The organism is Qipengyuania intermedia (assembly GCF_019711615.1).
Taxonomy (GTDB): Bacteria; Pseudomonadota; Alphaproteobacteria; order Sphingomonadales; family Sphingomonadaceae; genus Qipengyuania; species Qipengyuania intermedia.
The window spans coordinates 504,573-561,690 of sequence record NZ_JAIGNS010000001.1; the positions used below are offsets into that span (position 1 = coordinate 504,573).

The following is a 57,118-nucleotide window of genomic DNA, read 5'->3' on the forward strand; positions in this document are numbered from 1 at the left end:
ACCACCGCACGGATTTCGCTGCTTCGATGATCGATGGCCGCACCGTGATGGAAGTCGATCCCGAAAGCCGTTCGGCTGCAGAGGTCACCGCCTTGTGGAAATACATTGCGGATCGCCTCGAAAAGAATTTCCGCCGCACCGTCTTTGCCGCGCCCAATACTCAGGCGGCACAGCCCGGTGTCTATCGTCCCGCCGGTGGCTTCGGCCGTCGGGTCGCCCAGTAAGAGCAAACAAGGAAAGGCGGGGCTAGCCGGATGTCTGACGCCAATTTCGCATCGCTCTCTTCCACCCTGCTCGCACGCAAGGGCGGCGCCAAGCCCGCCATGCGCCCGCAGTCGACGGCCATCGGCCCGGTCGACGGCGCTGCTGCAGCAGCAAACCTGGAAGACCTGGGCTGGAACGACATGGGTGACGAAGCGCAAAGCGCCGCACCCGAGGCAGGGCTGGTAAAAATGCCTGCCGACGTGGTTTCGATCGCACCGAAGGCCGCCAACGAAAGTGGCGAGCCCAACCAGGTACGCGCTTCGCTCGATCGCATTGCATCGCAGCTCGAGAAGAAGCCGGAAGAAAAACAGCCCGTCCAGCGCAAGTCCGCGCTGCGCCAGGGCAAGCGCGCAGCCTTCACGCTGCGCCTCGACCAGAAACGCCACCTCATGCTGCGCCTCGCCTGCACCGTCCGCGGGTCCAGCGCACAGCAACTGGTGACGGACGCACTCGACGGCCTCTTGGCCGAAATGCCGGAAATCGCCGCACTTGCTGCCCAGGTGCAGCATGACGGCAAGTAAGCAAACCAAGGACGTGGGATCGCCTTTAGGGGGTAAGCACTAATGCAGACCAAGAACCAACTCTTCGTCCGTCTGGCCGTCACCACGGCCCTGGCAACCACGGGCCTCGCCGGCTGCACCGGCAAGGTCGCGTCCACCGCTTCGCACTCGGCTGCCAAGGCCGAAGTCGCGCTGCAGAAGGGCAAGGCCGACAAAGCGGTCAAGCACGCAGAAGCTGCCGTGCTGGCCTCGCCGCGCGATGCGCATAGCCGCACGCTGCTGGCCAACGCCTATCTTGAAGCAGGTCGGTTCCAATCGGCTGCACAGACTTTCTCCGATGCCGTCGCCCTTGGCGATACCGGCCCGCGCACCGTCGTAAGCCTCGCCCTCGCGCAGATCGGTGCCGGCGACCAGCTCGGTGCGATCGAAACCCTCGAGCGTTGGGAAACCTCGCTCGACGCGGCCGACTTCGGCCTCGCAATCGCACTTGCCGGCCAGCCCGAACGCGGCGTCCATGTGCTGAGCAACGCCATTCGCGGAGGCCAGAACACCACCAAGACCCGCCAGAACCTGGCCTATGCCTACGCCCTTTCGGGCCAGTGGCGCGAAGCCCGCCTGATGGCGATGGAAGATGTGCCTGCCAATGAAGTCGGCGAGCGCATGGCCGAATGGGGCGCCCTCGCCGATCCGCGGATGACCCGCCTTCGCGTCGCTCACCTGATGGGTGTCGATTTCGCTGCCGACTCCGGTCAGCCTGCAATGCTCGCCCTTTCGAACAATCCCAGCGTTCCGATGCTGGCCGCCGAAACGGTCGAAGAAGAAGTCGTGGTCGAAGACACCGCACCCAGCTTCGCCTTGGCCGGCGAACTGCCTGCTGTCGACGCTGCACCGCAGGCTCAGGATTTCGCAGATGCGCAGCTTGCAGATGCCGGTCTCAAGGCCCCTCCGCGCAAGCAATTCGTCGCCGAAGAGGTGGTCCAGCCCACTCCAGTTGCGCTCGCCGCAGCTCCGAAAGCCGAGGTCCAGGCGGCGTCGCCTGCATCGCGCCCGGCCGCAAAGCCTGCTGCGAAGGCAGCGCCCAGCATCGCGCTGGCCAAGGGTGACTACAATATCCAGCTCGGCTCGTACTTCTCGATGTCCGACGCACAGGACGGCTGGCGCAAGTTCCAGCAAAAATATCCCGAACTCGCCGACGCGCAGAAGGTCATCACCAAGGCCCGCGTAAACGGCAAGATCTACTACCGCGTTGCGGCAGCCGGCTTTGCCAAGACCTCTGCGCAGAGCATGTGCTCCACGGTCAAGGGCAAGGGCGGAGGCTGTATCGCCTACGCCTCCAGCAATCCGCTCCCCGGACACATGGGCGATGCGGCAATAAGGGTCGCAGCGCGCTAAGACGCACAGCCATAAGCCAAGAACTGACCCCCGCCAGAGCAATCCGGCGGGGGTTTCTTTCATGTCAAAGCTGGATCTCCACCCCGCCCTTCCACAGGCGCAGAACGCGACCTTGTGTGGGCTGGCCGTCGAATGGCGTATTGCCTGCCGTGGCTGCCATGCGCGCGCTCTGGACGACCCAGGGCTTGTCCGGATCGACCAGCGCCACGTCCCCTTCCAGGCCGACCTCCAGCGCTCCGGCCGGGACACCGAGGATGGAGGCCGGATTGGTCGACACGAGCTCGAATACCCGGGCCATGCCGACGACTTCGTCGACCACGAGCGATAGCGCCATCGCGAGCAGCGTTTCCGCCCCTGCCATGCCGGGCTCAGCATCGGCAAACGGCTGCCGCTTGTCTTCCGGACCACGAGGATCGTGGCCGCTGGAAACTACGTCGATAGTGCCGTCCGCAATCGCTTCGCGGACCGTTTGGCGGTCGTCTTCGCTGCGCAAGGGAGGTGACAGGCGCGCAAAGGTGCGGAAATCGACCGTCGCGAGATCGGACAGCATGAAATGTGCTGGGGTAATGCCTGCGGTGACCCGCTGGCCGCCCGCCTTCGCCCGACGCACCAGTTCAAGTCCGGCCCGTGTCGTCACTTGCCTGAAGTGAATGCGCGCTCCGGCCATTTCGGCCAGGGCCAGGTCGCGCGCGATGGCGATTGCTTCGGCTTCGGCAGGTGCACTTGGAAGGCCGCGCCGCGTCGCATACTCGCCAGCAGTCGCCACTGCCGAGCCGACCAGTGCAGCGTCTTCGGCATGGGCGATTACCGGCATGTCGAGCATGGCCGCATATTGCAGCAGGCGCAGCATGACGCCCGAATCTGCGATCCAGCCGCGACCGGTGGCAACCCCGAGAGCCCCCGCCTCGCGCATCAGCGCGATTTCGGCGATCTCGCCGCCTTCAAGACCACGCGTCGCCGCTGCCAGCGGATGCACCCACAAATCGGGCTTCCCGCTTTTCGCGATATAGGACACGCGGCTCGGCAGATCGAGCGCCGGCGACTGGTCGGGCATCAGCGCCGCCCGCGTGATGCCGCCGAAATGGAATGCAGGCTTGTCGACGGCGAATACGCCCAAGTCGACTAGGCCCGGTGAGACGAGTTTGCCACGCGCATCGACGATCTCGTCGCCTTCCTGCGGCTGCGTATCGCCGCATGCCGAGATCCGGCCGTCCGCAATGCGCAGGTTCCCACCGAGAATTCCGCCGGGAGCAACCAGCTTGCCGCCGGTAATCGTAAGGGGTCGCGACTGCTTCATGCGGTTTCTCGCCATCCTGCGACCCCGCGCGTGCGGCGCGTCAGCACATCGAGGGCAGCCATGCGGATCGCCACGCCCATCTCGACTTGCCGGGTGATGATCGAACGGTCGATCATGTCGGCCACGTCGCTGTCGATTTCGACCCCGCGGTTCATCGGGCCCGGATGCATGACCAGCGCGCCCTCGCCCGCCTTGGCGAGCCGGGCCGCGGTCAGACCGTAGAGGTAATGGTATTCCCGCGCGGAAGGAATGAACTGGCCGCTCATGCGCTCCGTCTGGAGACGCAGCATCATGACCACATCTGCCCCGTCCAGCGCCGCGTCGAAATCGTGGAAGACTTGCGCGCCCATCGCCTCGATGCCCGACGGCATCAGGGCCGGCGGGGCACAAAGGCGGACGGTTGCGCCAAGCGCCTGGAGGCAAAGCAGGTTCGATCGCGCGACCCGGCTGTGCAGGATATCGCCGCATATGGTGATAGTCAGGCCAGTGAAATCATCGCCGGATTGCCCTCGCTCCCGCAACGCATGGCGCAGGGCCAGCGCGTCCAGCAGGGCCTGCGTGGGGTGTTCGTGCTGGCCGTCACCCGCGTTGAGAACCGGGCAATCGACCTTGTCCGCAATAAGGCCCGTCGCCCCGCTCGATCCGTGCCGGATGACGATGGCATCGGCGCGCATGGCGTTGAGCGTGATCGCGGTGTCGATCAGCGTCTCGCCTTTCTTCACGCTCGACTGCGCGGCGTGCATGTTGACGACGTCCGCGCCCAGCCGCTTCCCGGCGATTTCGAAACTCAGCAGTGTCCTGGTCGAGTTCTCGAAGAAAGCGTTGATGATCGTCAGTCCGGCAAGGCTGTCGCTGTGCTTTTGCCGCTGGCGGTTGAGATCGACCCACTGTTCCGCCTCGTCGAGCAGGAACAGGATTTCGTGGCGCTCCAGCTGGCCGATGCCGAGCAGGTCGCGATGCGGAAAGGCCTGCGCTCCCGCCGGATAACGGGATGCGTGGGGCTGTGTTTGCGAAGCTGTCATTAAAGCCACGCCCTTAGTCGAGAGCCATCGCACCCTCAAGCACATTCGGCTGGCAAGGGAGGCCAAGCTTCCCTAGATCGGGTGCCGAAGAGAATTCCGGGGTAAGTAACGATGCGATTTGCGGGCAAGGTTTGGCGACTTCTGGTTGGCGTGAAGGACGGCCTTGTCCTGCTGTTCATGCTGCTGTTCTTCGGCATGCTGTTCGTAATCCTCACCACCCGCCCCAGCCCGGCCCAGGTGCGCGAAGGCGCGCTGCTGCTTGAGATCGACGGCGTCGTGGTGGAAGAACGCAGCCGGATCGATCCGCTGCAGGCCTTGCTGGCGTCGCAGGCGCCGGTCGGCGAATACCAGGCCCGCGATATCGTACGCGCGCTGGATGCTGCCGCAGGAGACGAGCGCATCGACGCCGTCATCCTCGACCTCGATCGCTTCCTCGGCGCCGGCCAGGTCCACCTCCAGGATATTGGCGAAGCGATGGACCGCGTGAGGGCAGCGGACAAGCCCGTCCTCACCTATGCCACCGCCTATGCTGACGACGGCGTCTTCCTCGCAGCCCATGCGAGCGAGGTCTGGCTCAATCCGCTGGGCGGTGCTGTCGTTGCGGGTCCCGGTGGCCACAGGCTCTATTACAAGGGTCTGATCGACCGCCTCGACGTCAACGCACGCGTTTATCGCGTCGGCACCTACAAGAGCGCGGTCGAGCCATACACGCAGACCAGCATGTCCGAACCTGCAAAGGAAAATGCCCGTGCCTTGTACGGGGCGCTGTGGGAAGAATGGCAGGCCAACGTAAAGAAAGCGCGCCCGGCCGTCGATCTGGAACTGATCTCGCAAACGCCCGCCGAATGGGTAGAGGCCGCTGGGGGCGACCTCGCGCAGGCAGCGCTCGATGCGGGACTGGTCGACAAGCTCGGCAATCGCGACGCGTTCAATGCGCGCGTCGTCGAGCTTGTCGGAACGGACACGTGGAGCAAGCTGCCCAACGCCTTCCCATCGACCGAATACGACGCATGGCTGAAAGACAATCCGCTGCCGAGTGAAGGCAAGCCCATTGGCATCGTGACTATCGCCGGCGAAATCGTCGACGGCGAAGCCGGCCCCGGCACTGCAGGCGGCACGCGTATCGCCGATCTTCTCGACGCAGCCCTCGATCGCGACTTCGCGGGCCTTGTCGTACGGGTCGATTCGCCCGGTGGGTCGGTTCTCGCAAGCGAAGCGATCCGCGACGCTATCCTTCGCCACAAGGCGCGCGGCATTCCCGTGGCGGTGTCGATGGCGAATGTCGCGGCGAGCGGCGGCTACTGGGTCTCCACGCCCGCCGACCGTATCTTCGCAGAGCCGGAGACGATCACCGGCTCCATCGGCATTTTCGCCGTCCTTCCCACCTTCGAAAGGACCGCTGCCAGCATCGGCGTGACCAGCGACGGGGTACGTACCGGGCCATTGTCCGGCCAGCCGGACATCGTCGGCGGCCTCACCCCCGAGGTAGATCGAATCCTCCAGGCCTCGATCGAAGACGGCTACCGGGATTTCCTCACGCGCGTCTCGCAGGGCCGGAACATGACACTCGAGCAAGCCAACGAGGTCGGTCAGGGCCGCGTCTGGGATGGCGGAACCGCGCGCCAGCTCCAGCTGGTCGATGAATATGGCGGACTGGAAGAAGCGCTCGCCTGGGTCGCCGGACAGGCCGAACTCGCTGACGGCGAATGGCATGCGGCGTATCTTGGAACGCCGCCCAGCACCACCGACACGCTGCTCAGGCAATGGCTGGTCGGCGAAGAAGACGCGCAGGGACGCGATGTCTTCGCCCTTTTCGCCCGCAAGGAAACGCAGGCGCTGGACCGCGTGATGTCCGATGCAGCAAGGCTCCTCGGCACGCGCGGTGCGCAGGCTTACTGCCTCGCCTGCCCCACGACCGAAGGTGGCGCGCGACAGGCAACGCAGGACCGCGGCCTCATGGACGGACTGTTTTCCCTCTTCGCCCGGTAGCGCCCGGCACTCTTGCAATGCCCCGATTCGCTGCGTAAAGGCGCGTCCCTGTCCAGCGTCCGGCAACCGCCGCGACCGCCTGCGACGGGCGCGTAGCTCAGTGGTAGAGCACACCCTTCACACGGGTGGGGTCGCAAGTTCAATCCTTGCCGCGCCCACCATTTCCCAATCCCGCAAACCTGCCGCCTCGGTCTTCTCCCGCGGCGAGCAGCTTGCAATTCCGTAGCGTCATCCTACCATGCCGCCCGTGGTCGCATGAGACAGAGGCGGTAACGCCCACTTGTGCGGAGGGTAGACTATGGGGGCGATTACCAGCGGGCTGGGCCGGATACCGGCTGCCGTTTGGTTGATCCTGACACTTCTGACGATCGTGCTGTTCTACGTCGGGATACGGACCGGCGGGTTCAACATGTCGCTGGAACGCATACCGTGGGGCATACTTGTGCCGTCCGCCGCCGCGATCTGCCTTGGCCATTCTTTCATGCTGCTCGGGTGGAAGCGCGCCCTCACCCTGTTCCTGATGGCGGTATTCATCTCCTTCGGCTTCGAATTCGTCGGAGAGAGTACGGGAATGATCTTCGGCCCCTATTTCTACACCCATATCCTCGGCTGGAAGCTGTTCGACCGCATTCCGCTTCTCATCCCGCTTGCCTGGTACATGATGTTCTATCCCAGCTACATCATTACCAACCTGATTGCGGAAGGCGGCCCGGTCTCGCGGCGCACGGCCATCGTCCCGATCATCTGGCTGAGCCTGCTCAGCGCTATGGTCATGACCGCATGGGACCTGACCATGGACCCGGTGATGAGCTATCACCCCTGCCCCGACCATGGCCTCGACTGCCTGACCAAGGAGCTTCAGCCCGGGGAAGTCGGCCACCCGGCCTGGGTTTGGGTCGATCCCGGCCCGCATTTCGGCGTGCCGCTGGAGAATTTCCGCGGCTGGTTGCTCGCAAGCTTTACCGTCTTTTTCCTCTATCGGTTGGTGGAGCGGCGCCTCCCGCTCGACCCGGCACCCGGCATGAATTCCCGCTTCATGATCGCAATTCCCGTCGGCCTCTATGCCGGCATGGCGCTGATCGACACCTGGCTCGGCTATCCCGAAATCGAGGACGTTCATCTGATCTCGCCATTTGTGATGGGCATTCCGGCCTTTTTCGCGGCTTTCCATCTCTTCGCGAACCGCACGGACCTCCCGCTCTATCCGCAGCAAGGTGAGGTGGAGGCTGCGACGCTTCAGGAGAAAGCGGAGGACAGGTCATGACCAAAACGCGTATCGCCATCCTCGGGGGCGGGCTCTCGGGCATCGTCACCGCCTTCTACCTCAGCGCTCCCGAACAACGCAGGAAGTACGACATCACCATCTACCAGCTGGGCTGGCGGCTCGGTGGCAAGTGCGCAACAGGGCGCAATCCCGATCACGGAGAGAGGGTGCAGGAGCACGGCCTCCACGTCTTCATGGGCGCTTACCAGAACGCTTTCCGCATGGTGCAGGAAGCCTATGGCGAAGCGCAGAACCTGCCCTTCGAGACATGGGACAAGGCCTTTACCCAGCAGACAACGCTGACACTGATGGACCGCCGCAATGGCGAATACGAACCCTGGGCTTTCGGCGTGCCCGTAATGCCCGGGACCCCGGGAATCACGAAGGCGCCCGACATATGGGGCCGGATTGCCGAGGTGCTGGAGTGGATCGAGAGCGAGATGCTCGGCACGCACGGGATCACCTTTTCCGACCATCCAAACCTCTCGTCCCTGCCGTGGTGGCGCCGCATGATCGCGCGGCTGTTCCTCGGCATCGAGCATCTCGTCGCCGAGGCCGCGAGCGTGCTGATCCGCGATGCGCTGGGACTGGTGCAAACGCTTGTCGAGGACCCGGCAAAACACGGCGCGCATCACCACAATTTGCTCGCCGATGCCACCGCGGGATTGCGCAGCTGGATCCAGCGCCGCGCGCGTCCACTTCTGGAAAAGGACGCGGACCTGCGGCACTTCTGGATCTTCGTCGATCTCGGTCTGTCCAGCCTTATCGGCTCGCTTCGAGACGGATTGCTGTTCGACCCTGAAGCCAATCTGGAACGCGTCAATCACCTCGATTATCGCGATTGGCTGAGGTCGCACGGTGCCGACGAGATCACGCTCGATTCGTCGCTCATCCGCAGTCTCTACGACCTGATCTTCGCCTATCCGCAAGGCGACTGGACGAAGCCGGGCGAGGTCGAGGCGGGGACCATGGTGGTCTCGCTGATGAATACGGCGACCTATCAGGGCGCCATCATCTGGAAATTCAACAGCGCCACCGGCGATGCGATCGTCCAGCCGATCTACGAAGTCCTGAAGCAGCGCGGCGTGAAGGTCGAATTCTTCCACCGCGTCGACCGGCTGGTCCCTTCCGCCGACGGAAAGCAGATCGAGAGCGTCGAACTTGGCCGGCAGGTCGAACTGCTTGGCGGCGACTACGACCCGCTGCGCCAGCTCAAAAGCGGGCAATATGTGTGGCCCGACCGCCCCCGGTTCGAACAGATCAAGGACGGGGACAAGCTGCGCGCGTCCGGTGCCGATCTCGAATCGCACTGGACCGAGTGGAAAGACGCCTTGCCACCGCTCACGCTGACGGCCGGGGACGATTACGATGCACTCGTGCTGGCCATCCCCCCGGCTGCCCATCCGATCATCTGCCGCGACCTGATCGCGCAAAAGCCGGAATGGGCGCGCTTCAACAACACGATTCGCAGTACGGCAACGCAGAACCTGCAAACATGGATGGACCAGGACGAGGTCGGTCTAGGCTGGACACTGCCCACCCTCGTCGGCGCGTTCGACAAGGTCAATCTGAACACCTGGTGCGACATCTCCGAAGTGCTCGGCACCGAGGAATGGCCAAAGGATTCCGGCATTTGCACCGAGCAGATCATGTGCGGTCCGCTGCCTTGCAAGGACACGCTTCCACCCTCGTCCGATCACGATTTCCCCGTGCGCGAGCAGAGGAGAGTCGATCAGTTCGCCGAGCAATTCCTGGAGCAGCAGGGCGAGCGCTTCTGGCCAGGCGGCTTCGGTCCCGGTGCGCCCAAGGGCGGCGCCATCCGCAGCATCTATGTGCGCGCCAATATTGATCCGAGCGAGCGCTATACGCTAACGGTGCGCAATTCGACGCGCCACCGCATGACCGCCAGCGGATCTACCTATTCGAATCTGTATCTCACGGGCGACTGGATCCAGAACGGGCAGAACCTCGGCTCGTTCGAAGCGAGCACGATTTCCGGCATGCTTGCGAGCCACGCGATCTCGAAATTCCCGACCGACATACGCGGCGTCGATGCCGAGGCGCTGACACAGGCGGAGTACGCGGCAAGGCCGTCTGCGGCGCGGGGAGCCTTCGTAAAGCATCCTGGCATGGCCACATTCCCGGGCCGGATCACCCTCGACGACACGACGATGTGGGCATTCCTTCTAGATGCGGATTACGAGCTGATGGCCGGCTATTGCCGCAGGATGTTCGACGAACCCAGCGGGGGCGAAGTGCGCGTGCGCCCGATGACGTCGAAGATGATGATGACTATCGTCGATATCGGCACAGGCCGTTTCGTCGACGAGCCGGACATGGGCTGGTCGCCGGAGCGGGAGCTGACTTTCTGGATTCCTGCCGTTCGCGTCGAGGAGCGCGGCGGCAAGGAGGTAGCCACCCATTTCGACATGGTCATGCCATACCTTGTCCTGGACAATCCTGTTGCAATCGCCTCGGGCCGGGAGATTTTCGGTTACGCCAAGCAGAAAGGCTGGATCACCCTCCCCGACGACGAAGGCAATCGGGCGAAGGACCTGAATGTCGATCTCTTCGCCACTAAGTCTTTCGGTAAAACCTCCGAACAGGCGCGGCATCGTCTTCTCACGCTTGGTCACAAGGGCGAGAAGGAGAGCGCAGCCCTGTCCGGCATCTCCGGCTTTGGTGATGCGGTAGGGTCTCTCTACCACCATGTCGGCAAGAGCGGGGATGGCTGGCACAACAGCCTGGAGCTGGACTTCGAGCTATTGGGCGATGCGCTGCACCGGCGCGTGCCCCAGCTTTTCCTCAAGCAATTCCGCGATGTCCATGACGGCAACAAGGCATGCTACCAGGCGATTACCGAGGCTATGGGCGAGGTAACGCGCTTCGACGCTTTCCCGAGGTTGACCAAATTCGACATGACCCTCGAGCATCTCGACAGCTCGCCCGTGGCCAAGGATTTCGGAATAAATCCGCGGCAGGAAGTCCACGGGGTAAGGCTGACTTACGACATGACGATCATGCCCGGAAAGGTCCTCTGGCAGAACTAAGGCAGCGCGGCATGGCAAATTTGGAAGTTCGGTCCTATTGAGAACGCTCGCTGCCGCGATTGTGCAGCAGTGGAACGGGGGAAGCATTGCACGACCTGTTCATATCCTATGGCCGCGCGGACGAGGACGTCGCCCGCCTTTTCGCCTCGACCCTGCAGGCCGAAGGCTTCGCGGTCTGGTGGGATGAAACCCTGCGGTCGGGCGATACCTACGACGAAGTGATCGAGAAAGCGTTGCGCCAGGCGCCGGCTGTGGTCGTTCTCTGGTCGGCGACTTCGGTCCAGTCGCGCTGGGTCCGATCGGAGGCCACGATCGGCGACCGGCACGGAGCGCTCGTGCCTGCCATGATCTCGCCCTGCGAACGGCCGATCATGTTCGAATTGACGCAAACCGCCGATCTCACCGGATGGAGTGGAGACCGCTCCGATCCGCGCTGGCAGGCCCTCATTTCCGATATCAAGGAAGTGGTCGAACGGCGAAAGTCCAGGGACCCCGCGGATAGCGAGCCCATCAGGCCGCAGGCGACGGCGCACGCCCCTCCCCCGCTCCCGCCACAGGAAGGCGTCGAAGGCGAATTGCCGTCCTTGGCGGTCCTGCCGTTCAAGAACCGCTCCGGCCTCGAAGATGATGACGTTTTCGCGATCGGGCTGGTCGAGGACGTTATCGACGCCTTGTCGCAAGCGGCGGAATTGCGGGTCATTTCCAGCAGCGCGGTCGCGCGTTACCGCGACGGCGAGATCGCCGATATCGAGGCGATGGCGCGCAGCCTGGGGGTTCGCTACATCCTCGAGGGCAATGTGCGGCGCCGCATGAAATCGCTGCGCGTTACGGCCCAGTTGCTGGACGCGCGAACGGGCACGATCCTCTGGACCCAAAAGTTCGAGCGCCCGCTCGACGAACTTGCGGAACTGGAAGAGGAACTGGTTCTCGAAGTCGCCGCCCATCTCAATTCGCAGGTCAACCGGCTCGAGATGGAGCGCGCGCTCAAGAAGCCGGAAAACCTGACCGCGTGGGAACTGGTCACGCGCGCGGTGGCCAATTACCGGCAGATCACCGGCGAGACGCTGCTTCTCGCCTTGCAGGATGCGCAGAAGGCCGTCGAAATCGCCCCGTCCTATGGCCTCGCCCATGCGATGCTCGCCGATGCCAATGCGACAATCTACATGCACGCCTCGCCGGATGATCCGGACGCCATAAAGAAAATCAATGCCGAGATCGGCCGCGCCCTCGCGCTCGATCCGGACAATCCCATGGTGCTGGCGCATGTCGCCGAGGCGTACAACTATATCGGCCAGCCCGAAGATGCGCTCATCTATGCACAGCGCGCTCTCGAAAAGAGCCCCAACTTCGGCCTTGCGCATTACAATGCCGGGATCGCTAACGCCTTGCTTCACAACGGGGAAGAAGCGCTTGAGCAATTCAACCTTGAGATTGTCCAGGCCCCGGGCGCACACACGCAATTCGCGACATATGTGTGGAAGGGTAGCGTCCATCTGCGCGACGGGAAGCTTGGCGACGCCCGCAGGCAGTACGACCACGCCTTGCGGCTGAACCACACCAGCGCAGCGGCCTATCTCGGCCTGTTTCTCGTCGACAAGCACGAGGGCAATCACGAGCAGGCGGCCGCCAATCTCGCCAAGATGCGCGAACATGATCCGCAGGTGACGCTCGACCTCCTCCAGCTCAGACTGCAACGCTGGTTCGGGCGTTTGGAACATTGCGACCAGATGTGCGGCTGGGCGCAGGAACACTGGGATGCGGAAGGGAAAGCAGGCTGAATGTCGGAACGGCTCGACCTTAAACCACGCCTCACCCTGCGCATCGGTATCACCGGTCACCGACCGCCAAGGTTGCCGCGCGAACTGAACGAGGCTGTGCGGCATGGCTGCGAGGACATCTTCGCGCGCGCGAAAAACGCTCTGGAAGACATTTACGAGCGCAATCGCGAAGTATTCTCCGACGAGGCACCCGTAGTGCGCCTGGTTTCCGCCATGGCGACAGGTGCCGACACTGTCGCTGCCGAGGCGGCGCTGGCGCAGGGCCTGCCGCTCTCTGCGTGCCTCCCCTTCCGCAAGGAAGACTACGCGCGCGATTTCGAGCCTTCCGAATGGGCACAGACGCAGGCCCTGATCGAGGCCGCGGAAAGCACGGTGGAACTGATCGATCACAAGCCCGGCGATCCGGGGGCCTACGAGGCGGTCGGTCGCCTGGTACTGGCCCAGTCCGATATACTGATCGCAGTATGGGATGGCGACGCGGCGCGTGGGCGCGGCGGGACGACGGAAGTCGTCGCTCAGGCCGTGGCGAGCCATATGCCAGTCATCCATGTCTGGCCGGACGAGATCCATCCGCCGCAATTGCTGTGGAGCGGTCTGCACGACGAAATCCCCGACCGCCCGTCCATCGACGGTGTCGAACGCGTCGAGCTGTCCAGAGCCCTTCCCCAACTGCTCGAGGCACTGTGCGCGCCCCCGGAGGGCGAGGATGCGAAATGCCTGCAAACCTTTTACGCACCTGCCCCCAAGCGCAAGCAGTTCACCATGGCCTGGCCGCTGCTGCTGCTGGCTTGCGGCACGAAAAGCCTTTCCAAGACGCGGTTCAAAATGCCCACCGTCGCCGAGGCGCGGACATATTTCATGCCCATGGTCGAACCCTTTGCGGGACTTGGCGCACTCGGGCGCAGGCTGAACGACGAAGTCGCGGACCGTTTTGCGCGAGCGGACATGGCGGCCAGTTACTTCGCGCTGCGCTTTCGCAGCAGTTTCGTGACCAATTTCGCCCTCGCAGCCGTGGCGGTCCTGCTCGCGTTGTCCGGCCTGTTCTGGCCGGGTGCGAAGTCATTCCTCATCGCGGCCGAACTGCTGGTCATTTCCCTCATCATCCTCAATACCCGCAGTGCGCGCAGGTCGGATTTCCACTCGATGTGGATCGACAGGCGCCATCTGGCCGAGCGTCTGAGACTGCTCGCGATGTCGGCCACGCTCGGCAGGCTGGAACTGCGCGATGTGGAAGATGGCACCACCCATCCGGGCTGGGTGACCTGGTATGCCCGTGCCACGGCACGCGAACTGGATATGCCGCCGGGACAGCTGGACCGCGATTATCTCGCGCGGGTCCGGGGAACGGCGATCCGCCTGATCCGGGACCAGATCGCCTATCACGACGGCAATGCGCATTTGATGGAGCACACCAACCACAGGCTGCACCAGGCCGGAGACTGGTTGTTCGTCGGCACGATCCTGTTCTGTGCGCTTTACCTTTCGACGCCCATCTTTTCCGACAAGATGGGGTATGTTTCCGGCGTCAGCCTCGCAGCCGTGACCACTTTCGCGACCGCATTTTTCCCGGCCCTTGCGGCGGCTCTTTACGGCATCCGCATGCAGGGCGACTTCGCCGCCACGGCAGAGCGATCGACCGCCCTCGCCCGACGCCTGCGCAAGCTCGAAGCATCATTCCAGCGGGACGATCTTGGCTACACGCGACTCGTCGACCGGATCAGGAGGCTGAGCGACATCATGCTGTCGGATGTGCACCAGTGGCAGCAGCAATACGAGACGCGGCCCATTACCCTGCCGGGTTGACCCCAACGAAAAACGCCGCCCCTGCCGGGACGGCGTTTCTGCATTTCGATTTCAGTCCGTTCAGGCTGCCTTGGCAGGCTTTTTCACCTTCGCGGGCTTGATGGTCTGCGTTTCGGCTTCACCGGTGCCGGAATTCTTTTCCGACAGCTTCTTGGCGAGATAGCCACCTGCGCCAAGCGCGATCATTGCCGGCAGACTCAACCTGCGCAGAGCTGCCGCTGCAATTACGCCGAGCGCTGCACCGCCTGCGCCGCCGATGCCCGTAGACGTCTTCTTCGCCAGCTTGTCGCCCATATAGGCGCCGATTACCTTGCCAATCATATTCGTGTCTCCTTTGCCCTTACAACGGTCGGAGACGGCTCGTGTTCCGGCGGCTCAGGCCTCTATTCCCTTTGCAAGCAAGGTGTTGGCAGCCTTGGCAACATCTTCGGGAGTGGGATCGCCGCCCCTGTTCCAGATGGCATACCGCAGGCCGAGGAAAACGTTCATTCCCATGAGCGCCCAGGCCTCTACCTCGCCCAGGTCCGAGCGCATGACTCCGGCTTTGGCGCCGGCTTTCAGCCGCTGGGCGATACGCTCCCCGATCGTTTCGTAGTGGGCGCGGTAACTTTCCGGATCGACGAATTCGGCTTCGTCGATGATGCGGTAGATTTCCTTGTGTTCGCTGGCGAACCGGAGGAACCCGCCGAGCGCGGCGCGTTCGATCGCGAGCGGGTCGGTCTCATCGGCAATGGCGTCGCGGGCTGCCGATTTCACCGCATCGCTCATGTCGAGGACCAGCGCACGGAAGATCGCATCCTTACTGTCGAAGTAGGTGTAGAAGGATCCGAGCGCGACCCCCGCCCGGCGCGTGATCGAGCTGATCGACGCCTCGTGAAAGCCGCGTTCGCCGAATTCGATGGCCGCCGCATCCAGCAGCTTGCGCTGGGTCTTGCGCCCCCTTTCAGTGCGCGGAACCTTCGGGCTCTCGATCGTGTCGCTGTCCATCCAGACTTCCTCCCGCCGCTACCGCTACCCCCTTGGAGGCTGGCTGTGCAAGATAAAACTTGAAAGGTGGTTCAGTTTTCAATATCGCGGACTGCGAGAGATGTTGAGGGAGGTTTCATTATGCATTTTCACCCCGTGCGCCTGACGGCTGCATTGATGACCGGCGTCGCGTGTGCGGCCTTGGCCACACCCGCTTCGGCCCAGTCGGAAACCGACGCAGTGGCCGAGATCGACGAAAGCGAAGACGTGATCGTCGTCACTGCCCGCCGCCGCGAGGAGCGCCTGATCGACGTGCCGGTCGCAGTGTCGGCCTTTTCGGGCGAAGCGCTTGAAGAGCGCGGCGCACTGGATATCACGGATATCGCGCAGGCGGTGCCCAACGTAACGCTGGAAGCCAGCCGTGCGACCAACTCCACCCTGTCCGCATTCATTCGCGGCATCGGCCAGCAGGACCCCGTCTCCGGCTTCGAACAGGGCGTCGGCATCTATCTCGACGATGTCTATCTGAACCGTCCGCAGGCTGCCGTGCTCGACATCTACGACGTAGAGCGGATCGAGGTCCTGCGCGGACCGCAGGGAACGCTGTACGGACGCAACACCATCGGCGGCGCGGTCAAATATGTGACCAAGCGCCTGCCGCTCGAACCCTCGTTCAAGGCTCGCGCCACCTATGGCACGTATGATCAGGCCGAAGGCGTCGTGACCGCATCCGTTCCGATGGGCGACATGGTCCGTATCGGCGGTTCGCTCGCCCGGCTTTCGCGCGGCGGGTTTGGCGATAACCTCACTACGGGGCTCGAGAACTACAACAAGGACATCTGGGCAGGACGGCTCAGCTTGGAAGTGGGCGGCTATGACGAGCCCGGCTTCATTCGCCTGCAGGGCGACTACACCAAGGACAAGTCCGATCCGCGCGGTGGTACGCGCCTCATTCCCGGCCTCGCGTCGGGCGCGCCGATCCTCGACGATGTTTTCGACACCCGCGGCGCTTTGAACGATCCGGAACAGGACGTCGAAAGCTACGGTATTGCGCTTCATGCAGAGATGGAACTGTCCGATGCGCTGACGCTTCGTTCGATCTCCGCATGGCGCAAGGACGACAGCTACACGCCGATCGATTTCGACGCGCTTCCGGTGGTCGATCTCGACGTGCCCGGCGCCTATCTCAACGAACAGCTGAGCCAGGAATTCCAACTCCTGTGGGACGATGGCGGCGCACTGTCCGGCCTGCTCGGCTTCTATTACCTGGACGCGAAGGCCGACACGCTGTTCGACGTGCGCATCTTCACCACCTTCCCGGGCCTGACCGCCTACACGCAGGCGGAAGTCGATACCGAGACCTATGCGATCTTCGGCGACTTCACCTTCGACTTCACCGAGCAGCTCAGCTTGTCGCTTGGCGGGCGCTATACCTGGGACGAGCGTAGTGCCAGCATCCTGCGGCAGAACTACCTTGGTGGCGGGTCGCCGATCTTCGGCGGCGCAGGCGTGCCATTCGGCGGTCCCTCGACCGATTTCGACGGCAGCCGGGAGTTCAAGAAGTTCACCCCGCGCGCATCGATCAGCTTCATGCCGACGCCCGATCACAATATTTACGCCAGCTATTCCAAGGGCTTCAAGGGCGGCGGCTTCGATCCCCGCGGCGTCGGGGCGAATGCGCCGGCAGCCATCACCGGTGCACCCACCGATGCCGAAGTGGCCGATTTTCTCAGCTTCGCGCCCGAAGAGGTCGACAGCTACGAAGTGGGCTACAAGGGCAGCCTCGGCATCCTGAACATCGCGGCCGCCGCGTTCTATGCGGACTACACCGATGTGCAGATCCCGGGTTCGGTCGCCTGTGAAGTGGGCGGACTGCCGAGCTTCTGCGGCGTCGTCTCGAACGCGGGTAAGGCCACTTTCAAGGGTCTGGAACTGGAAGCCAATGCGCGCTTCGGCGGCGGCTTCGGCCTGTCGGGCTCGCTCGGCTATATAGACGCGGAATACGACGAATATATCACCGATATCGGCGGCACTCCCACCGATGTCGCCGACTTCCGCGTCGTCCAGAACACGCCCGAGTTCACCGGCAGCCTGACCGCGAGCTACGATGCGGATCTCGGCAGCGGCGATCTCTACCTCGGCGCAACGGTCTCCTACCGCAGCAAGGTGAGCCAGTTCGAAATCCCGAACCCCTATCTCGACCAGGACGGCTACGCCCTCGTCGATGCGAGCGTGAAATGGACCGCGCCGGGCGGCAACTGGAGCATCGGACTCTACGGCAAGAACCTGCTCGACAAGGAATACAAGACGAGCGGCTACACCTTTGTGTTGACCGATCCGGTGACCGGCGAAATCCAGAACGGCACCAACGGCTTCCCGATCCCCACTCTGGGACCGGACGGAACGCTGACGGCCTTCTACGGCAATCCGCGGCAGGTCTTCGCAACGCTCACGTTCGAATACTAAGCCTGAGCAAAAAGCTCTCCAGGGAAGGCGGCGACCGGGACACCGGATCGCCGCCTTTCTTTATCCCGCAGCAATGGCCGATCCGGTCGTCGCCCGGGGATTATCGACGGCAATCCCGTAGGTGCGGACATAGTCGCCCAGCCGCTCGTAAACCTCGCCGGGTTCGAGGCCAAACTCGGCAAGCGAATATTGGTGCGGCGTTTTCTTTTGCGCAGCAGAACGGGCGAGGAAGGCTTCCATGCCCGGCACCGCGGGCGTCATGTCGAGATCGAGGAAATTATAGACCCGTTCCATCGTGCCGCGCCAGTCGCGGTCCATGGCATCGAACTGGACGTCGATCATGCGTTCGCGCGGGATGGCATCGCGCGCGTCGCGCATGCGGGAAATCATCAGTGCGGTCTTGCGCAGCCATTCGCGCCCGATCTCATTCGGCGAAACATCGTCCGAATAGATAATCGTCTGGTTCCATGCGAGCGATGCCGCGCTGCCGACGATCGATTGCGGGTCGCGGTGCGTAAAAATCAGTCTCGCGTCCGGGAAGACTTCCAGCAAGGCCGGCAGGTCCAGCATGTGCTGCGGCGTCTTGAGGATCCACGGCCTCAGCGAACTTTCCTGCTGCGACCAGCCGATGAGGCGCAACAGGTTCGCCATGTGCCGGTAGGCCGGGACCGCCGATCCCGCCTCGCTCCACCTGGCAAAAGTCGGGATGCGCCACTGCGCTTCGAACTTCATGCCGTACATGCTTGCGGCGATCAGGCCGAGCTCCTCTTCCGGCTCGAACGGGCCGGTGGGATGGATCGACAGCGTGCGCGGATTGGCAAGCCGGGCGACCTTCATGATCCGCGCGGCAAGCTTGGGGCGGAAATCCTCCGCATTGCCTGCCATGACCTCTTCGAAGCCCGGTCGCGGGACGGGACTGATCGTCTCGAAACTGCGCAAGTGCGCAAACCTCTGGTCGCTTGCCAGCAGGCGGTGCATGCGCGTGGTACCCGATCGCATCGGGCCGACGATAACGACCGGGTTCCTGATCGGCCGCGCCAAGATTTCCGGGTGCCGGTCGAACCATTGCTGCGCATAGAGCCGGTCGCGCAGCAGGTGGTGGATCGTCTTCATGGCCGAGAAATCGCCGGCCGCATTCAGCCTCGCTTCGGCTTTCGTCGAATCGAGCAGCACCTCAAGCGCGCCTTCGAACCAGCGATCGCCGAAATCGTCCGATCCATAGGCTTCGCTTACCTGTTCGATCAGGAAATCGGCTTCCAGCCGCGCGGGATCGACGAGGCCGACCTTGCGCCCGGCCCTGATCGCTGCGTCGGCAATGTCGATGAAACGTGTTCGGCGGGGCGGCGTAAGCGGCTGGTTTTGCAAGTGTCTCGGCCTCTCTTTCGGCGTGGGCGCATCGGGAGCGGCCATAGATGCTTCAATGAACGAGATCGGGATGGGTGCCCGCTCTTTTCCCCACTGGCCAAGGCGGCGCGCAGGCGGCATAGCGCGCACCATGCACGACATCGCCTTTATCAGAGCCAATCCGTCAGACTTCGATGCCGCCATGACGAGGCGCGGCGGAGAAGCCGTATCCGACCGCATTCTCGCCCTCGACGCCCGCAAGCGCGAGGCCCAGACCCGCGTCCAGGAAGCGCAGAGCCGCCGCAACGAGGCGTCCAAGGCGATCGGCCAGGCGATGGGCCAGGGCGACAAGGACAAGGCCGAGGCGCTGAAGGCCGAAGTGGCCGAGATCAAGGCTTCCATGCCCGAGTGGGAGGAGGCCGAACGCGAAACCGGCGCCGAGCTCGACGACCTCTTGGCACGGCTTCCCAACCTTCCGGCCGACGATGTGCCGGAAGGGAAGGACGAGGACGACAACGTTGAAGTCTCGCGCTGGGGCGAAAAGCGCGACTTTGCTTTCGAACCGAAGGAACACGCCGATATCGGCCCGGCGCTCGGCATGGACTTCGAAACCGGCGCGAAGCTGTCGGGCGCGCGTTTCACCTTCCTGCGCGGTGACATGGCCCGCCTTCACCGCGCGCTTGCCCAGTTCATGCTCGACAAGCAGACGCGCGAAAACGGCTATACCGAATGCAATCCGCCGGTGCTGGTCAACGACGATGCCATGTACGGCACCGACAAGCTGCCGAAGTTCGCCGAAGACAGCTTCCAGACCACCGACGGCCGCTGGCTGGTCCCGACCTCGGAAGTACCGCTGACCGCCTCGGTCGCGGACCAGATCATTCCCGAACCCGTGGAACCCATTCGCCTAACCGCCCATACGCTGTGCTTTCGCAGCGAAGCGGGCTCTGCCGGCAAGGACACGCGCGGCTTCATCCGCCAGCACCAGTTCGAAAAGGTCGAGATGGTCAGCATCTGCCGCCCCGAAGACAGCGAGGCGGAGCACGAACGCATGACCAGATGTGCGGAAGGCATTCTGGAGGCGCTGGAGCTTCCCTATCGCAAGATGCTGCTGTGTGTCGGCGACATGGGCTTCGGTGCGCGCAAGACTTTCGATCTCGAAGTCTGGCTGCCCGGACAGGGTGCCTATCGCGAGATTTCTTCCTGCTCGAACACGGGCGAATTCCAGGCGCGCCGCATGAATGCGCGCTATCGCCCAGAATGCGAGAAGAAGACGCGCTTCCTCCACACGCTCAACGGTTCGGGCCTCGCGGTCGGCCGCACGCTGGTTGCGGTCATGGAGAATTACCAGAACGAGGACGGCAGCGTGACCGTGCCCAAAGCCCTCGCCCCCTACATGGGCGGCGTCACCAAGCTGGAGCCTGCGACATGAGGATCCTCCTTACCAATGACGACGGCATCCGCGCACCGGGCCTCGAAGTGCTGGAAGGTATTGCGCGCAAGTTTTCCGACGATATCTGGATCTGCGCGCCCGACGAGGAACAGTCAGGCATGGGCCACGCGCTCACGCTGACCCGGCCCGTGCGCCTGCGCAAGCACGACGACCGGCGCTTTTCCGTCACCGGCACACCCACCGACTCAGTCACCATGGGGCTGCGCAAGGTCATGGACGGACCGCCCGACCTCATCCTGTCCGGCGTCAATCGCGGGGCGAACCTTGGCGACGACATCACCTATTCTGGCACGGTGTCGGCGGCCATCGAAGGGGCGCTGGCAGGCATCCGCTCCATCGCGCTCAGCCAGGTCTATGCAAAGGAAGGACTTGGCAACGGCGTACAGTTCGGGGCAGCCGTGGAATGGGGCGAGCGTGTCCTTGCCCCCCTGCTCGACACGCCCCTGCCCAAGCGCACGCTGGTCAATATCAACTTCCCGCCGCGCCCGGGCTGCGAAGTGCGCGGCATCCGCGCGACTCGGCAGGGATTCCACGACTACTCGCGCGGCACGGTGGTCGAAGGTCGCGACCCGCGCGGCTTCGAATATTTCTGGTTCGGCCTCGACCCGATCGAGCATACGCTGGACCACGGCACCGATCTCGAAGCCATCGAGGAAGGCTTCGTTTCGGTCACCCCGCTACATCTCGACCTCACCCACCACGCCTCGCTCGGCGCGCTGGGCGAACGGTACCAGGACTAAGCGGTCTTGACCGTCCCGCCCCGCTCGCCCACCTACTCGTCTGAATGAGCAGGCAAAAGCAGATCGACCGGATCATGCCGGACAAGAGCCCGCGGGCTTACCGCGGCCCTCGCTTCAAACCGCTGCGCCGCGCGGTGAAGATCCCCGTGTGGGGCGACCTCGGCATCAGACTGGGACTGGCGCTCTTCCTGATCGCAATCGTGGTCATGGTCCACTGGTGGGACCGCGAAGGGCTGGTCGACAATCTCGATGGGGAAGTCAGCTTTCTCGACGTGATCTATTTTACCATGATTTCGATCACCACCACGGGCTTCGGCGATATTGCCCCGATTTCGGACCGGGCGCGCCTGGTGGAAGCCGTAATCGTGACCCCGATCCGTTTCGCAGTATTCTTCATTTTCGTGGGCACCGCCTACAATTTTATCATCAAGCGCAGCTGGGAGAAATGGCGCATGGCCCGCATCCAGGAACAGCTTTCGGACCACATCGTGGTCCTGGGCTATGGCATCTCCGGTTCCGAATCGGTCGCGGAACTGATCGAGCGGGGCACCGACCCATCCTGCATCGTCGTCATCGACCCGAGCGAGGAAAGGCTGGCCGACGCAGAAGCGCTCGGTTGCAACGTGATGGCCGCCGATGCCACACGCGACACGACGCTCAAGGCTGTGCGCATATCGGAAGCGCAGAACGTACTAGTTTCGGCCGGGCGCGACGATACCTCGATCCTGATCGTGCTGACCGTTCGCGCGCTTGCACCGAATGTGCCGATCAGCGTCGTCGTGCGCGCGGACGACAACGAATCGCTCGCGCGGCAGGCAGGTGCCAACAACGTCATCAACCCGGTCCGCTTTACCGGCCTTTTGCTGGCAGGCTCGGCCAAGGGCGAACACATCGCGGAATATCTCGCCGACCTCGCTTCCGTTTCGGGCCGCGTCCAGCTGGTCGAACGCGAAGTGACCGAAGAGGAATGCGGCTGCGCGATCGGCGACCTGACCACCGGCGGACGCGGCCTGCGTGTCTATCGCAACGGACGCGCAATCGGCTTCTGGGAAGACGAGTGCCAGAACCTTCAGAAGGGCGACATCATCGTCGAAATCATTGCCACGCCCAATGGTGAGAAAAAGGGCGACGGCCACGTGGCCGACGATCGCAAGCGGGCGGAAGCCTGATCAGTCGAGCAGCATGAAGACCCCGCCGATCGCAAGATAGGCGGCAAGCCAGTACGACCAGTCGAACAGGGCATCCCGCATCGCGCCCTCTCGGCGCACAGCGGTGATGAACAGCGCAGGACCGATGAAGGTCAGCGCAAGGCCGCCGGTCATCATGAAATACAGCCAGGGCTTTGCCTGCAAGGTCGCAACGCCGACTCGCGCCAGCATATGCCCGATCATCGCCGCACTTACCGCAAGCAGGATTGCGGCGAGCAGGTGTAGTCCGAGCTTTTCGCCCGGCAGCGCCTTGCGGCCATAGAACAAGACGCCCAGCAGTGCCGCCACGGCCCAACCGGAACCGACGGCAATCCAATTTACAGGTCCCATTCGTGCCTCCTAGCGCGCATCGCAGGCTTGGTGTAGAGGGCCGCCCAATCATGACCAGCACAACTTCTTCAATCCCCGACCAGAAAAAGGTCGGCATGGTTTCCCTCGGATGCCCCAAGGCCCTCGTCGACAGCGAGCGTATCCTCACGCGCCTGCGCGCCGATGGCTATGCGATGAGCCCCGATTACGCCGGTGCCGACGTGGTACTGGTCAACACCTGCGGCTTCCTCGACAGTGCCAAGGAAGAGAGCCTCCAGGCTATCGGCGAAGCGATTGCGGAAAACGGCCGTGTGATCGTGACCGGCTGCATGGGCGAAGAGGCCGACACCATCCGTGCCGCGCATCCCAGCGTCCTCGCGGTGACCGGTGCGCACCAGTACGAGCAGGTGGTGGAGGCCGTGCACGAACACGCACCGCCGAGCCAGGGACCGTTCGTCGACCTGATTCCGCAGCCCGACGTGAAGCTCACGCCGCGCCATTACAGCTATCTCAAGATTTCCGAGGGCTGCAATCACTCCTGTGCCTTCTGCATTATCCCTGATTTGCGTGGCAAACTTGCCAGCCGCCGGATCGATGCCGTGCTGCGCGAAGCGGAAAAGCTGGTCGAGGCGGGCACCCGGGAACTTCTCGTCATCAGCCAGGATACCTCGGCTTATGGCGTCGACACACGTCACGAAGAGCGCCAGTGGAAGGGCAATCCCGTCCGCGCGCACATGACCGACCTGGCGCGTGAATTGGGCAAACTGGATATCGGCGGCGGGATGCCCCCGTGGGTCCGGTTGCACTACGTCTACCCCTATCCGCATGTCGATGCAGTCATCCCGCTGATGGCCGAGGGGCTGCTTACGCCCTATCTCGACATTCCGTTCCAGCACGCGAGCCCGAAAGTACTGCGCGCCATGAAGCGGCCGGCGAATGAGGCGAAGGTGCTAGACCGCCTCAAGAACTGGCGTTCCATCTGTCCGGACATCGCGGTCCGCTCGAGTTTCGTGGTCGGCTTTCCCGGCGAAACCGAAGAGGATTTCCAGTACCTGCTCGACTGGCTTGAAGAAGCGCAACTCGACCGCGTCGGGGCGTTTCGTTTTGAACCTGTGGAAGGTGCGCAGGCGAATGCGCTGCCCGATCCCGTGCCCGAGGAAGTTAAGGAGGAGCGCTATGCGAGGATCATGGAAGTGACCGCGCGCATCAGCGCTGAGAAGCTCCAAGCAAAGGTCGGGCGCACGCTTCCGGTCATCATCGACGAAGTGGGCCTGCCCGATGAAGACGGCGATATCGGAGCCACCGGCCGCAGCCAGGCCGACGCTCCGGAAATCGATGGTGCGGTCTATTTGCGCAATGTCCCGCAGGACCTCGCGCCCGGCGCAATCGTATCCGCGAAAATTGAGGATGCGGACGAGCACGACCTTTTCGGCGTCATTTCGTAAACCGTTACCGGCGCGGGGCGGTGAAATTTAAGATTCTCACCACTCGACAGATTCGACCGCAAACCACAGGTTTTGCGTAATTTTTCGACGCGCGCTTGTTTCTCTTCTGCGCGGCAGGCGGCGAATCCGTTAACGCTAGCCCCTTAAGCGGTCTTAACCATCGAAACGGGCGGTATCCCTGCGTCACCCGCAGAAATCCGCAGCGACGTTGAAACATTTTTAAGATTAACCACCCCATAGGGGCAGGCGATGGACGCGAAAACCGCTCTCGCTCCCGCGCCGGAACCGCGCGATCGCAAGCCCAAGGGCAAACGATCGGAAGGTCGCCTGAAGCGCCTGCAACACCTGCTCTGGTCGGGCGCGGTGGCGTTCGTCATGCTTGCCTTGTTGATGCTTACGCCAGTCGACCAGTTCCTCTGGATGATCCAGTCCAGGTTGGCGAACCAGCAACCGTCGGGCGATATTGTCTTCGTCGGCTCTAACGCCGAGGTCGAAGACCCTTCGAAATCTTCGGAACGTCGCCGGCTGGCGGAAGATCTTGCGAAGCTGCGCGAGGCCGGCGCGTCGAAAGTCTACCTCGATTTCGTGCTTGCCAAAGGTGACGATCCCGAGGCGGACGCTCGCCTTGCCGCGACGATCCAGTCGTTCGGCGAAAACCTCATTCTAGTCGATCAGATCAAGCAATCACTAGACGGGCAGGAGGAACTGGTTCGTTCCGATGCCATCTTCGATAGCGGCGGAGGACGGGTCAGTAACGACCGTTTGACCAATTGGCTTGGTTACACATGGGAGATGGGAGCAACCCATCAGATATATGACGACACCCCACTTTTCGCTGCCTCGCTCGCGGGTCTTGAAGATTATCCCCGCGAAAAGATTCTGATCGACTATGGTATCGATCCCGATCTCATTCCTGCCTATCGTCTGGCAAAGCTCGTCGAGCGCGACGATCTGAAAGAAAGTCTGGCAGGCAAGTCCGTAGTCGTCGGTCCTTCTTCTCTATCCGGTTCCGGCTTGTCGATCCCTGGGCGTTATAACCCTCCGCCGAGCTATCCCGCGATCTACGCCGCAGAGACCTTCAAGTCGGGTCGCAATGGCTTCGTTGGCGGCTTCCCTCTAACATTGGCATTTGCCGCAGCCCTCGCCGCCGCCATCACGTTTATCGGTCGTAAATACCTGCGACGGATCGCATATGGCATCATAACCCTCGCGCTTCCCGCCGTTTTGTTCGCTGGATCGCTTCTCGGATTTCGAACCGAGTTGGCCTATGCCGGCATCCTCCTAGTTGTTTATGGCATTCAACGTTCGAGGGCGCGCTGGCGTTTGCGTGTCGCTAACATCGACAATGATACGGGTTTGGAGAAGCTGCGCGTTCTTGATCGAGCCGTAACACAAAACTTCCTGCGTAGCGGTCATATCGTTGTAGCACGCCTTCAGGGCCTTGAGCATGTTCTAAAGACGCTCGGCTCAGCCGAAAGGTCGAGCTACATCTTGCGTCTCGTCGATCGGCTCCGCGCCGCAGACCAGGAACTGGCCATCTATATCGACGGGCATTTCCTCGCCTGGCACTCCACCGAACGCGATACGAGCCGACTGTCTGAACATCTTGAAGGTCTGCGCGCGATATTTGCTGCGCCAATAAAAGTCGGTTCGGAAAGTGTCGATGTCGGGATAACCTTCGGCGTCGCATCGATCGGTGAGGCTGGCCGCAATTCGGTCGCTGCTGCCGCGGCTGCAGCAGAGGAAACTTCCGAGGCGCACGAACCGATCAAGATTGCCCAGATCGCCTCGCATCATGACGGACTGTGGGATATCTCGCTGCGCGCGCGCATCGATACCGCCATGGAGGCCGGCGAAATCTATTGTGTTTACCAGCCCAAGATCGACATGATCTCCGGCACTCTCACAGGTGTCGAAGCGCTGGTGCGCTGGCATGATCCGGAGCGCGGATTTATCTCCCCGATCAAGTTTATCGCCCAGTGCGAAAAAGCCGGGCGCATGGAGCACCTCACCCGATATGTCCTGCAAACCGCGTGCAACGCCGGCCGGCTGATGCATTTCCGGGGCTCTGCCGTGTCGATGTCCGTAAACATCTCGGCGACCCTGCTGAACGATATGCGGATCGTGGGCATCGTGCGTAACACGCTCCAGGCCACCGGCTTCGATCCTCGCTCGCTGATCCTCGAAATTACCGAGACTGCCCGTATCGGCGATCTCGCGAAGGCAGCAACTATTCTCGACGAATTGAAATCGCTGGGGCTGAAGATCTCGATGGATGACTTTGGGGTGGGCGCCGCCAATTTCGAAACGTTTTACGGACTGCCGTTCGATGAACTAAAAATCGACCGTCTTTTCGTCGATTCTATTACGCGCAGCGAAAAAGCCAAGGCGATCGCATCGAGTATTATCGAGATGGGCAAGGCCGCGCGAATCACTGTGGTCGCGGAAGGTGCCGAAGACGAAAAAACCCTTCAAATCCTTAACGAAATCGGCTGCCGCTACGTCCAGGGCTATGCATTAGCCCGCCCGCTGTCTTTAACTAACCTATTGGAATTCAAGGATTCCTACGAGAGGTCGCAAACCGGAACGTAGTTAACGCTTTACAAACAGACATAGTTAATGGATTACTTCTTGTTGAACCGCAACAGGAGGCAAACCATGTTCGATTTTTGGGGTTGGCTGATGGGCGGCCGCCGGAACTAACGGCCGCGCGCTTTACGCCAATATGATTTCTGGAAGGGCCCCTCGCGGGGCCCTTTCTTTTTGGGCCGGGCCGACATGCATCGTGCCCGAAACATTGTCGGCACCGCTGCGTTGGAGTTGCATGCCCATCAGGATCGAAAGCAGCTTCTCCTTTTCTCTCGAACGCGACACCGACGTTCTGCTCCAGTTCGAAGCCGCCGCGATCCCGGAACAGCGCGTTCTTTCGACCAGCACCCGCCTCAGCCCTTCCATCCACGAAGCCCGCGTTGCAGCGCAGGACGATATAGGCGAACGTATCTGGATCCGCGCGCAAGGCCTGTTCGAGGTCGGATACGAGGCAGAAGTCGAGATCATGCGCGACGTTTCCGAAGTTGCGAGCCGCGGTGCCCTCCACCCTCACCAATTGCCGGGCGAAGCGGTGGAATACCTTTTCGACAGCCGCTACTGCCCGAGCGACAGGTTCCAGACCTTTGTCGAAGACCGGTTCGGCGATACTTCGGGCGGCGCGCGCATTGCCGCGATCCGCGACTGGATCGCTTCCAACTATACCTATTCTCCCGGTTCATCCGGCCCGCAGACCACCGCTCTCGACAGCTTTGTCGAGCGCCGGGGCATTTGCCGTGACTATGCACACACGATGATCGTCATGGCGCGCGCCAGCACGATCCCTGCCCGCTATGTCGCCTGTTATGCGCCCGGGGTCGAACCGCAGGATTTCCATGCCGTCGCCGAAGTTTTCCTCGAAGATCCCGAACAGGACGGAGGCGGGAGCTGGCAGCTTGTGGACCCGACCGGAATGGCCGATCCTGCCGAAACGGTGAAAATCGGCATCGGGCGCGATGCTGCGGACGTCAGCTTTTTAACCACCTTCGGCATGAGCGAATTCAGGCGCAGTTCGGTAAGTGTCGTGTGCACCGACCAAGAATAGGAATGCACCTGTCTGGCGCCCATTCGCGCGCCCTGATAGGCGATTGAACCATAAAGGGGAGAACAGCCGCCAATGGACGGTACATGCCAGAGCTAGCCTTCACCGCCGATCGCCTGCTCCTGTTCGGAGCCACCGGCGACCTGTCGCAGCGGATGCTCCTGCCTTCGCTGTGCGCGCTCAATTCCGATGGCCTGCTCGACCAGGACCTGCGCATTGTCTGCACCGCCCGGTCGGAGATGAGCACTCACGAATTCCGCAATTTCGCGCGGGAAGCGCTGGAGAAGTTTCTTCCCAAGCATCGCCGTGGAGGCATGGCCGATTTCCTCAACCGGATCAGCTATGTGCCGGTCGATGCGACCACGCCCGAAGGCTACGACAAGCTGGCCGAGCAGGTAGGCGATTACGATGGGCTTGCGATCTTCCTGTCGACCGCGCCGAGCCTGTTCGAACCCACCATCAGCGGACTTGAGCGTGTCGGGCTGACGCGCGGCAATGCGCGCATCGCACTCGAAAAGCCGCTCGGCACCGATTTCGACAGCAGCTGCGAGATCAACGATGCGGTGGCCAAGGCCTTTCCCGAACACCGCATATTCCGAATCGACCATTATCTCGGCAAGGAGACCGTGCAGAACCTCCTGGCGCTGCGCTTTGCCAACATCCTGTTCGAGCCGGTGTGGAACTCCAATTACATCGAGCATGTGCAGATCACCGTCGCAGAGACGGTGGGCCTGGAATCGCGGGTCGCCTATTACGACGACAGTGGGGCCCTGCGCGACATGGTGCAGAACCACATGCTGCAATTGCTGGCGCTGGTCGCCATGGAGCCGCCCACCAGCTTCGATGCGACCGCCGTGCGCGACGAGAAGGTCAAGGTCCTGCGTGCGCTGCGGGAAGTCTCCTCGTCGGAAGTGGTCACCGGCCAATATCGCGCCGGCGCCGTCAATGGCGAGGCGGTGCCCGGATACGACGAGGAACTGGGCAAGGACAGCGACACGGAAACCTTCGTCGCGGTGAAGGCCCATGTCGACAACTGGCGCTGGCGCGGGGTTCCCTTCTACCTGAGGCACGGCAAGCGCCTGCCCGAACGCGTGACAGAGATCGTCGTCCAGTTCCGCTGCATACCGCATTCTATTTTCGAAGGCCGGGGCGCCGTGACGCAGCCGAACCGGCTGGTGATCGAAATCCAGCCGAAGGAAAATATCCAGCTGTGCATGATGGCGAAGGTGCCGGGCCTGGGGCGCGAGGGCCTGCGCCTGCGCCCCGTGCCTCTGGACATCGCCATGCCGGATGCCTTTTCCGACACTGTTCGCCGGATCGCTTACGAACGTCTCCTCTTGGACCTCATCGAAGGTGACCAGACGCTGTTCGTGCGCCGCGACGAGGTAGAAGCCCAGTGGGAATGGATCGACCAGATCCGTGCGCTCTGGGCCGACAATGACATGAAGCCCAAGACATATCCTTCGGGATCCTGGGGGCCCAGCGCGGCCATCGCGCTTGCCGAACGCGACGGGGTGACCTGGCACGATGACTAAACCGCTCAACGATACGATCGCCCGCGTCACGGAACGCGTGATCGCCAATTCGCGCGATAGCCGCGCCGCCTATCTGGACCTCATGGACCGCGAGGGCGAACGGCAGGTCGATCGCCATTCGCTGTCCTGCTCGAACCTCGCCCACGCCTTTGCTGGGGCAGAGGAAGACCAGAACGCGATCAAGGCGGCGCAAGGCCCGAACCTCGGCATCGTAACCGCATACAACGACATGTTGTCGGCCCACCAGCCCTACCACCGCTATCCCGAACGCATGAAGATTTGGGCGCGCGAGGTCGGCGCGACGGTGCAGGTCGCGGGCGGCACCCCGGCCATGTGCGACGGCGTGACGCAAGGCCAGGACGGGATGGAGCTGTCGCTCTTCAGCCGCGACACGATTGCGCTCAGCACCATCGTCGCGCTCAGCCACGCCATGTATGACGGGGTCGCGCTGCTCGGCATTTGCGACAAGATCGTCCCGGGCCTCCTCATGGGCGCGCTGCGCTTCGGTCACCTGCCAGCGATCTTCGTCCCGTCGGGCCCCATGGGAACGGGCATCTCGAACAAGGAAAAGCAGCGCACCCGCCAGCTTTACGCCGAAGGCAAGGTCGGGCGCGACGAACTGCTGGCCAGCGAGATGGGCAGTTACCATTCGCCCGGCACCTGCACATTCTACGGTACGGCCAACTCCAACCAGATGATGATGGAGATGATGGGTCTCCATGTCCCGGGCGCGGCATTCGTTCCGCCGGGTGCGAAGCTGCGTCAGGAATTGACGCGATCCGCTACGCATCGGCTCGCAGCGATCCGCAAGGAAGGCGACGACTTCCGCCCGCTGTCCCGCGTCGTCGACGAAAAGGCGATCATCAATGCTGCTATCGGCCTGCTCGCAACAGGCGGCTCGACCAACCATGCGATACACATCCCCGCGATGGCGCGGGCGGCAGGCATCCGCTTCGACTGGAGCGACCTTGCCGAACTGTCGCGCGCAGTGCCGCTGGTCGCACGCGTCTATCCCAACGGTTCGGGCGACGTGAACCATTTCCACGACGCAGGCGGCATGGGCTATGTGATCGGCACGCTGCTCGACGAAGGCCTTGCCCACGCCGATATCCTGACCGTGTGGGACGGCGGTTTCGAGGCCTATTCGCGCGAGCCGGGAATGGATGGCGACGCTCTGACATGGCGCGATCCGGGCCCGAGCGGGGACACGGAAATGCTGCGCCCCGCGTCCGATCCTTTCCAGTCCGATGGCGGCATGCGTCTCGTCGAAGGCAATCTCGGCCGGGCATGCTTCAAGTCCTCCGCCGTCGAGCGTGAGCGCTGGACCATCGAAGCGCCGTGCCGCGTCTTCGAAGACCAGCACTCGGTGAACGAGGCGTTCAAGAAGGGCGAGCTCGACAAGGATGTGGTGGTCGTGGTCCGCTTCCAGGGCCCGCGCGCCAACGGCATGCCCGAATTGCACAAGCTCACCCCCGCCCTCGGCGTCCTCCAGGATCGCGGATACCGGGTGGCTCTCGTCACCGATGGCCGGATGAGCGGCGCCAGCGGGAAGGTGCCAGCGGCAATTCACTGCACGCCTGAGGCTCTGGGCGGCGGCCCCCTCGCCAAGCTTCGCGATGGTGACGTGGTGAAGGTTTGTGCCGAAACCGGCACGCTCTCTACCACGGCCGATCTCGACAGCCGGGAGCCTGCGCCGGAACCCGCTCCCGACATGGGCATGGGCCGCGAATTCTATGCCATGTTCCGCGCCAATGCGGATGGGGCGGAACAGGGCGCTTCATCGATGCTCGCAATGGCAGGATTGTAGGATATGGAAGTCGTCAGCGTAGATATCGGCGGCACGCACGCCCGTTTCGCCATCGCCACCATCCATGACGATGGTTCGATCACGCTGAGCGAGCCGGAAACGCTCCACACCGAAGACCACGCCAGTTTCCAGACCGCATGGCAGGATTATCGCGAACGCATGGGCGGCAGCCTGCCTCCGCACGTTTCCATGGCGATCGCCGGCCCGGTCGGCGGCGATGTGATCCGCTTCACCAACAATCCGTGGATTATCCGTCCCGGTCTCGTGAAAGAAAAGCTGGGCGTCGAAAGCTACTGCATCGTCAACGACTTCGAGGCCGTGGCCCATGCCGTGGCACGCGTAGGCGAAGACCAGTTCATCCACCTGACCGGCCCCGACAAGCCGCTTGCGCCAACGGGGCGCCTTAGCGTGCTCGGTCCCGGCACGGGACTCGGCGTGGCGCATCTCTATCGCGAGCCCGACGGGACTTATCGCGTGTCGGCGACGGAGGGCGGTCATATCGATTTCGCACCGCTCGACCAGATCGACGATGCCATTCTCGCCCGCCTGCGCAAGCGCCATACGCGCGTGTCGGTCGAACGCGTGGTCGCTGGCCCCGCCATCTCCGATATCTACCAAACGCTTGCCGCCATGGAGGGACGTCCCGTCGCCGAGGAAGACGACATCGCCATCTGGACGCGCGGGCAGGATGGCAGCGATAGTCTCGCGGCAGCGGCAGTCGACCGTTTCTGCATGTCTCTGGGTAGCGTTGCCGGTGACATTGCCCTCGCCCAGGGCGGCTTCGGCGGCGTCGTCATCGCCGGAGGCCTTGGTTATCGTATCCGCGAAACCCTGCTGAAGTCCGGCTTTGCGGAGCGGTTCAAGGCCAAGGGTCGCTTCCAGGAACTGATGGCTTCGATCCCGGTCAAGCTCATTACCCATCCGCAACCCGGCCTCTTCGGGGCCGCCGCCGCATTTGCGAGAGAACACGCATGAACATTGCCGACATCATGAAAACCGCACCGGTCATTCCGGTGATCGTCGTGGACGAGGTGGAGCATGCCGTCCCCCTTGCCCGTGCACTGGTCGCTGGCGGACTGCGCGTTCTCGAAGTGACCTTGCGTACACCTGCCGCGCTCGATGCGATTACCGCCATGAAGCAGGTCGATGGCGCGATCGTGGGTGCAGGTACGGTGACGAACCAGCAGGACCTCGCAAATGCCATCAAGGCGGGAAGCGAATTCATCGTGTCACCCGGCCTGACCGAACCGCTGGGCAAGGCAGCCATTCGCGAAGGCATTCCTTTCCTTCCGGGCATCGCCAATGCCGGCGACATCATGCGCGGGCTCGACCTCGGGCTCACCCATTTCAAGTTCTTCCCGGCCATGGCGGCGGGCGGCCTGCCTGCGCTCAAGGCGCTCGCTGCGCCCTTCGGTCAATGCCGTTTCTGCCCGACCGGCGGTATCTCGGAAACCAATGCAAGCGAATGGCTGGCGTTCGATCCGGTGCTCTGCGTCGGAGGAAGCTGGGTCGCCCCGCGCGGCCCTGTGGACGAGGCGGCAGTCGAGGAAATCGCGCGCAAAGCGTGCGAACTGGGACGGTAACCGCCGTTCCGACGATCGTTCCGCAATGGGACTGCGCTGTCCGCGTTCATGGAAAAACGCGCCTTGGTCGACTATATCCAAGGCCATGGATGCGATTCTGAAATGGATTGGCGGCACCACGCTGGTGGTTGCACTCGGCCTAGCCGCGCTGGCGTTCGGCGTGACGACCAGTGCGCAACCCGAACTCGATAAGGCGCCTGAAGCCGCGGCTCCCGCCAAGCTCCAGCCCGAAGCGGCAATCCTCGCCAAGCTGGAGGCGGATGCCAAGCGCCCCTTCACCATCCGCCGCGTCCTGCCGATCGAAGGTCCGATCAAATATGGCGAATGGCACTGGGACGACGAGGGCGTTCCGGAAGGCCCGCTGCTCATCACGGTCGACCTCCAGGCGCGCACGATCTCCATCTTTCGCGACGGGTACGAGATCGGTGCCGCAGCCGTCATGCTCGGCACGGATGAACATCCCACGCCCACAGGCACTTTCCCGATCCTAACCAAGGAACGGCACAACGTGTCCGAAAAATACGGCAATGCGCCCATGCCCTGGACGCTGCGCCTGACGTGGGACGGGATCGCCATCCACGGCGGCTCCGAGGTGGAGAACGGCTATGCCAGCCACGGCTGCGTCGCCATTCCCGATCCGCTCGCCGCGCGGCTGTTCGACATCGCGAAGAAGGGCGACAAGGTCATCATCACCGATGGCAAGCGCATCGGCGTGGGCGACCCCATTATCTAAGTGCCTCGCCGAGGCGGCTCCTTGCTGCAGAAATAGCTCTCATCGCGGCATTCGACGAGAATGCCTGCGATATTGGCGCGTCTGCGACCGGCTTTCAGGAAGTCCATAATCTCGCCCAAGGTGATCGTGGCACCCAGCGTCAGCATTGCCCTGCGCACCAGCCGTGCATTGGTGTCCAGCAAGTTGGTGTAGGGAACGCAGACTTCATCGTCGCCCAACTGCGCAGACCGCTCCCAAGTCATGTCCGCCAGTGACTGGAGCGTCCGCTCCACTTCCTCCAGATGCGCTGCCGAGCGCGCCAGTGCGGCGGCGTCCAGCCAGTCCGCTTGCGCCAGCGCCTTGCGCATCCTGACCCTGTCATAGCGTTCGTCGAGATTGCTCGGATCGTCGACGAAATCGAAATCGCTCCCTTCGACAATCGCACGAAGTTCATCCCGGCGGAAACCCAGCAAGGGGCGCACGATATCGGCATCGCACCCCTCGATCCGGGTGCGCGAGCGAATGCCTGCAAGCCCACCCAGTCCGCTGCCGCGATTGAGCCGCATGAGAAGCGTTTCCGCCTGATCGTCGGCGTGGTGGGCGGTCGCAATGGCCCCGATACCGCTTGCACGCGCCCATTCGCCCAACGCGGCGTAGCGTGCGATGCGCGCCTGTTCCTGGGTATTGCCTTCGGCGACGGTGATTTGCAGTATATCGCAGTCGATGCCGAGCTTCCGGCACGCATCGGCCACCAGGGCACATTCCTGCGCTGCCTCGGGCCGCAAGCCGTGGTTGACCGTCGCTACTGCCAGCCCTTCGTGATCGAGCGCCTCGGCTGCAAGCAACAGCATTGCCATGCTGTCGGCCCCGCCGGAAACCGCGAGGCCGAGAGTACCTTCATCGAGGCGCAGCCGGTTTAGGTCGCCGAGGAATCGATCGATCAATTCACCGGCGATCCCCACGTCAGCTGCAGGTCACTCGGCCGAGATTGCGTTCGTACTGGCTCTGCAAACGTCCTGCGGCCAGCGCAGGATAGGTTTCGCCGAATTCGGCCAGTGCGATGCAGGCGCGCTTGGTATCGTCGAGCGCAATCATCGCTTCGGCGAGATAGAGCAGGCTGTCACCTGCACGCGGCGCGTTCTTGTCGGCCTGGTAGTTGCGCAGGAACCAGGGCGCAGCGTCATTCGGTTTGCCATCGTCGAGATAGGCTCGGCCCAGCAGGTTGCGGCCATAGGTCGCGCGCCAGTGGCTGGGATAGCGTTCCACGAACAGGGTCAGCTGCTGCTGCGCTTCGGGGAAGAAGCCCGCGTCCCACAGGCGGAAGCCGTAGGAGTATTCGTCGTCCGCCGCATCGTCGGTCTGCGGCTTCGCGATAGCCTGCACGGCCGCAACGCGCTCGGCGCTCGGCTGCGCGGCGGCAGGTGCCGGAGTGGGCGTCGGTGTGGGTGTCGAGGTTGCCGCAGGCCGCGTAGTCGCGGTCGATGCGGAGCCAGCCGGCGTGGAGGTCGTAGCCGCTGGCGAAGGAGCCGGGGCCTTGGCCGCCTCGAGTGCTTCGATCCGCTCTTCGAGCAGGCGCATCGCATTGCCGCCGACCTCGTACTGGGCGGTCAGGCGCTGAAGCTGGGTTTCGAGCGCATCGAGGCGCGCGAGAATGTCGGTCACCGCGGTCGTCGATGTCGTCGTGCTCACGCTGGGCCGGGTGGCCGGCTGGCCGGTAATTTCCGGCTCGAAATACCGGCCGTCACCGCCCGGGAAGACCTTGCGCTGCAAGGCGCGGACTTCCGCTTCCAGTTTGCGGATGCGCGTCTGGGAATCGTCCTGTGCCGCAGCCGGCATGGAAGTCGCCACCAATGCAACGGCGATAGCGCCAAGTCCGAAACCACGTGCAATGCGGGTCGATGTCACGCCCGTTCTCCTCAATTCGAAATTCATGTGAATCTAGCCCTACCCCCGCAAAACTGTCGAGGGGATGAAGCGGGTTTTCCGCCGCGATCAGGTTGCGGGTGTTCCCGCCCCGGCAGGCGGTTCGGACGCGGCATCGCCAGCTTCCTCCGGCGCCGGGCGGGCCAGCAATGCCTCGGCTGTGACCGGGACGTCGCGCACCACCTCGTCTTCTTCGGAAAGCTTGGGCACCGGACGTCCGCCGATCGTGATCGCCAGCGCATACGGGCGGCCGGTCCATATCTGCGGACCCTCGGCATCGCTCGGCACGGTATAGGTGTCACCGGTATTCATCTGAGCTTCGTAGAGGCGCTCCCCACTGGCGTCGTAGAATTTGACCCAGGTCTCGTCCATCTCGCTGGTAAAGACGACCGGACCACCGGTCGGCTGCGCAGCCGGAGCAGGCTCTCTCGCCTGCGGATTGTCGGCAGCGGCAAACTGCTCTTCGGGGTCCTGCAGCGGCGCCGGCCCGAGGCCGGGCGCGAAGTAGCTGCGATAGAAAGCGTAGATCCCGCCCATCAGGAGAATTGCTGCAAAAACGGCAAACCATGCCAGACCTCGACCCGGCACACGGGCCGGGTCTCCGGGCTCGAATTTCGCAGGGGTGGCATCGACATTGCCCCGGTGCTCGGCCAGTTCGGCACGCACCTGGTCCAGCACTTCGCGCTCGTCCAGTTCCAGCGTACGCGCATAGGTGCGGCTGAACCCGATGGCATAGGTGCGCGACGGCAGGGATGCGAAATCGCCCGCCTCGATCGATTCAAGGTGGCGTTGAGGAATACGGGTTTCAGCCGCGACCTGCTCCAGCTCGAGGCCCTTCGCCTCGCGCGCAGCGCGCAACCTGTCACCCACGCGGTCCATGCGCGCGCTCTCCTCTTCGACGATGCCGTCTTCTTCCATGCGATTCCCGAATGATTAGTGCCCGGCGGGTGTTCCCGCTCCCGTTGACGCCAGAATGGGATCGGAGGCCTTCCTGTCAAGCATTGATCGGGCCGCGATCACGCCTTGGGGACGAGCCGCGCGCGCTGCGCGACGAAATCAGTCGAGGTCGATGTCGTTGTCCGCCGCCCACTGGGTAAGCTCGGCCCGCATATCCGCCGGCGGGTTGAGCAACCAGCGCTGCATCTGCGCCGACAGGTCGGGCAAATAGACCTTGCGCACCAGTTCCTTGATCGGGCCGACCGCTGCGGGCGTGATCGAAAACCGCGTGAAGCCGAGCCCCATCAGGGCCAGCGCTTCCAGCCGCCTGCCGCCCATTTCCCCGCACACCGCAAGGCGAACCTTGGAGCCGACCATGTTCTTCGCGATCCGGTCCATGAAGCGCAGGATCGCAGGACTGAGCCAATCGTAGCGTTCGGCCAGCTTGGGGTTGGCCCTGTCCGCTGCGAACAGGAACTGGGTGAGGTCGTTTGTGCCGACGGAAATGAACGACACTTTCGGCAAGAGCAGGTCGAGCACCTCGGCCAGCGAAGGCACCTCGAGCATGCAGCCATACTCGATGCTTTCGGGCATATGGCGGCGACGCGTCCGCAGGAAGTCGGCCTGCTCTTCGAAGATCGCCTTCGCTGCATCGAATTCCCATGGTTCGGATACCATCGGGAACATGACCGAAAGCTGCCGTCCGGCTGCCGCCTCCAGCAGGGCGCGGGCCTGCGCTTTCAGCAGCCCTTCGCGCTCCAGCGACAGGCGCAGCGCACGCCAGCCCATGGCCGGGTTCTCGTCCCGCTCCGCAGTGTTGTTGTCGAGATAGGGCACCGCCTTGTCGCCGCCGATATCAACGGTGCGGAAGACGACCTTCTTGCCGTCCGCCGCATCGAGGACGTCGCGATAGAGCCGCATCTGCCGTTCGCGCTGGGGGAGCGTCGACGACACGAGGAACTGGAATTCGGTCCGGAACAGGCCGATGCCGTCGGCCCCGGTCAGTTGCAGCGCGCTGACATCGTCGCGCAAACCGGCGTTGATCATCACCATCACGCGGGTCCCGTCGCGCGTGAAGGGTTCGACATCGCGCAATTCGGCATAGGTCGCCTGCTTTTCGCGGTTGCGCGCAAATCGCGTCTCGAACGCGTCCAGCATGGTCGGCGTGGGGCGCAGCGTGACCGTGCCCTTGTCCGCATCCACCAGGATTTCGTCGCCTTCGCTGACGCGCGAGCGAAAGCCCGGCACGCGCCCTAGCACCGGGATACCCATTGCCCGCGCGACGATCACGACATGGGCGGTGAGCGAGCCTTCCTCCAGCACCACGCCTTTCAGCCGGCGCCGATCGTATTCGAGCAGTTCGGCAGGACCGAGATTGCGCGCGATCAGGATGGTATCGCGCCTGAGGCCTTGGGATGCAGCTGTCCCGAGCTGGCCGGACACGATGCGCAGCAAACGGTTCGACAGGTCTTCCAGATCGTGCATCCGGTCGGCGAGCAAGGGATCGTCGATCTCGCGCATGCGCATCCGGGTACGTTGCTGGACGCGCTCGATAGCGGCCTCTGCGGTCAGCCCGCTGTCGATCGCTTCGTTGATCCGGCGGCTCCACCCTTCGTCATAAGCGAACATCTTGTAGGTCTCGAGAACCTCCACATGCTCGCCGCCCTTGCCGAATTCGGGCTCCTTGCCCATCGCGTCGATCTGGTCGCGCATCTTGTCGAAGGCACGGTAGACGCGCTGGCGTTCGGCCTCGACGTCTTCGGCCATGACCTGGTCGATTTCGATGCGCGGCTGGTGGAAGACAGCAACGCCCGCCGCCAGCCCCTTCACCAGCGTCAGGCCGTCGAAAACCTCCATCTCGGTCGATGGTTCGCCGAAGCCGAGATCGGCCTCGTCATCGACCAGTTCCTTGTGGGCGATGAGTTCGGACAGGACCATGGCCGTGGTCTGTAGCGCTTCGATCTCGACGTCTTCGTATTTGCGCGGTTCCATGTGCTGGACGCACAGCACGCCGACCGCGCGTTCGCGGTAGACGATGGGTACGCCGGCGAAGGAATGGAATTTTTCCTCCCCCGTTTCAGGGCGATAGAGGAAGTCGGGGTGCGCTTTTGCCTCTGCCAGGTTCAGCGTTTCGATGTTCTGGGCGATGGTCCCGGTCAGCCCTTCGCCGATGCCCATGCGCGTGACGTGGACCGCTTCGGGGTTGAGGCCGCGGGTCGCGTAGAGCTCCAGCGCCCCTTCGCGCAAGAGGTAGATCGAGCACACCTCGCTCGACAGCGCATCGGCGATGATTTCGACCACGCGATCGAGCTTGTGCTGGGCATGCGTGCGCCCGGCCATAACTTCGTGAAGGCGCGTGAGAATCTGGCGAGCTGATGCAACTGCTGACATGGCTCGCAGCTATAGCAAAATTGGCGGGTTGCGAAAGCGGGACGCTGGCGCGCGGCCATGCCCCGCCTTCGATGCGGGCCGCTTAATTGGCGGCCAGTTCTTCCTTGATCCGAAGCTTCTGCCTCTTGATCTTCTGGATCATCGCAATGTCGGGCGCCGGGCGGGTCTGTTCATCGTGCAGGCGAGCTTCGAGCCCGGCGTGCTTGGCCTTCAGTGCGTCGACATGTGATGAGTGCATCGGGTTGTCTCCTTCGTGAGCTTGCGACCCATTAGAAGCGACTCGTGCCATTGCGGAACGAGCCGCAGACCGATTATCAAATCATACTATTTGGAATTTACAAAGCCCCGCCTTGGGGTCATGCGACAGGCCGAGATTTGGGGAAGACGACCGTGAACGAACAAGAGCTGCGCAAACGCCTGGAAATGCTGCGTAGCGAGCATCGCGACCTCGATGTGGCGATCGCCGCGCTGACAGAGGCGGGCGACCAGGGCGGCTTTACCGACCAGCTCCAGATCGCGCGGCTCAAGAAGCGCAAGCTGATCCTGAAAGACCGGATTTCCATCATCGAGGACAATCTGATCCCCGACATCATTGCCTGAGCGCCGTCCCCGTCTCTAAGCGGGACAGCCGCACCGCCCCATTGGAACACTGCCGCGCTTTGCGCTATCGGGCCGAACATATGATCGCATCCACCGCCATTAACGAACAGATCGTCGAAGAGCTGTATGCCGAAGCGCTGCTTCTGGCCGACGAGGCCCGCTCCGCGTTCGACCTGCACGATACGCAGGACCCGGCACTGGCGGCCAATGAAGTGCGTATCGCGATGTCGATCGAGGGACTTCGCACGACCACGCGGGTGATGAATTCCCTCGCTTGGCTGCTCAACCAGCGCGCGTTCTTTTCCGGCGAGCTGAGCCGCGAACAATTGAAGAAGCACGGGTCGCTGGGCGAAGAACGCCCCTCGGATCCGCGCAACATGGCGCTTCTGCCCTTGAAGGTGCGCTCGCTCGTCCGCGATACCGAGCGCCTTCACAGCCGCGTAGCACGGCTCGATAGCGAGCAGCGCTCGCGCGAGCCTGCGAATGACGATCCGGTCGGCAGCCTGCAGGGCCGGATTGCCGACGCTTTCGACGCGGGCTGATCAGGTCGCCGAGAGTGCCTTGGCATAGCGCGCAAGCCGGGCTTCGCGCACATTTGCATCCATCGAGGGCGTGAACGTATCGGCCTTGCCGCGCATTTGCGCCGCCGCCGCTTCGAGGGAGGGATATAGCCCTGCCCCCACCGCAGCACACACCGCAGCCCCTAGCGCGGTTGTCTCCACGAATTCCGGCCGCTCGACCTCGATATCGAGAATGTCGGCGAGATCCTGCGCCATCCAGTTGTTGGCGCTCATCCCGCCGTCGATCCTGAGGCTCGCCCATGGCGCGCCGTCGGCCGCGAATGCCTGCGCGAGGTCATGCGTCTGGTGCGCCATCGCCTCCAGTGCAGCGCGCGCGATCTGCGCCTTGCCGCTGGCAAAGCTGAGGCCCGAAATGACGCCCCGCGCCTCGGGCATCCAGTGCGGCGCGCCAAGCCCGGCAAGCGCAGGCACGATCACCACTTCGCCACTATCCTCGATGGACCGTGCCAATTCTTCCGTCTGCGCGGCACTTTCGATCAGGCCCAGTTCGTCGCGCAGGTATTTGATCAGGCTACCCGCCACGAAACAGGCGCCCTCGATTGCATAGGTACGCTGGCCGCCCGACTGGTGCAGGACCGTGCCGAGAAGGCGGTGGTCCGAACGGGGAATGTCGCTGCCCTTGTTGGTAAGGACGAAGGCTCCCGTCCCGTAGGTTGCCTTGGTTTCGCCGAACGAGAGACAGCCCTGCCCGATCGTCGCAGACTGCTGGTCACCCACGAGACCGGTGATGGGGACAGCCTGCCCCAGCCACTCGTCCGTCGCGACGGCCAGGTCGCCATGCGTGTCGACGACCTGCGGCAGGCTTTCGCGCGGAACGCCGAACAGCTCGCACAAACCCTCGTCGAACTGCTCGCCATCGAGCGCGAGCAGCAGCGTCCGGCTGGCGTTGCTGGCATCAGAAACATGCGTTCCGCCCGACAGCTTGAAGACCAGCCAGCTTTCCACCGTGCCAAAGGCGAGCGTGCCCTTATCGTGCGCGGCCTTCACCGCCTCGTCATTGTCGAGCATCCAACGCATCTTCGTGCCCGAAAAATAGGGGTCGAGCAGCAGGCCGGTGCGCTGCTGGACCATTGGTTCGTGCCCTGCATCCTTCAGCTTCGCGCAGAACCCGGAGGTCCGGCGATCCTGCCAGACGATCGCGCGTGCCAGCGGTTCGCCGCTGTTCCGGTCCCAGGCGACAACCGTTTCGCGCTGGTTGGTGATGCCGATGGCCGCAATCCGTCCTGCGTCCTCGCCCACCGCTTCGCGCGTGCAGCCAAGCGTCTTCTCCCAGATTTCTGCCGCATCGTGTTCGACCCAGCCCGGGCGCGGATAGTGCTGCGTCAGTTCGGCCTGACATACCGCCTCCAGCCCGCCCTGCCTGTCGAACACCATCGCCCTGGTGGACGTCGTTCCCGCATCGAGAACAAGAATGCACTCGGCCATGATTTCTCCCTCTTCACCGGCAGATGGTGACATGAACCGCCACCTCCCCCATATGCAACCCCATGGCAGGTCCTCCTCCCAAACCATGGCCCACGGGCGAAGCGCAGCAGCTCGAACCGCTGGTGCGGCGCGTGCTGGCCCCCAACCCTTCGCCCTATACCTATACGGGCACGCAGTCCTATGTCGTGGGCATCGGCGGCGGCTGTGCGGTCATCGATCCGGGCCCGGACGATCCCGAACACCTCCTCGCGCTAGATGCGGCCATCGGTGACGAGCACGTCTGCGCGATCATGTGCACGCATACGCACCGCGACCACTCGCCTGCCGCGCGTCCCCTTGCCGCGCGTACGGGCGCGCCCATCGTCGGATGCGCCCCGCTGGTGCTCGACGATAGCGGCCCGCGTGCCGACGCGTCTTTCGACCGGACTTACGAGCCCGACCGCGTGCTGGCCGATGGAGAAGCGATGACCGGCCCCGGCTGGACCTTGCGCGCAGTGGCAACGCCCGGCCACGTGTCGAACCACCTGTGCTTCGCGCTGGAAGAAAGTGGCGCGCTGTTTACCGGCGACCATGTAATGGGCTGGTCGACCAGCGTCGTCGTGCCGCCCGACGGGGACATGGCTGACTACATGGCCAGCCTCGAGAAACTCTATGCCCGCGAGGACCGGGTCTATTATCCCGCGCATGGCGAGGCGATCGAAAAGCCCCGCCAGATGGTTCGCGGGATGATCGGCCATCGCCGGCAGCGCGAGAACCAGATCCTGCGCCATTTGCAGGACGGTCCGCTGGAAGCGAAAGATTTCGTGCCCAGGATGTACAAGGGCCTGGATGCACGCCTGCATGGCGCGGCGAAGATGTCGGTGACTGCCCACCTCATCGATCTGGAACGCCGGGGACTGGTCCAGCGTTCTGGAGAGGTATGGCAAACGACACCAAGCACGCAGACACCCTAGGAACCGGCACCGTGGCTAAGCCGCGTAAGGAGCAATCGCTCGCGCGGGTGCAGGCGGTTCCGTGGCTCATCGTAATTCTTCTGATCGCTGCCTGCGCCTGGCTGGGCTGGCGCGCGTTTTTCCACCAGGAAGAAGGCGACCCGGTCGCCAGCGCCATGCTCGCGTTCGAGAAGCAGAACTCGCTGACCGTTTTCTCCTCGCGCTTCGAAGTCGTGGCGGAAAGCGTCGACAAGCGCGGCGTTCTCGGCGTCGACCTGCTCGAAAGCAGGCAGGCGGCAGTCATCCCGGCAACGGTCGAATACCGTCTCGACCTGTCGCGCATGGACCGCGACCGCTTCGAATGGGACGAGGCCAGCGATACGCTCGACGTGATCCTGCCTGCGCTCAAGATTTCGCGCCCCAACCTCGACGAAGGATCGCAGACCACCTTCACCGAGGGCGCGTACGTCAGCCGCGACGCGAGCAGCGATCTTGCCCGCAACAATTCGCGCCAGGCCGAACGCAAGGCTGCGGAGTTCGCCAAGAACCCGCAGGTTCTCGCCATGGCACGCGGTGCGGCAAAGGAAGCCGTGCGCCAGAACCTCGCCATTCCGCTGCAGGTCGCAGGCTACGAGGATATCACCGTCAATGTTCGTTTCGACGGGGAAACACCAGCGGACTGATTGACGGCCCTTCGCTCCCCCGATAGCTTTCGCGGCCATAACGATAAATACAAGTGGTCGCGTGAACTTGGGGGAGGGAACGACCATGGCATCGACTGCCGCGCATTCGGGAACGGGCGCTATTCGGGGCGAGACCCGATTTTTCACCATCATGGCGGTCGTCATGTCGACGATCATCGTCGCAGGCTTCTCGCTCAATCTCGCGATGGGCCGGTCCAGCTTCAACGTGCCCTGGGCCTATCACGTTCACGGCATCATCTTCATGTCGTGGATCGGGCTTTATCTCGCCCAGCACTTCACGGCATCGTCGGGCAATTGGGCACTGCATCGCAAGCTCGGCAAATTCGCCTATCTCCTGCTTCCGGTCATGCTGGCTGCAGGATCTCTTATCATGATCGTCGTCGCGCAGCGGACCGGCGGCCCCTTCTTCTTCGACGTGAACGAGTTCCTCATCAGCAACCTCGCGCTGGTCTGGTGCTTCGGCTTTCTCGCGTTCTGGGCCTTGTTGCGGCAACGCTACACCGGCTGGCACCGACGCCTTATGCTGTGTTCCATGGCCATCCTGCTCGGGCCGGGTGTCGGACGCCTGCTTCCCTTGCCGCTGATGATCCCCAATGCGTGGACCATCACTACCATCGTCACGATGATCTTTCCCGTGATCGGCATGATCGCCGACAAGCGCAAGCTCGGCCGCGTCCATCCTGCTTACTGGTGGGGCCTCGGCACTTACGCCGGCGTCTTCGTCGCCTCGATGCTGCTCGCCTACTCGCCGCTCGGATATGCGATTACCGATTGGGTCGTGGCGGGAACGCCGGGTGCAGAGCGCCCGATGGAGGCATTCCTGCCGCCCGGCTTCACGATGTAGCACTTCGCGGAACCCCCTCGCCTCGCCAGCCATTCTGTCTATAAGCGCATCAAACGCATCAGACGGGACAGATTATGACTGCCGAAACCAGCCTGCCGACCGGGGAAGACCTGCTCAGCGAAATCGATCGCCTCCGCAAGGAGAAGAATGCGATCATTCTGGCGCATTACTACCAGACCGCGGATATCCAGGACATCGCCGATTTCGTGGGCGACAGCCTGGAATTGTCGCGCAAGGCGGCGGAAACCGATGCCGACGTCATCGTGTTCTGCGGGGTAAAGTTCATGGCTGATACGGCCAAGATCCTCAGCCCCGAAAAGATCGTCGTCCTGCCCGACATGGACGCCGGGTGCAGCCTCGAGGACAGCTGCCCGCCCGAAAAGTTCAAGGCTTTCCGCGAAGCTCATCCGGACCACATCGCGCTGACCTACATCAACTGCTCGACCGAGGTGAAAGCGCTGTCGGACGTGATCGTCACCAGCTCCAGCGCTGAAACGATCATCAGCCAGATCCCCGAAGACCAGAAGATCATCTTCGGCCCCGACCGTCACCTCGGCGGCTATATGAGCCGCAAGTTCAACCGCGAAATGCTGCTGTGGCCGGGTGTCTGCATCGTGCACGAGGCTTTCAGCGAGACAGAACTGCTCAAGCTCAAGGCCCAGCACCCCGATGCACCCGTCGCCGCGCATCCCGAATGCCCGCCGACCATCATCGACCATGCCGATTATGTCGGCTCGACCAGCGGCATCCTGCAGTTCGCCAAGACTTTCGAGGGCGATACGCTGATCGTGGCGACCGAACCGCACATCATCCACCAGATGGAAAAGGCCCTGCCAGAAAAGACCTTCATCGGCGCACCAGGCGCAGACGGCAACTGCAGCTGCAACATCTGCCCCTACATGGCGCTCAACACCATGGAGAAGATGTACGCCTGCCTGCGCGATCTGGAACCGCGGATTGAGATCGAGGAAGGTCTGCGCCTCAAGGCCAAGCAAAGCCTCGACAAGATGCTCGAAATGGCCAGCGGCACGATCGGCAAGGGCGATCTGGGCAAAGTATGAGGCACCGAGAGCGGTCATGCGCGTTTAGCCCTGCATGACCGCTGAAATCCGCTTTTTCTGGGCGCGCCTCAACGCCAACTATTGGTTCTATCCGGCGCTATTCTCGATCCTGGCCGCTCTCCTGGCCTTTGCGATGGTGTGGCTGGATCGCTCCGGTTTCGCCGAGTTCCTCAATGACGTGAACTGGCTCGTCCCCGCCCGGCCCAAGGGCGCGGCGGACATGCTCACCGTCATGGCAGGCAGCATGATCGGCGTCGCTTCGACGGTGTTCTCGATCACGATCGCGGCTGTCGCCTATGCCAGCGGCAATTACGGGCCACGGCTGCTGACGAACTTCATGGAAGATCGCGGCAACCAGCTGAGCCTTGCGACCTTTATCGGCAGCTTCGTCTATTCCCTTCTCGTACTTCGCGCCGTTCGCGCCGAAGACGAGACGCCCGCCACGATCAGCGATGCCACGACCACTGCGCTGCCCGGTTTCACGCCGCAGCTATCGCTGCTCGTCGCTTACGTTCTGCTCGGCCTGTGTGTCGCGGTCCTTGTTTTCTTCCTCAACCACATTCCCTCGAGCATCCGCATCAACAAGGTACTCGAAGGGATCGGCAACCGACTTCTCGACGCCATCCGCGAGACATATCCGGTCGAAAACGAATTCGCCGATGCGCGCCAGCCCGAAGGCGGCGATCCGATTACCGCCTGGGGCACCGGCTACGTGCAGCTCATCGATTTCGAGGATCTCGAAAAAATCGCGCGGGATTGCGGGTGCACATTCTCGCTGGTCGTGCGGACCGGTGACTTCGTCCACCGCGAAATGGAACTGATCTGCATCAAGGGCTGCAAGCCGGAGAAAATCGAGGACCGCGTGCGCGAATGTTTCACGCTCGGGGCGACGCGCACGCCGGAACAGGACCCCCAGTTCCTGATCGACGAGCTGGTGGAAATCGGGCTACGCGCGCTCTCGCCCGGGATCAACGATCCCTTCACCGCAATTACGGCGCTCCATTGGCTGGGCGCAGCCACGGCGGAGGTGGGCCGCCGGGACCTGCGCAAGAACGTGTGCGCCGAAGACGCGGAAGATTGCCCCGTGATCCCCGCCCCCGACGGGTTCGATCACTACGTGAAGCGCGGTTTCGGCGCGATCCGCAGTGCCGTAGCGACCTCGCCTATTGCGGCCGAAGTAATGCTCGACACCCTCGCCAATGCGGCGACCCCGCTCAGGCACGAAGGCCGCCAGGCCAGCCTCAAGGCCGAAGCGGAAAAGCTGGCGGAACAAGTGAAGCTAAGCCTTGTCGGCCCGGACCTCGAACGGTTCGAAAAGCACCACAGCGAATTCAAACGCACGTTCTGGTAAGCGTCAGCGCGTTCGCGGGACCTTGACCTTGCCTGCCGCGCTGCGGGCGATGACTAGGGCCGTTCCCACCAGCGCCATGCCTGCGACATCCAGCGGGGTGAGCATTTCTCCGAACACGGCCCAGCCGATCGTCGCGCCGATGGCCGGCTGCAGCAGCAGCGCCATGCCGATGATCAGCGGCGGGAAATGGCGAAGCGAGAAAACGAGAAGGCCCTGCCCGACGATCTGGCTAGACAGCGCCAGCAGGACGACCGGCCGCCAGCCTGCTTCGCCAGGCCAGATCGGCTCGCCACTCGCCAGTGCGATCGACAGCAGGATCGGCGAGGCGGCCAGCGAGACCAGCAAGAGCACGCTCCATTGACCGAGTGCAGTTCTCGCGCTCTGTGCAGGCAGGAGATAAAAGGCATAAAACAGTCCTGCCGCGAGGCAGAAAAGGTCGCCGACGAAGCTCTCCTGCGAAATCTCGAGGCTGCGGCCCAGCAGGATCGCAGAGCCCAGCAGAGCCATAGCCACCCCCGAAAACTCGCGGCGCGAGGGTGTCCGGCGCAGGGCAAGCAATCCCCAGATCATCAGGATCACGCTGCCGGAATTTCCGAACAGGACCGCATTGCCGAGCCGGGTCCGTTCGATCCCCACGTGCCAGCTGGCAAGGTCGAGAGCGAAAAACACGCCGGCGGCGACAGCAAGCAGGGCAAGCCTCTTGTCCAGGGGTTCGGGTGACCGGCTACGCCAGGCGAGAAACGCCAGAGGGGGGATCGGCAGGAGCAGGCGCCAGAAGGCCGACGAGACGGGCCCCGTATCCGCCAGCCTCACCAGCCATGGACCGAGGGCCAGCGCGAAATTTCCAGCAAGCAGTGCAACGAAGTGCCATGCGCCGGGCTGAAAGCCATTCTTGTCGGCCGGGGCGCTTGTTTCGCTCATCCCGGCCCCCTAGCTCTCCTGTCACAAGGAAGTCAGCAAAAAAGGACTTGTCCAACATGCATGCAAAGCTGTTCGAACCGCTCGCTCTCGGCGCCATCGAAACGAAGAACCGCGTCTACATGGCCCCGCTCACCCGCGGCCGTTCGACGCAGCCCGGCTCCATCCCGAACGAGATGATGGCGACCTATTACCGCCAGCGCGCGGGGGCCGGCCTGATCATTTCCGAAGCGACCGGCATCAGCGTGGAAGGGCTCGGCTGGCCTGCCGCTCCCGGTATCTGGAGCGATGAACAGGTCGAAGGCTGGAAGCCCGTGACGCAGGCCGTGCACGAAGAAGGCGGCACGATCGTATTGCAGCTGTGGCACATGGGACGCCTCGTCCATCCCGATTTCCTGGGCGGCGAACCGCCCGTCTCGGCCAGCGCCACCTGCGCTCCCGGCCATGCCCATACTTTCGAGGGCCGCAAGGATTACCGGCCTGCCCGCGCGCTCGGCACGGACGAGATCGCGCGTGTCGTCGAAGACTACCGGCACGCTGCCGAGAATGCGAAGAAAGCCGGGTTCGACGGCGTCCAGCTCCATGGTGCGAACGGCTATCTGGTCGACCAATTCCTGCGCGACAGCACCAACCAGCGCGAAGACGAATATGGCGGCAGCCCGGAAAACCGCACGCGTTTCCTGCGCGAAGTGCTGACTGCCCTGATCGACGTGTGGGGCGCCGACCGCGTCGGCGTGCGCTTGTCGCCCAACGGCGAAACGCAAGGCTGCGACGATAGCGATCCGCCCGCGACCTTCGGCGCCGCCGCGAAGGTGGTCGAAGAACTCGGCCTCGCCTTCCTCGAATTGCGCGAGCCGGGGCCGGAAGGCACATTCGGCAGCACCGACGTGCCCAAGCAAAGCCCGCTGATCCGCCAGATCTATTCGGGGCCGCTGATCCTGAACAGCGATTACACGCCCGAAGATGCGGTAGCCGACATCGAGGCCGGTCGCTGCGATGCCGTAAGCTGGGGCCGCGATTTCATCTCCAACCCCGACCTGCCGGAGCGTTTCCGCCTGGGCGCAAACCTGCAACCCAATGTAAACGTGCCGCAAAGCTGGTACCTTCCGGGGCCCGAAGGATACATCGATTACCCCATGCTAACCAAACAGGAGCACACTCCGGCAGAGTGATTCGCACCGTCCCGGCGCGTGTCGCCCGCTAAGGAGGGTTGTCGTATGCGCTCGTGGATCCACGTCCCGGCGGACAAGGAAAAGGCCCTGGGCCAGGTTGCAGGCTGCGGCGCGGACGTCGTGGTCATCGACCTGGCCCGTGCTGCCAATACCGATGCCAAGCAGCACAGCCGCCTTGCTGCGCGCGACTGGCTGGTCTCGCATCGCGAGCAACTGGTTGCCGCCCGCCGGTTCGAACGGTGGGCGCGCGTCGGCCCGGTCTCCACGCCCCAATGGCGCGACGACCTCGACGCCGCGCTGGAAGGTGCGCCCGACGGCATCGTACTGGCGGGCTGTTCGAGCAGCGAGGATATCCAGCAGTTCGCGGCCATGCTCTACGAGGGCGAGGCGAAGGCCGGATTGCGCAGCAATTCGATCCGTATCGTGCCCGAACTTGGCGGAAGCCCGGCCGCCGCGCTGGGCCTCGCCGCTTTCGCAAGCGAACTTCATCCGCGCATCGTCGGCTATGGCTGGGATGCCGCGTCCCTCGCCCGCACGATCGGTGCGCGCAGGATGCGGGGGCCGGGCGGACTGTGGATCGACCCGCTGGCCCATGTCCGGGCGCAGGTCCTTCTGGCAGCCCACGCGCGCGGTTTGCAGGCAATCGAAGCGGGTTTCCGCGACACACGCGATGCCGAAGGCGCCGAGCGCGCGATCAAGGCCGCGCGTGCCGATGGTTTCACCGGAATGATCGCAGTCCATCCATCCCAGGTGGACCCGATCAACAAGGCGTTCCTGCCTTCCCCCGATGAAACGGCGGAAGCGCGCGAAGTGATCGGCCTGTTCTCGCTCAATCCCGGGGCCGAAGTGCTGCCGTTTCGTGGCCGTTATGTGGGCCAGGCGGACCTGGCGCGCGCCAAGGCCCTGCTCGGGGAGAGCTAGGCTTCGTCGTCGGTCCCGGCATCCTCGGCCGAAGCAGCGGGCTCTGCGGGTGCGGCAGGGCTTGCCTCGCTCTCGCTATCGCTCGCTGGCTCGGCCGCATCGCTACCGGATGAGGCCGAGGGCGAATCGTCGCCGGTCTCCTGCCTCAAGGGCGGCGCTTGCGAAGTCTGCGTGGCAAGCGGCAGCATGTCGTCGCTGATGGTGCCGCCCAGCACTTCGCCTTCGGCCGTCTGGCCCCCGTCATCGGCAGCGACCTCGGCCGCCTCGTCCTGGCAGCCGGCGAGCAGCAGCGCGCCTGCGGCAATCATCGCAATACGGTTCATGGCAGCGCACATTCCTTTCCAGACAATGCGGCGAGGAAGTCTCCCGCCCGCCGCTTGAGTGCCTCGTCAAAGGCTTCGGGCGAGACGGCATGGCCCAGCCGCGCCATGCTTGTCACCCCGAATTCGTCGATCCCGCACGGGACGATGCCGGCAAAATGGGACAGGTCGGGATCGAGATTGACCGAAAAACCGTGCATCGTGACCCATCGCCTGACGCGCACGCCGATGGCGCCGATCTTCGCCTCCCGCCCGTCGATATCGCGCGTCCAGATACCGATCCGCCCTTCGGAGCGCCAGCATTCGACGCCAAGGTCGCCCAGCGTTGCGATCACCCAGCCTTCCAGCGAGTGGACGAAGCACCGCACGTCGCGTCCCCGTTCCCTGAGGTCGAGCATGACGTAGCCGATCCGTTGTCCGGGCCCGTGATAGGTATAGCGGCCGCCGCGCCCCGCCTCGACCACTTCGAACCTGGGGTCGAGCAGTTCGGCCCCGTCGGCACTGGTACCGGCGGTGTAGACCGGCGGGTGCTCGAGCATCCACAAGAGTTCGCGGGCCTCGCCCTCGGCAATCGCCCGGTTGCGGCTTTCCATCTGCTCGAGCGCGTCGCGATAGGGAACCTGCGCCTTTTCGGCGCGCCATTCCACGCTATCGGTGAGCAAATCGTCCATCGTGATTGCGTGGCGATGCCCGCTGCGCTTATCAAGTGGGAAAGAGAGGGTAACGCGATGAAATTCGACTTCGACAAGGGCTGGAGCGAGGCGCTTGCATTGATCCGCAGCAATTTCGGGCTGCTGGCGACGATCGCGGGTGTCCTGATCTTCCTGCCTTCCGCATTCGCCGCGATCCTCTTTCCCGACGCCAGCCTGGAAATTGCAGGCGGTGGCTCGGCACAGCCCGACATGGATCAGTTGCAAGCGGCCATAGAAACGCTCGTTGCCCAATACTGGTGGCTGTTCCTTATCGTCTTCCTGCTGACCAGCCTGGCGCAGCTGGCGATGTTCGCCTTCATGCGCCGCCGCGCCTCTCCCACGGTTGGCGAGGCGCTGGGCACGGCGGCCGGTTTGTTGCCGAGCTTCGTGGGTGCATATGTATTGCAGGTGCTCGCCCTGACGGTGCCCTATATCCTGCTTGTGGCATTACCTGCGATGGCCGGCCTCGCACCGATCGCCCTGGTCGGCGGCCTGGTGATGATCCCGCTCGTCATCTACCTGATGATCAAGTTCTCGCTGACCACGGCGGTCATCGGCCTTGAGGGGGAGCGTAATCCCGTCGCCGCCCTGCGCCGGTCGTGGAGGCTGACGAAGGGCAATTCGTTTCGCCTGCTGGGCTTCTATCTGCTGCTGGCGGTTGCCGCTTTCATCCTGTTCCTGATCGCAGGCTGGATCGTCGGCCTGGTCTTCTCTTTCGGGGGTGCGGAAACGGTCAGCTTCGGGACGGCGCTATTCGCGGGCGTGGTCGATGCGCTGTCGTCGGTCTTCATGGTCAGCATCTTTGCCGCCATCCACGCGCAGCTCTCGCGCCTGTCCGCGGCGGACGAGCGCCTCGAAGCCTAACCCCTGGGTTCTTTCCAGCCCCAGAAGAGCTGGCAGGGCAGCACGTTGAGCGCTTCGAACCCGCGCTCGATTCGCTGGAAATGCGGCGCCATGTAATCGCGCGCCTTGGCCGAGAACTGGTAGACGAGGAACGCGCCGCCGGGACGGATGACGCGATAGGTGGCCTCGGCAATCGCAGGGCCCACGCCCGCAGGCAGGGTCGAAAACGGCAGGCCGGAAAGCACGTAATCGGCATGGTCGTGGCCGTGCGCCTTCACGATCTCCTCCACATCGGCTGCCGATCCGTGAACCGCGGTGAAGCGGCTGTCCACGAAGTGCTTGCGCAGGTAATCGATATACAGCGGGTTGGTGTCGATCACGATCAGCGAGCCGTCGCGCGGCAGGCGGTCGAGCACGGCCTGGCAGAACGTCCCCACGCCCGGACCATATTCGACGAAGAGCTTGCACTCTTCCCATTTGACCGGGCCGAGCATCTTTTCGATGGTGAAACGCGAGGACGGGATGATCGAACCCACCATCTTGGGATGTTCGAGAAACCCCCGGAAGAAGACGCCCCACTGGCCGAAAAACCGCGAAGCTTTCTGTTTTAAAGAGCGTCTTTCGAGCGCTCCGACACTGTTGCGTCCGGTCAAGTCCGGCCCCTTCACTTATCGGAAAGACAAGCACTTGCTGTGGCAGGCGCGCTTGGCCATTGCAAGGGAGAGCGGCTCGGCGTAGCCCGCATGACCTATGGCAGATGCCGATCCTTCCGACGCCGTGACGTCACCTGCCGCCAAGGCGCGAAAGCCGATCTCGCGCGAGCGTATGGCACTGCTCTTCGCCGTGATGCTGACGACGGCTGCGGGCAATACCGCCATGCAGTCGGTCATGCCCTCCATCGGCACGGCGCTCGAGATAGACGATGTGTGGATCAGCCTGGCTTACAGCTGGTCGGCCCTCCTGTGGGTCGTGTGCGCGCCGTTCTGGGCTGATCGATCCGACCGCCGGGGCCGCAAGGCGATGATGGCGCTGGGCATGATCGGGTTCATCGTGTCGATGGCGCTATGCGGTCTTGCCCTGTGGTTCGGCCTGATCGGCCTGCTGAGTGGGACGGCAGCCCTCATGGCCTTTGCCGCCGCGCGCAGCCTTTACGGCGGGTTCGGCAGCGCGGCGCCCCCGGCCGTGCAGGCCTATGTCGCCAGCCGCACACCCCGCGCGCAAAGGACGCAGGCGCTGTCGCTGATCGCTTCCAGTTTCGGACTGGGGACGGTCATCGGCCCTGCGCTTGCCCCGCTGATGGTCCTGCCCTTCGTCGGGTTGACCGGGCCTTTCATCATTTTCGCGCTGATCGGTATCATTACGCTCATGGCCTTGCGCCTGAGGCTGCCGAACGACGAGCCCCAGTTCCCGGCGAGGGGCAGCGCCTATGACGCGCCCTATGCGGGTGCCTCGCATTCCGCAGACCTCGACGACGAGGACGAGGACGAGGAAGAGGTCGAACCGCACAAATTGCGCTGGTTCGAACCGCGCCTGCGCCCTTGGGTGACCGTGGGCCTGCTGGGCGGGCATGCACAGGCCATGGTGCTCGGCATTGCAGGCTTCCTGGTGCTCGACCGGCTCGGCCTCAGGGATACGCCCGCCGAAGGCACCGGGCCGGTCGGCCTTGTGCTCATGGCGGGTGCGATTGCCACCCTGCTCGCACAATGGGGCCTGATCCCGCGCCTCAACCTGGGGCCGCGCGGCGCGACGCTGTCGGGCATTGCGGTCGCAGGGTTCGGCGTGGCGATGCTGGGCGTTGCCGACGATATCCACTCGATCGCGCTCAGCTTTGCGATCGCCTCCCTCGGCTTCGGGCTATTCAGGCCGGGATCGACATCGGGCACATCGCTCGCCGTGACCCGTGCGGAGCAGGGCCAGGCGGGCGGCGTGACCGCCTCGGTCGCGGGTGCCAGCTATATCTACGCGCCTGCGCTGGGCGTATGGCTCTATGGCCATTCCGACTGGCTCGGCTTCGGCCTGATCGTCGCGCTGTGCGCGATCGTCTTCGTCTACGGCTGGTTCAGCCTGCAGCGCGACAGCAAGCTGACGCGCGAGCGCGCCTAGAGAATCTCGAGGATCTTGTCCTGCGGGCGGCAAAGGCGAACGCCCTTGTCCGTTTCCACCAGCGGCCGTTCGATCAGGATCGGTTCTGCCGCCATCGCTTCCAGCACGGCTTCGTCCGATGCGTCCGGCAGGCCGCGCTCTTCGGCGTCAGTGCCACGCTTGCGCAGGCCCTCCGCAGGAGAAATGCCTGCATCCCTGTAAAGCTGGGCCAGCTTGTCGGCGCTGGGCGGCGTCTTGAGATATTCGATCACTTCCACCTCAACCCCCGACAGGTTCTCCAGGATGGCCAGCGTCTTGCGCGAGGTTCCGCACTTCGGGTTGTGCCAGATGGTCGCTTTCATGGGTGATCTCCTGATTGGTTGGTGCCGCATCTAATCGCCTGATGCGATCAGTGAAAGGCAGGCTTGCGATTTTTTCATCGCATATTGCGTGATTAGCGGTTGCTAATGCGAATAGCTCTCAATAGCAGGGCGTCAACGAATTGAGAATCAATCGCAAGAACAGAAAGCTTTGCATGAAACCGACCACCCTCACCCTGCTTGCCGCAACCACTGCACTCGCCGCGCCGGCCTATGCAGCGGAAGAAGCGCAGCCCGAGCGCGATTACCTGCCCACCGACATCGTCGTCACGGGTGACCGCGCCGACGGCTACGACAATGACGACGGCTCCACGGCAACCAAGACGCCGACCCCGCTGATCGACGTGCCGCAGGCGGTTTCCTTCATCACCGAAGACCAGCTGGAAGACCAGTCGATCCGCCAGCTGAACGACGCGCTGCGCTATGTCCCGGGCATCAGCATGGAAACCGGCGAAGGCCACCGCGACGAAGTGTTCATCCGCGGCCAGGAAACTACGGCGGACTTTTACATCGACGGGTTGCGCGACGATGCGCAGTATTATCGCTCGCTCTACAATATCGACCGCGTCGAGGTGCTGAAAGGCGCCAATGCGCTCATCTTCGGGCGCGGTGCAGGCGGCGGCGCGATCAACCGCGTGGCCAAGCGCGCAGAACTGGGCGATGTCTTCACCAGCGGCGAAGCTTCCGTCGACACCTTCGGTGCATTTGCCCTGCTGGCCGACGTGAACCAGGCCGTGTCGAACGACGTCGCGCTGCGCCTCAACGCGACCTACGAGGAATTCGACAACGATCGCGATTTCTTTGAAGGCCGCTTCATCGGCGTATCGCCGACGCTGACCGCGGCCCTCGGCGCGGACACGACGCTGATCGCCAGCTACACCTACGACAATGACGAGCGGGTCACCGACCGCGGCGTGCCATCGCTCGGCAATGGTCCGCTGACCGGTTTCGACAGCACCTTCTTCGGCGATGCCGGTTTCAACCGCTCCGATGTCGACGTGCATATCGGCCGCGTCCGCCTCGAACACGACTTCAACAGCGGCCTCACCGCCAATGCCACGGTCCAGTTCGCCGATTACGACAAGGTCTACTCCAACATCGTTCCCTCGGGCACCGATGGCGAGACCGTGACGCTCGGCGGCTATCTCGATGCGCAGCAGCGCACCAACTGGATCGGCCAGGCGAACCTCGTCTGGGAAGCGGATTTCGGCGCCAACCTCGCCTCCACCCTGCTCTTCGGCATGGAAGCGGGTCGCCAGGATTCGGCCAACCAGCGCCAGAACGTCTCCTTCACCCGCGCGGTCGATGCGAGCGATCCCGACGCGCTGCAGCCGAACGAGACGCCACTGACCGACGTCCTGTTCATTCCTCCCTTCCAGCTCGATCCGGTCTCCCGCTCGCGCGACAGCGATCTCGAAACGCTCTCCTTCTACATCCAGGAACAGCTCGAAATCGGCGAGTATCTCGAGCTGGTGGCGGGCGTTCGCTGGGACCGCTTCGACCTCGAAACCGTGAACGTGCTCAATGGACAGCCCGGCGACCGTGTCGATGAGAAGTTCAGCCCGCGCCTCGGCCTGATCGTGAAGCCGACGCCGGACCTGTCGCTCTATGCCTCCTATTCGGAAAGCTTCCTGCCCCAGGCAGGCGACCAGTTCTTCATCCTGTCGCAGGGCGATGCGCAGTTCGAGCCGGAGAAGTTCACCAATTACGAACTCGGCGCAAAATGGGCCCCGCTCGACAAGGTCCTGCTGAGCGCGGCGCTCTTCCGCCTCGAACGGACCAATATCCAGGCCCCCTCGCCCACCGATCCGACGCTTACCGTCCTTGCTGGCGAAAGCCGTATCGAAGGCTTCGAATTCAGCGCGGTCGGCGAGATCGCGGACTTCTGGAAAGCCAATCTGGGTTACACCTATCTCGACGGCGAATTGCTGAACGACAATGCTTTCGGCGATGCGGGGCAGCGCCTGCAGCAATTGCCCAAGCACTCGATCAGCGCATGGAACCGCTTCGACGTGACCGAGCAGCTGGGCTTCGGCTTCGGCGTGATCCACCAGTCGGACCAGTTCGCGAGCTTCTCCAACACAGTCGTCCTGCCCAGCTACTGGCGCGTCGATGCCGCCGCATACTACACCGTCAGCGACAGGCTGAGCGTGCAGCTCAACATCGAAAACCTGTTCGACGAGGATTATTATCCGAGCGCGCACGGCAACAACAACATCCAGCCCGCCGATCCCTTCAGCGCGCGCATCGGCGTCCGCTTCGAGATCTAGGGCACTGCCCGCATAGAGAGCGACTTTCCTACACGCGCACTATCGCGCAGGGGGAAAGTCGCACTTTCTCCTGGTCGATCAAGCGTTTGCGGAACGAGGTGTCACCCTGGCCCGGGACAGGGAGGCGATAGTTTTTTCGTTCTATTTCAATATGTTGAAGTGACCCATCGAAGGCGACACGGTGTCGCCTTTGTCACCTGGTCTCAGGCTCGGCCCGCCCGTTTTCTTCCGGGGGTGCGGAAAGCGCAGGGACTTCGCGCGCGGCGTCTTCGCTGCTGATGCCCGGCGCAGGGGCGGCGCTGATCCGTTCCTGCCGGCGCGCGACGCGCCCCGCTCGCTGGATGGCATTCACCAGTCGGGGGTAGACACCGCAGCGGCAAAGATTGGGCACGGCCGCCTTGATGTCGGCTTCCGACGCGCCGGGGTTGCGGTCGATGAGGGCAGCGGCCGCCATGACGATGCCCGGCGTGCAGAACCCGCACTGGATTGCCTGCTCCGCCACCAGTGCCTGTTGCACGGGATGCGAGCGGTCGCCGCTAAGCCCCTCGATCGTGGTGACGAAGCGTCCCTCCGCTTCGCCGATGGTCACGAGGCAGGAGCGCAGCGGTTCGCCGTCGATATGGACCATGCACGATCCGCAATCGCCCGTGCCGCATCCGTATTTGGTGCCGGTGAGGTTGGCCGCGTCACGCAAGGCCCACAGCAAGGGCGTATCGTCGTCCATCAGGAATTCGACCGGACGGTCGTTCACAGTCATGCGTGACATGGGTAGCGGAGCCTATCGGGCGTAGTGTTCGAGATAGCCGCAACGATTGCAGCGCCAGCTCTCAATAGCGAGCAGGCTCTTCTTGTCGACCTTGAGCCCCCACCACCTCTTGTCAGGGGCGCCCTTGTGCCAGCCGGGCACGTGGGCCTCTCCGTAACCGCGATCGACGGTGAAGCCCTCTTCCATCCGCCCTTCGCATTTCGGGCAGGTCTTTCCTGCCGCCATCAGCTCTGCCAGCTGTCGTCGATCTTGGATACGCGGCGCTTCCATGCCTCGAAATCGAGGACGCCGGCGCCGCCCTGGCTGGCCATGACGGCGAGGTCGCGCTGGTGAACGTCGACGACTTCCTGCGAAATCACGTTGGCCTCACCCTGCGAAAGAGTCGCGACCTGGATTTCGCAGGCACGCTGGAGCGCCCACATCTTCACGAACATGCCGGGAATGGTCTTGT

At 63.4% G+C, this 57,118-nt stretch carries 52 protein-coding genes and 1 tRNA gene (2 of these 53 only partly in view); 33 read left to right on the forward strand and 20 right to left on the reverse strand.

Annotated elements, in window-relative coordinates:
• The 3 genes in view from K3179_RS02540 to K3179_RS02550 are tightly spaced (at most 42 nt apart) and all read left to right on the forward strand, a layout consistent with a single transcriptional unit that may run on beyond the window.
• Positions 1 to 224, forward strand: partial view of a ParA family protein gene (locus K3179_RS02540; protein WP_090478130.1) — the 3' portion only. Its footprint begins 493 nt before the window's first position; 224 of the gene's 717 nt are visible here — the last part of the coding sequence; the start codon falls outside the window, past its left edge; it ends in the stop codon at positions 222 to 224.
• 30 nt (positions 225 to 254) lie between these two features.
• Entirely contained in the window at positions 255 to 785 is a 531-nt protein-coding gene (locus K3179_RS02545; protein ID WP_221562325.1) for a hypothetical protein, read from the forward strand.
• A 42-nt stretch (positions 786 to 827) separates the two neighbouring features.
• Positions 828 to 2,156, forward strand: coding sequence for an SPOR domain-containing protein (locus K3179_RS02550; protein WP_221562326.1), 1,329 nt, complete (start codon positions 828 to 830; stop codon positions 2,154 to 2,156).
• A 64-nt stretch (positions 2,157 to 2,220) separates the two neighbouring features.
• Here the strand turns inward: K3179_RS02550 and K3179_RS02555 are convergent, their stop codons facing one another.
• Both K3179_RS02555 and K3179_RS02560 read right to left on the reverse strand, forming a co-directional pair.
• Positions 2,221 to 3,453 (reverse strand): dihydroorotase, encoded by a 1,233-nt coding sequence (locus K3179_RS02555; protein ID WP_221562327.1) that lies wholly within the window; start codon positions 3,451 to 3,453, stop codon positions 2,221 to 2,223.
• Positions 3,450 to 4,475, reverse strand: coding sequence for an aspartate carbamoyltransferase catalytic subunit (locus K3179_RS02560; RefSeq protein WP_221562328.1), 1,026 nt, complete (start codon positions 4,473 to 4,475; stop codon positions 3,450 to 3,452). The genes K3179_RS02555 and K3179_RS02560 overlap by 4 nt, the downstream gene beginning before the upstream one ends.
• A gap of 111 nt (positions 4,476 to 4,586) precedes the next feature.
• Between K3179_RS02560 and sppA the strand changes: the two genes are divergently transcribed.
• The 6 genes from sppA (at position 4,587) to K3179_RS02590 (ending at position 14,359) form a co-directional block, all read left to right on the forward strand.
• Complete coding sequence (gene sppA, locus K3179_RS02565) at positions 4,587 to 6,464, forward strand: signal peptide peptidase SppA (RefSeq protein ID WP_221562329.1); 1,878 nt, start codon at positions 4,587 to 4,589, stop codon at positions 6,462 to 6,464.
• Positions 6,465 to 6,550: 86 nt separating this feature from the next.
• A tRNA-Val gene (locus tag K3179_RS02570) sits at positions 6,551 to 6,625 on the forward strand.
• Positions 6,626 to 6,762: 137 nt separating this feature from the next.
• Positions 6,763 to 7,728, forward strand: a complete 966-nt coding sequence (locus K3179_RS02575; protein WP_221562330.1) for a carotenoid biosynthesis protein — start codon at positions 6,763 to 6,765, stop codon at positions 7,726 to 7,728.
• Positions 7,725 to 10,778 carry an NAD(P)-binding protein gene (locus K3179_RS02580; RefSeq protein WP_221562331.1) on the forward strand — a complete coding sequence of 1,018 codons (3,054 nt, stop codon included), beginning with the start codon at positions 7,725 to 7,727 and terminating at the stop codon, positions 10,776 to 10,778. The genes K3179_RS02575 and K3179_RS02580 overlap by 4 nt, the downstream gene beginning before the upstream one ends.
• An 86-nt stretch (positions 10,779 to 10,864) precedes the next feature.
• Positions 10,865 to 12,556 (forward strand): TIR domain-containing protein, encoded by a 1,692-nt coding sequence (locus K3179_RS02585; protein ID WP_221562332.1) that lies wholly within the window; start codon positions 10,865 to 10,867, stop codon positions 12,554 to 12,556.
• Complete coding sequence (locus tag K3179_RS02590; RefSeq protein ID WP_221562333.1) at positions 12,557 to 14,359, forward strand: magnesium transporter CorA family protein; 1,803 nt, start codon at positions 12,557 to 12,559, stop codon at positions 14,357 to 14,359.
• 60 nt (positions 14,360 to 14,419) lie between these two features.
• Here the strand turns inward: K3179_RS02590 and K3179_RS02595 are convergent, their stop codons facing one another.
• Together K3179_RS02595 and K3179_RS02600 are read right to left on the reverse strand one after the other, a co-directional pair.
• Entirely contained in the window at positions 14,420 to 14,680 is a 261-nt protein-coding gene (locus K3179_RS02595) for a hypothetical protein (RefSeq protein ID WP_221562334.1), read from the reverse strand.
• Between the two features lie 54 nt (positions 14,681 to 14,734).
• Complete coding sequence (locus tag K3179_RS02600) at positions 14,735 to 15,346, reverse strand: TetR/AcrR family transcriptional regulator (RefSeq protein WP_221562335.1); 612 nt, start codon at positions 15,344 to 15,346, stop codon at positions 14,735 to 14,737.
• 120 nt (positions 15,347 to 15,466) lie between these two features.
• On the opposite strand from K3179_RS02600, the gene K3179_RS02605 reads away from it, so the two are divergent.
• The gene (locus K3179_RS02605) at positions 15,467 to 17,791 is read left to right on the forward strand and encodes a TonB-dependent receptor (protein WP_247712773.1); all 2,325 of its coding nucleotides are present in this window, start codon (positions 15,467 to 15,469) and stop codon (positions 17,789 to 17,791) included.
• Between the two features lie 60 nt (positions 17,792 to 17,851).
• Here K3179_RS02605 and K3179_RS02610 read toward each other — a convergent pair whose 3' ends face one another.
• On the reverse strand, positions 17,852 to 19,156 hold the full coding sequence (locus tag K3179_RS02610; RefSeq protein WP_247712774.1) for a sulfotransferase family protein: 1,305 nt from the start codon (positions 19,154 to 19,156) through the stop codon (positions 17,852 to 17,854).
• Between the two features lie 130 nt (positions 19,157 to 19,286).
• Between K3179_RS02610 and serS the strand changes: the two genes are divergently transcribed.
• The 3 genes from serS (at position 19,287) to K3179_RS02625 (ending at position 22,497) form a co-directional block, all read left to right on the forward strand.
• Positions 19,287 to 20,567, forward strand: coding sequence for a serine--tRNA ligase (serS, locus tag K3179_RS02615; RefSeq protein WP_221562336.1), 1,281 nt, complete (start codon positions 19,287 to 19,289; stop codon positions 20,565 to 20,567).
• Positions 20,564 to 21,328: a 5'/3'-nucleotidase SurE gene (gene surE / locus K3179_RS02620; protein ID WP_221562337.1), complete on the forward strand. Its 765-nt coding sequence runs from the start codon at positions 20,564 to 20,566 to the stop codon at positions 21,326 to 21,328. The genes serS and surE overlap by 4 nt, the downstream gene beginning before the upstream one ends.
• A 74-nt stretch (positions 21,329 to 21,402) precedes the next feature.
• Positions 21,403 to 22,497 (forward strand): potassium channel family protein, encoded by a 1,095-nt coding sequence (locus tag K3179_RS02625; RefSeq protein ID WP_090478559.1) that lies wholly within the window; start codon positions 21,403 to 21,405, stop codon positions 22,495 to 22,497.
• Here the strand turns inward: K3179_RS02625 and K3179_RS02630 are convergent, their stop codons facing one another.
• Positions 22,498 to 22,866 (reverse strand): DUF1761 domain-containing protein, encoded by a 369-nt coding sequence (locus K3179_RS02630; protein WP_221562338.1) that lies wholly within the window; start codon positions 22,864 to 22,866, stop codon positions 22,498 to 22,500.
• Positions 22,867 to 22,916: 50 nt separating this feature from the next.
• Between K3179_RS02630 and rimO the strand changes: the two genes are divergently transcribed.
• The 8 genes from rimO (at position 22,917) to K3179_RS02670 (ending at position 33,576) form a co-directional block, all read left to right on the forward strand.
• Positions 22,917 to 24,290 carry a 30S ribosomal protein S12 methylthiotransferase RimO gene (gene rimO / locus K3179_RS02635; RefSeq protein WP_221562339.1) on the forward strand — a complete coding sequence of 458 codons (1,374 nt, stop codon included), beginning with the start codon at positions 22,917 to 22,919 and terminating at the stop codon, positions 24,288 to 24,290.
• A 249-nt stretch (positions 24,291 to 24,539) separates the two neighbouring features.
• The gene (locus K3179_RS02640) at positions 24,540 to 26,882 is read left to right on the forward strand and encodes an EAL domain-containing protein (RefSeq protein WP_221562340.1); all 2,343 of its coding nucleotides are present in this window, start codon (positions 24,540 to 24,542) and stop codon (positions 26,880 to 26,882) included.
• A 232-nt stretch (positions 26,883 to 27,114) separates the two neighbouring features.
• On the forward strand, positions 27,115 to 27,921 hold the full coding sequence (locus tag K3179_RS02645) for a transglutaminase-like domain-containing protein (RefSeq protein ID WP_221562341.1): 807 nt from the start codon (positions 27,115 to 27,117) through the stop codon (positions 27,919 to 27,921).
• Positions 27,922 to 28,004: 83 nt separating this feature from the next.
• Positions 28,005 to 29,453 carry a glucose-6-phosphate dehydrogenase gene (gene zwf, locus K3179_RS02650; RefSeq protein ID WP_221562342.1) on the forward strand — a complete coding sequence of 483 codons (1,449 nt, stop codon included), beginning with the start codon at positions 28,005 to 28,007 and terminating at the stop codon, positions 29,451 to 29,453.
• Entirely contained in the window at positions 29,446 to 31,260 is a 1,815-nt protein-coding gene (edd, locus tag K3179_RS02655) for a phosphogluconate dehydratase (protein ID WP_221562343.1), read from the forward strand. Before zwf ends, edd begins: the two co-directional genes overlap by 8 nt.
• A gap of 3 nt (positions 31,261 to 31,263) precedes the next feature.
• A complete protein-coding gene (gene glk / locus K3179_RS02660) occupies positions 31,264 to 32,235 on the forward strand; it encodes a glucokinase (RefSeq protein ID WP_221562344.1) in 972 nt (323 codons plus the stop codon).
• The gene (gene eda / locus K3179_RS02665) at positions 32,232 to 32,843 is read left to right on the forward strand and encodes a bifunctional 4-hydroxy-2-oxoglutarate aldolase/2-dehydro-3-deoxy-phosphogluconate aldolase (RefSeq protein WP_221562345.1); all 612 of its coding nucleotides are present in this window, start codon (positions 32,232 to 32,234) and stop codon (positions 32,841 to 32,843) included. The genes glk and eda overlap by 4 nt, the downstream gene beginning before the upstream one ends.
• Before the next feature lie 85 nt (positions 32,844 to 32,928).
• Positions 32,929 to 33,576, forward strand: coding sequence for a L,D-transpeptidase family protein (locus K3179_RS02670; protein WP_221562346.1), 648 nt, complete (start codon positions 32,929 to 32,931; stop codon positions 33,574 to 33,576).
• Here the strand turns inward: K3179_RS02670 and tilS are convergent.
• The 5 genes from tilS to K3179_RS02695 form a co-directional block, all read right to left on the reverse strand.
• On the reverse strand, positions 33,573 to 34,499 hold the full coding sequence (gene tilS, locus K3179_RS02675; protein WP_247712775.1) for a tRNA lysidine(34) synthetase TilS: 927 nt from the start codon (positions 34,497 to 34,499) through the stop codon (positions 33,573 to 33,575). The genes K3179_RS02670 and tilS overlap by 4 nt on opposite strands.
• 19 nt (positions 34,500 to 34,518) lie before the next feature.
• Entirely contained in the window at positions 34,519 to 35,391 is an 873-nt protein-coding gene (locus K3179_RS02680; protein ID WP_247712843.1) for a tetratricopeptide repeat protein, read from the reverse strand.
• Between the two features lie 156 nt (positions 35,392 to 35,547).
• A complete protein-coding gene (locus K3179_RS02685) occupies positions 35,548 to 36,396 on the reverse strand; it encodes a helix-turn-helix domain-containing protein (protein ID WP_221562348.1) in 849 nt (282 codons plus the stop codon).
• A 138-nt stretch (positions 36,397 to 36,534) separates the two neighbouring features.
• Entirely contained in the window at positions 36,535 to 38,805 is a 2,271-nt protein-coding gene (ptsP, locus tag K3179_RS02690; RefSeq protein ID WP_221562349.1) for a phosphoenolpyruvate--protein phosphotransferase, read from the reverse strand.
• An 82-nt stretch (positions 38,806 to 38,887) separates the two neighbouring features.
• Complete coding sequence (locus tag K3179_RS02695) at positions 38,888 to 39,043, reverse strand: YdcH family protein (protein ID WP_100260532.1); 156 nt, start codon at positions 39,041 to 39,043, stop codon at positions 38,888 to 38,890.
• Between the two features lie 152 nt (positions 39,044 to 39,195).
• Between K3179_RS02695 and K3179_RS02700 the strand changes: the two genes are divergently transcribed.
• Positions 39,196 to 39,405 carry a YdcH family protein gene (locus tag K3179_RS02700; RefSeq protein WP_221562350.1) on the forward strand — a complete coding sequence of 70 codons (210 nt, stop codon included), beginning with the start codon at positions 39,196 to 39,198 and terminating at the stop codon, positions 39,403 to 39,405.
• An 80-nt stretch (positions 39,406 to 39,485) separates the two neighbouring features.
• A complete protein-coding gene (locus K3179_RS02705; protein WP_221562351.1) occupies positions 39,486 to 39,947 on the forward strand; it encodes a DUF1465 family protein in 462 nt (153 codons plus the stop codon).
• Here K3179_RS02705 and K3179_RS02710 read toward each other — a convergent pair whose 3' ends face one another.
• Complete coding sequence (locus K3179_RS02710) at positions 39,948 to 41,411, reverse strand: glycerol kinase (protein ID WP_221562352.1); 1,464 nt, start codon at positions 41,409 to 41,411, stop codon at positions 39,948 to 39,950.
• Between the two features lie 62 nt (positions 41,412 to 41,473).
• Here K3179_RS02710 and K3179_RS02715 point away from each other — a divergent pair, with 62 nt between their 5' ends.
• The 5 genes from K3179_RS02715 to K3179_RS02735 all read left to right on the forward strand — a co-directional run bounded on the left by K3179_RS02715 (position 41,474) and on the right by K3179_RS02735 (position 46,303).
• Positions 41,474 to 42,364, forward strand: coding sequence for an MBL fold metallo-hydrolase (locus tag K3179_RS02715; RefSeq protein WP_221562353.1), 891 nt, complete (start codon positions 41,474 to 41,476; stop codon positions 42,362 to 42,364).
• Between the two features lie 11 nt (positions 42,365 to 42,375).
• A complete protein-coding gene (locus K3179_RS02720) occupies positions 42,376 to 43,026 on the forward strand; it encodes a DUF4230 domain-containing protein (RefSeq protein ID WP_345721880.1) in 651 nt (216 codons plus the stop codon).
• Positions 43,027 to 43,111: 85 nt separating this feature from the next.
• Positions 43,112 to 43,891: a hypothetical protein gene (locus K3179_RS02725; protein ID WP_221562355.1), complete on the forward strand. Its 780-nt coding sequence runs from the start codon at positions 43,112 to 43,114 to the stop codon at positions 43,889 to 43,891.
• 74 nt (positions 43,892 to 43,965) lie between these two features.
• Positions 43,966 to 44,952, forward strand: coding sequence for a quinolinate synthase NadA (nadA, locus tag K3179_RS02730; RefSeq protein WP_221562356.1), 987 nt, complete (start codon positions 43,966 to 43,968; stop codon positions 44,950 to 44,952).
• Between the two features lie 34 nt (positions 44,953 to 44,986).
• Positions 44,987 to 46,303, forward strand: a complete 1,317-nt coding sequence (locus tag K3179_RS02735) for a DUF2254 domain-containing protein (protein WP_221562357.1) — start codon at positions 44,987 to 44,989, stop codon at positions 46,301 to 46,303.
• A 3-nt stretch (positions 46,304 to 46,306) separates the two neighbouring features.
• On the opposite strand, the gene K3179_RS02740 is transcribed toward K3179_RS02735, so the two are convergent.
• The gene (locus tag K3179_RS02740; protein WP_221562358.1) at positions 46,307 to 47,224 is read right to left on the reverse strand and encodes a DMT family transporter; all 918 of its coding nucleotides are present in this window, start codon (positions 47,222 to 47,224) and stop codon (positions 46,307 to 46,309) included.
• Positions 47,225 to 47,280: 56 nt separating this feature from the next.
• Between K3179_RS02740 and K3179_RS02745 the strand changes: the two genes are divergently transcribed.
• Positions 47,281 to 48,393: an alkene reductase gene (locus K3179_RS02745; RefSeq protein WP_221562359.1), complete on the forward strand. Its 1,113-nt coding sequence runs from the start codon at positions 47,281 to 47,283 to the stop codon at positions 48,391 to 48,393.
• A 45-nt stretch (positions 48,394 to 48,438) separates the two neighbouring features.
• Entirely contained in the window at positions 48,439 to 49,314 is an 876-nt protein-coding gene (locus K3179_RS02750) for an HpcH/HpaI aldolase/citrate lyase family protein (RefSeq protein WP_221562360.1), read from the forward strand.
• Here K3179_RS02750 and K3179_RS02755 read toward each other — a convergent pair.
• Positions 49,311 to 49,637 carry a hypothetical protein gene (locus K3179_RS02755; protein WP_221562361.1) on the reverse strand — a complete coding sequence of 109 codons (327 nt, stop codon included), beginning with the start codon at positions 49,635 to 49,637 and terminating at the stop codon, positions 49,311 to 49,313. The two genes, K3179_RS02750 and K3179_RS02755, sit on opposite strands and share 4 nt — an antisense overlap.
• On the reverse strand, positions 49,634 to 50,305 hold the full coding sequence (lipB, locus tag K3179_RS02760; RefSeq protein ID WP_221562362.1) for a lipoyl(octanoyl) transferase LipB: 672 nt from the start codon (positions 50,303 to 50,305) through the stop codon (positions 49,634 to 49,636). Before lipB ends, K3179_RS02755 begins: the two co-directional genes overlap by 4 nt.
• A 57-nt stretch (positions 50,306 to 50,362) precedes the next feature.
• On the opposite strand from lipB, the gene K3179_RS02765 reads away from it, so the two are divergent.
• Positions 50,363 to 51,190: a glycerophosphoryl diester phosphodiesterase membrane domain-containing protein gene (locus tag K3179_RS02765; RefSeq protein ID WP_221562363.1), complete on the forward strand. Its 828-nt coding sequence runs from the start codon at positions 50,363 to 50,365 to the stop codon at positions 51,188 to 51,190.
• On the opposite strand, the gene K3179_RS02770 is transcribed toward K3179_RS02765, so the two are convergent.
• Positions 51,187 to 51,822: a class I SAM-dependent methyltransferase gene (locus K3179_RS02770; protein WP_221562364.1), complete on the reverse strand. Its 636-nt coding sequence runs from the start codon at positions 51,820 to 51,822 to the stop codon at positions 51,187 to 51,189. The two genes, K3179_RS02765 and K3179_RS02770, sit on opposite strands and share 4 nt — an antisense overlap.
• A 97-nt stretch (positions 51,823 to 51,919) precedes the next feature.
• On the opposite strand from K3179_RS02770, the gene K3179_RS02775 reads away from it, so the two are divergent.
• Complete coding sequence (locus K3179_RS02775) at positions 51,920 to 53,272, forward strand: MFS transporter (RefSeq protein ID WP_221562365.1); 1,353 nt, start codon at positions 51,920 to 51,922, stop codon at positions 53,270 to 53,272.
• On the opposite strand, the gene arsC is transcribed toward K3179_RS02775, so the two are convergent.
• Positions 53,269 to 53,613, reverse strand: coding sequence for an arsenate reductase (glutaredoxin) (arsC, locus tag K3179_RS02780; protein WP_221562366.1), 345 nt, complete (start codon positions 53,611 to 53,613; stop codon positions 53,269 to 53,271). The genes K3179_RS02775 and arsC overlap by 4 nt on opposite strands.
• 173 nt (positions 53,614 to 53,786) lie before the next feature.
• Between arsC and K3179_RS02785 the strand changes: the two genes are divergently transcribed.
• Positions 53,787 to 55,901, forward strand: coding sequence for a TonB-dependent receptor (locus K3179_RS02785; protein ID WP_221562367.1), 2,115 nt, complete (start codon positions 53,787 to 53,789; stop codon positions 55,899 to 55,901).
• Between the two features lie 193 nt (positions 55,902 to 56,094).
• On the opposite strand, the gene K3179_RS02790 is transcribed toward K3179_RS02785, so the two are convergent.
• The 3 genes in view from K3179_RS02790 to K3179_RS02800 are tightly spaced (at most 12 nt apart) and all read right to left on the reverse strand, a layout consistent with a single transcriptional unit that may run on beyond the window.
• Entirely contained in the window at positions 56,095 to 56,667 is a 573-nt protein-coding gene (locus tag K3179_RS02790) for a (2Fe-2S)-binding protein (RefSeq protein WP_221562368.1), read from the reverse strand.
• A gap of 12 nt (positions 56,668 to 56,679) precedes the next feature.
• Positions 56,680 to 56,892: a hypothetical protein gene (locus tag K3179_RS02795; RefSeq protein ID WP_160594269.1), complete on the reverse strand. Its 213-nt coding sequence runs from the start codon at positions 56,890 to 56,892 to the stop codon at positions 56,680 to 56,682.
• Positions 56,892 to 57,118 carry the 3' portion of a class II aldolase/adducin family protein gene (locus K3179_RS02800; RefSeq protein ID WP_160594268.1) on the reverse strand. The gene runs 538 nt beyond the window's last position, so 227 of the gene's 765 nt are visible here — the last part of the coding sequence; the start codon falls outside the window, past its right edge — the gene reads right to left on this strand; it ends in the stop codon at positions 56,892 to 56,894. Before K3179_RS02800 ends, K3179_RS02795 begins: the two co-directional genes overlap by 1 nt.

Bases quoted from the DNA above. Each gene is read 5' to 3' on its own strand.
- arsC (WP_221562366.1), bottom strand. From the start codon at position 53,613: ATGAAAGCGACCATCTGGCACAACCCGAAGTGCGGAACCTCGCGCAAG.
- K3179_RS02785 (WP_221562367.1), top strand. From the start codon at position 53,787: ATGAAACCGACCACCCTCACCCTGCTTGCCGCAACCACTGCACTCGCC.
- K3179_RS02695 (WP_100260532.1), bottom strand. From the start codon at position 39,043: ATGCACTCATCACATGTCGACGCACTGAAGGCCAAGCACGCCGGGCTC.
- K3179_RS02745 (WP_221562359.1), top strand. From the start codon at position 47,281: ATGCATGCAAAGCTGTTCGAACCGCTCGCTCTCGGCGCCATCGAAACG.
- K3179_RS02740 (WP_221562358.1), bottom strand. From the start codon at position 47,224: ATGAGCGAAACAAGCGCCCCGGCCGACAAGAATGGCTTTCAGCCCGGC.
- K3179_RS02640 (WP_221562340.1), top strand. From the start codon at position 24,540: ATGGACGCGAAAACCGCTCTCGCTCCCGCGCCGGAACCGCGCGATCGC.
- serS (WP_221562336.1), top strand. From the start codon at position 19,287: ATGCACGACATCGCCTTTATCAGAGCCAATCCGTCAGACTTCGATGCC.
- lipB (WP_221562362.1), bottom strand. From the start codon at position 50,305: ATGGACGATTTGCTCACCGATAGCGTGGAATGGCGCGCCGAAAAGGCG.
- K3179_RS02670 (WP_221562346.1), top strand. From the start codon at position 32,929: ATGGATGCGATTCTGAAATGGATTGGCGGCACCACGCTGGTGGTTGCA.
- K3179_RS02580 (WP_221562331.1), top strand. From the start codon at position 7,725: ATGACCAAAACGCGTATCGCCATCCTCGGGGGCGGGCTCTCGGGCATC.
- K3179_RS02600 (WP_221562335.1), bottom strand. From the start codon at position 15,346: ATGGACAGCGACACGATCGAGAGCCCGAAGGTTCCGCGCACTGAAAGG.
- K3179_RS02575 (WP_221562330.1), top strand. From the start codon at position 6,763: ATGGGGGCGATTACCAGCGGGCTGGGCCGGATACCGGCTGCCGTTTGG.
- K3179_RS02625 (WP_090478559.1), top strand. From the start codon at position 21,403: ATGCCGGACAAGAGCCCGCGGGCTTACCGCGGCCCTCGCTTCAAACCG.
- K3179_RS02715 (WP_221562353.1), top strand. From the start codon at position 41,474: ATGGCAGGTCCTCCTCCCAAACCATGGCCCACGGGCGAAGCGCAGCAG.
- rimO (WP_221562339.1), top strand. From the start codon at position 22,917: ATGACCAGCACAACTTCTTCAATCCCCGACCAGAAAAAGGTCGGCATG.
- K3179_RS02725 (WP_221562355.1), top strand. From the start codon at position 43,112: ATGGCATCGACTGCCGCGCATTCGGGAACGGGCGCTATTCGGGGCGAG.
- K3179_RS02545 (WP_221562325.1), top strand. From the start codon at position 255: ATGTCTGACGCCAATTTCGCATCGCTCTCTTCCACCCTGCTCGCACGC.
- K3179_RS02560 (WP_221562328.1), bottom strand. From the start codon at position 4,475: ATGACAGCTTCGCAAACACAGCCCCACGCATCCCGTTATCCGGCGGGA.
- K3179_RS02755 (WP_221562361.1), bottom strand. From the start codon at position 49,637: ATGAACCGTATTGCGATGATTGCCGCAGGCGCGCTGCTGCTCGCCGGC.
- K3179_RS02765 (WP_221562363.1), top strand. From the start codon at position 50,363: ATGAAATTCGACTTCGACAAGGGCTGGAGCGAGGCGCTTGCATTGATC.
- K3179_RS02795 (WP_160594269.1), bottom strand. From the start codon at position 56,892: ATGGCGGCAGGAAAGACCTGCCCGAAATGCGAAGGGCGGATGGAAGAG.
- K3179_RS02750 (WP_221562360.1), top strand. From the start codon at position 48,439: ATGCGCTCGTGGATCCACGTCCCGGCGGACAAGGAAAAGGCCCTGGGC.
- K3179_RS02595 (WP_221562334.1), bottom strand. From the start codon at position 14,680: ATGATTGGCAAGGTAATCGGCGCCTATATGGGCGACAAGCTGGCGAAG.
- K3179_RS02645 (WP_221562341.1), top strand. From the start codon at position 27,115: ATGCCCATCAGGATCGAAAGCAGCTTCTCCTTTTCTCTCGAACGCGAC.
- K3179_RS02790 (WP_221562368.1), bottom strand. From the start codon at position 56,667: ATGTCACGCATGACTGTGAACGACCGTCCGGTCGAATTCCTGATGGAC.
- K3179_RS02605 (WP_247712773.1), top strand. From the start codon at position 15,467: ATGCATTTTCACCCCGTGCGCCTGACGGCTGCATTGATGACCGGCGTC.
- K3179_RS02590 (WP_221562333.1), top strand. From the start codon at position 12,557: ATGTCGGAACGGCTCGACCTTAAACCACGCCTCACCCTGCGCATCGGT.
- zwf (WP_221562342.1), top strand. From the start codon at position 28,005: ATGCCAGAGCTAGCCTTCACCGCCGATCGCCTGCTCCTGTTCGGAGCC.
- K3179_RS02550 (WP_221562326.1), top strand. From the start codon at position 828: ATGCAGACCAAGAACCAACTCTTCGTCCGTCTGGCCGTCACCACGGCC.
- K3179_RS02735 (WP_221562357.1), top strand. From the start codon at position 44,987: ATGACCGCTGAAATCCGCTTTTTCTGGGCGCGCCTCAACGCCAACTAT.
- K3179_RS02555 (WP_221562327.1), bottom strand. From the start codon at position 3,453: ATGAAGCAGTCGCGACCCCTTACGATTACCGGCGGCAAGCTGGTTGCT.
- surE (WP_221562337.1), top strand. From the start codon at position 20,564: ATGAGGATCCTCCTTACCAATGACGACGGCATCCGCGCACCGGGCCTC.
- K3179_RS02775 (WP_221562365.1), top strand. From the start codon at position 51,920: ATGGCAGATGCCGATCCTTCCGACGCCGTGACGTCACCTGCCGCCAAG.
- ptsP (WP_221562349.1), bottom strand. From the start codon at position 38,805: ATGTCAGCAGTTGCATCAGCTCGCCAGATTCTCACGCGCCTTCACGAA.
- edd (WP_221562343.1), top strand. From the start codon at position 29,446: ATGACTAAACCGCTCAACGATACGATCGCCCGCGTCACGGAACGCGTG.
- K3179_RS02705 (WP_221562351.1), top strand. From the start codon at position 39,486: ATGATCGCATCCACCGCCATTAACGAACAGATCGTCGAAGAGCTGTAT.
- K3179_RS02710 (WP_221562352.1), bottom strand. From the start codon at position 41,411: ATGGCCGAGTGCATTCTTGTTCTCGATGCGGGAACGACGTCCACCAGG.
- glk (WP_221562344.1), top strand. From the start codon at position 31,264: ATGGAAGTCGTCAGCGTAGATATCGGCGGCACGCACGCCCGTTTCGCC.
- sppA (WP_221562329.1), top strand. From the start codon at position 4,587: ATGCGATTTGCGGGCAAGGTTTGGCGACTTCTGGTTGGCGTGAAGGAC.
- K3179_RS02630 (WP_221562338.1), bottom strand. From the start codon at position 22,866: ATGGGACCTGTAAATTGGATTGCCGTCGGTTCCGGTTGGGCCGTGGCG.
- nadA (WP_221562356.1), top strand. From the start codon at position 43,966: ATGACTGCCGAAACCAGCCTGCCGACCGGGGAAGACCTGCTCAGCGAA.
- K3179_RS02680 (WP_247712843.1), bottom strand. From the start codon at position 35,391: ATGCCGGCTGCGGCACAGGACGATTCCCAGACGCGCATCCGCAAACTG.
- K3179_RS02685 (WP_221562348.1), bottom strand. From the start codon at position 36,396: ATGGAAGAAGACGGCATCGTCGAAGAGGAGAGCGCGCGCATGGACCGC.
- eda (WP_221562345.1), top strand. From the start codon at position 32,232: ATGAACATTGCCGACATCATGAAAACCGCACCGGTCATTCCGGTGATC.